The sequence below is a fragment of the Bradyrhizobium algeriense genome (assembly GCF_036924595.1).
Lineage (GTDB): Bacteria > Pseudomonadota > Alphaproteobacteria > Rhizobiales > Xanthobacteraceae > Bradyrhizobium > Bradyrhizobium algeriense.
The window spans coordinates 7,080,218-7,136,904 of sequence record NZ_JAZHRV010000001.1 but is presented as its reverse complement, the minus strand read 5'-3'; the positions used below and the strand labels follow the sequence as shown (position 1 = coordinate 7,136,904).

At 64.0% G+C, this 56,687-nt stretch carries 51 protein-coding genes, 2 tRNA genes and 1 pseudogene (2 of these 54 running past the window's edge); 25 read left to right on the top strand and 29 right to left on the bottom strand.

What is annotated here, in order from left to right; all coding sequences use genetic code 11:
• The 3 genes from V1286_RS34295 to V1286_RS34285 form a co-directional block, all read right to left on the bottom strand.
• Positions 1-803: the 5' portion of an acyl-CoA thioesterase domain-containing protein gene (locus V1286_RS34295; RefSeq protein WP_334487532.1), read on the bottom strand. 4 nt of this gene lie to the left of the window's left edge; only the first 803 of its 807 coding nucleotides appear in the window; it begins with the start codon at positions 801-803; the stop codon falls past the left edge of the window.
• 99 nt (positions 804-902) lie between these two features.
• Positions 903-2,141 carry a tRNA epoxyqueuosine(34) reductase QueG gene (gene queG / locus V1286_RS34290; protein WP_334487529.1) on the bottom strand — a complete coding sequence of 413 codons (1,239 nt, stop codon included), beginning with the start codon at positions 2,139-2,141 and terminating at the stop codon, positions 903-905.
• A complete protein-coding gene (locus V1286_RS34285; protein ID WP_334487526.1) occupies positions 2,090-2,782 on the bottom strand; it encodes a glutathione S-transferase family protein in 693 nt (230 codons plus the stop codon). Before V1286_RS34285 ends, queG begins: the two co-directional genes overlap by 52 nt.
• A 177-nt stretch (positions 2,783-2,959) precedes the next feature.
• Between V1286_RS34285 and V1286_RS34280 the strand changes: the two genes are divergently transcribed.
• Entirely contained in the window at positions 2,960-3,766 is an 807-nt protein-coding gene (locus V1286_RS34280; protein WP_334487523.1) for an undecaprenyl-diphosphate phosphatase, read from the top strand.
• Between the two features lie 151 nt (positions 3,767-3,917).
• On the opposite strand, the gene V1286_RS34275 is transcribed toward V1286_RS34280, so the two are convergent.
• Complete coding sequence (locus V1286_RS34275) at positions 3,918-4,886, bottom strand: complex I NDUFA9 subunit family protein (RefSeq protein ID WP_334487520.1); 969 nt, start codon at positions 4,884-4,886, stop codon at positions 3,918-3,920.
• A gap of 146 nt (positions 4,887-5,032) precedes the next feature.
• Between V1286_RS34275 and V1286_RS34270 the strand changes: the two genes are divergently transcribed.
• Both V1286_RS34270 and V1286_RS34265 read left to right on the top strand, forming a co-directional pair.
• Positions 5,033-5,119, top strand: a tRNA-Leu gene (locus tag V1286_RS34270).
• 458 nt (positions 5,120-5,577) lie between these two features.
• Positions 5,578-7,179 carry a hypothetical protein gene (locus tag V1286_RS34265; protein WP_334487518.1) on the top strand — a complete coding sequence of 534 codons (1,602 nt, stop codon included), beginning with the start codon at positions 5,578-5,580 and terminating at the stop codon, positions 7,177-7,179.
• 91 nt (positions 7,180-7,270) lie between these two features.
• Here V1286_RS34265 and V1286_RS34260 read toward each other — a convergent pair whose 3' ends face one another.
• A complete protein-coding gene (locus V1286_RS34260; RefSeq protein WP_334487515.1) occupies positions 7,271-8,569 on the bottom strand; it encodes a tetratricopeptide repeat protein in 1,299 nt (432 codons plus the stop codon).
• A gap of 221 nt (positions 8,570-8,790) precedes the next feature.
• On the opposite strand from V1286_RS34260, the gene V1286_RS34255 reads away from it, so the two are divergent.
• The 9 genes from V1286_RS34255 (at position 8,791) to V1286_RS34215 (ending at position 17,555) form a co-directional block, all read left to right on the top strand.
• Positions 8,791-8,949, top strand: a complete 159-nt coding sequence (locus V1286_RS34255) for a hypothetical protein (protein WP_334487512.1) — start codon at positions 8,791-8,793, stop codon at positions 8,947-8,949.
• Between the two features lie 224 nt (positions 8,950-9,173).
• Entirely contained in the window at positions 9,174-9,788 is a 615-nt protein-coding gene (locus tag V1286_RS34250) for a ribonuclease D (protein WP_334487509.1), read from the top strand.
• A gap of 140 nt (positions 9,789-9,928) precedes the next feature.
• Positions 9,929-10,660 carry an LPS export ABC transporter periplasmic protein LptC gene (gene lptC / locus V1286_RS34245; RefSeq protein ID WP_334487507.1) on the top strand — a complete coding sequence of 244 codons (732 nt, stop codon included), beginning with the start codon at positions 9,929-9,931 and terminating at the stop codon, positions 10,658-10,660.
• A gap of 5 nt (positions 10,661-10,665) precedes the next feature.
• Positions 10,666-11,358, top strand: coding sequence for an LptA/OstA family protein (locus tag V1286_RS34240; protein ID WP_417021212.1), 693 nt, complete (start codon positions 10,666-10,668; stop codon positions 11,356-11,358).
• 193 nt (positions 11,359-11,551) lie between these two features.
• A complete protein-coding gene (lptB, locus tag V1286_RS34235; RefSeq protein ID WP_334487502.1) occupies positions 11,552-12,580 on the top strand; it encodes an LPS export ABC transporter ATP-binding protein in 1,029 nt (342 codons plus the stop codon).
• A 94-nt stretch (positions 12,581-12,674) separates the two neighbouring features.
• Positions 12,675-14,330, top strand: coding sequence for an RNA polymerase factor sigma-54 (rpoN, locus tag V1286_RS34230; RefSeq protein WP_334487499.1), 1,656 nt, complete (start codon positions 12,675-12,677; stop codon positions 14,328-14,330).
• Between the two features lie 130 nt (positions 14,331-14,460).
• The gene (hpf, locus tag V1286_RS34225; protein WP_334487497.1) at positions 14,461-15,063 is read left to right on the top strand and encodes a ribosome hibernation-promoting factor, HPF/YfiA family; all 603 of its coding nucleotides are present in this window, start codon (positions 14,461-14,463) and stop codon (positions 15,061-15,063) included.
• 225 nt (positions 15,064-15,288) lie between these two features.
• On the top strand, positions 15,289-15,750 hold the full coding sequence (ptsN, locus tag V1286_RS34220; RefSeq protein WP_028347914.1) for a PTS IIA-like nitrogen regulatory protein PtsN: 462 nt from the start codon (positions 15,289-15,291) through the stop codon (positions 15,748-15,750).
• Positions 15,751-15,866: 116 nt separating this feature from the next.
• Positions 15,867-17,555: a methyl-accepting chemotaxis protein gene (locus V1286_RS34215; protein ID WP_334487494.1), complete on the top strand. Its 1,689-nt coding sequence runs from the start codon at positions 15,867-15,869 to the stop codon at positions 17,553-17,555.
• A 153-nt stretch (positions 17,556-17,708) separates the two neighbouring features.
• Here V1286_RS34215 and V1286_RS34210 read toward each other — a convergent pair whose 3' ends face one another.
• The 8 genes from V1286_RS34210 to V1286_RS34175 form a co-directional block, all read right to left on the bottom strand.
• A complete protein-coding gene (locus V1286_RS34210) occupies positions 17,709-17,975 on the bottom strand; it encodes a BQ00720 family protein (protein ID WP_028347912.1) in 267 nt (88 codons plus the stop codon).
• Positions 17,976-18,024: 49 nt separating this feature from the next.
• Positions 18,025-18,450, bottom strand: a complete 426-nt coding sequence (locus V1286_RS34205; RefSeq protein WP_057839164.1) for an Hsp20 family protein — start codon at positions 18,448-18,450, stop codon at positions 18,025-18,027.
• A 197-nt stretch (positions 18,451-18,647) separates the two neighbouring features.
• The gene (locus V1286_RS34200) at positions 18,648-19,739 is read right to left on the bottom strand and encodes a sn-glycerol-3-phosphate import ATP-binding protein UgpC (protein ID WP_334487492.1); all 1,092 of its coding nucleotides are present in this window, start codon (positions 19,737-19,739) and stop codon (positions 18,648-18,650) included.
• 7 nt (positions 19,740-19,746) lie between these two features.
• Positions 19,747-20,595: a sn-glycerol-3-phosphate ABC transporter permease UgpE gene (gene ugpE, locus V1286_RS34195; RefSeq protein WP_334487490.1), complete on the bottom strand. Its 849-nt coding sequence runs from the start codon at positions 20,593-20,595 to the stop codon at positions 19,747-19,749.
• The gene (gene ugpA, locus V1286_RS34190) at positions 20,595-21,476 is read right to left on the bottom strand and encodes a sn-glycerol-3-phosphate ABC transporter permease UgpA (RefSeq protein WP_334487487.1); all 882 of its coding nucleotides are present in this window, start codon (positions 21,474-21,476) and stop codon (positions 20,595-20,597) included. The genes ugpE and ugpA overlap by 1 nt, the downstream gene beginning before the upstream one ends.
• 81 nt (positions 21,477-21,557) lie before the next feature.
• Positions 21,558-22,871, bottom strand: coding sequence for a sn-glycerol-3-phosphate ABC transporter substrate-binding protein UgpB (ugpB, locus tag V1286_RS34185; RefSeq protein WP_334487484.1), 1,314 nt, complete (start codon positions 22,869-22,871; stop codon positions 21,558-21,560).
• A 262-nt stretch (positions 22,872-23,133) separates the two neighbouring features.
• On the bottom strand, positions 23,134-24,339 hold the full coding sequence (locus V1286_RS34180; RefSeq protein ID WP_334487482.1) for a CaiB/BaiF CoA transferase family protein: 1,206 nt from the start codon (positions 24,337-24,339) through the stop codon (positions 23,134-23,136).
• A gap of 196 nt (positions 24,340-24,535) precedes the next feature.
• Positions 24,536-24,961, bottom strand: a complete 426-nt coding sequence (locus V1286_RS34175) for an organic hydroperoxide resistance protein (RefSeq protein WP_334487480.1) — start codon at positions 24,959-24,961, stop codon at positions 24,536-24,538.
• 166 nt (positions 24,962-25,127) lie between these two features.
• On the opposite strand from V1286_RS34175, the gene V1286_RS34170 reads away from it, so the two are divergent.
• A complete protein-coding gene (locus tag V1286_RS34170; RefSeq protein ID WP_108512706.1) occupies positions 25,128-25,586 on the top strand; it encodes a MarR family winged helix-turn-helix transcriptional regulator in 459 nt (152 codons plus the stop codon).
• A 10-nt stretch (positions 25,587-25,596) separates the two neighbouring features.
• On the opposite strand, the pseudogene V1286_RS34165 reads toward V1286_RS34170, so the two are convergent.
• The 3 genes and pseudogenes from V1286_RS34165 to V1286_RS34155 form a co-directional block, all read right to left on the bottom strand.
• Positions 25,597-25,835: pseudogene (locus V1286_RS34165) on the bottom strand (GIY-YIG nuclease family protein).
• A gap of 139 nt (positions 25,836-25,974) precedes the next feature.
• A tRNA-Ala gene (locus tag V1286_RS34160) sits at positions 25,975-26,050 on the bottom strand.
• Between the two features lie 65 nt (positions 26,051-26,115).
• Positions 26,116-26,541, bottom strand: a complete 426-nt coding sequence (locus tag V1286_RS34155; RefSeq protein WP_108512704.1) for a TIGR02300 family protein — start codon at positions 26,539-26,541, stop codon at positions 26,116-26,118.
• Positions 26,542-26,684: 143 nt separating this feature from the next.
• Between V1286_RS34155 and aroA the strand changes: the two genes are divergently transcribed.
• Positions 26,685-28,022, top strand: a complete 1,338-nt coding sequence (gene aroA, locus V1286_RS34150) for a 3-phosphoshikimate 1-carboxyvinyltransferase (RefSeq protein WP_334487475.1) — start codon at positions 26,685-26,687, stop codon at positions 28,020-28,022.
• Positions 28,023-28,042: 20 nt separating this feature from the next.
• On the opposite strand, the gene V1286_RS34145 is transcribed toward aroA, so the two are convergent.
• Positions 28,043-28,249 (bottom strand): hypothetical protein, encoded by a 207-nt coding sequence (locus V1286_RS34145; protein ID WP_334487473.1) that lies wholly within the window; start codon positions 28,247-28,249, stop codon positions 28,043-28,045.
• The gene (locus V1286_RS34140; protein ID WP_334487471.1) at positions 28,218-29,033 is read right to left on the bottom strand and encodes a Bug family tripartite tricarboxylate transporter substrate binding protein; all 816 of its coding nucleotides are present in this window, start codon (positions 29,031-29,033) and stop codon (positions 28,218-28,220) included. The genes V1286_RS34145 and V1286_RS34140 overlap by 32 nt, the downstream gene beginning before the upstream one ends.
• A gap of 169 nt (positions 29,034-29,202) precedes the next feature.
• Between V1286_RS34140 and cmk the strand changes: the two genes are divergently transcribed.
• Positions 29,203-29,844 (top strand): (d)CMP kinase, encoded by a 642-nt coding sequence (gene cmk, locus V1286_RS34135; protein WP_334490100.1) that lies wholly within the window; start codon positions 29,203-29,205, stop codon positions 29,842-29,844.
• A 45-nt stretch (positions 29,845-29,889) separates the two neighbouring features.
• On the opposite strand, the gene V1286_RS34130 is transcribed toward cmk, so the two are convergent.
• Positions 29,890-30,060: a hypothetical protein gene (locus V1286_RS34130; protein ID WP_334487469.1), complete on the bottom strand. Its 171-nt coding sequence runs from the start codon at positions 30,058-30,060 to the stop codon at positions 29,890-29,892.
• 518 nt (positions 30,061-30,578) lie between these two features.
• Here V1286_RS34130 and rpsA point away from each other — a divergent pair.
• The 10 genes from rpsA to V1286_RS34080 all read left to right on the top strand — a co-directional run bounded on the left by rpsA (position 30,579) and on the right by V1286_RS34080 (position 40,601).
• Entirely contained in the window at positions 30,579-32,309 is a 1,731-nt protein-coding gene (gene rpsA, locus V1286_RS34125; protein WP_108512700.1) for a 30S ribosomal protein S1, read from the top strand.
• A gap of 193 nt (positions 32,310-32,502) precedes the next feature.
• On the top strand, positions 32,503-33,483 hold the full coding sequence (gene sppA, locus V1286_RS34120) for a signal peptide peptidase SppA (RefSeq protein ID WP_108512699.1): 981 nt from the start codon (positions 32,503-32,505) through the stop codon (positions 33,481-33,483).
• 170 nt (positions 33,484-33,653) lie between these two features.
• Positions 33,654-33,959, top strand: coding sequence for an integration host factor subunit beta (locus V1286_RS34115; protein ID WP_057844774.1), 306 nt, complete (start codon positions 33,654-33,656; stop codon positions 33,957-33,959).
• Positions 33,960-34,045: 86 nt separating this feature from the next.
• Positions 34,046-34,438 carry a LapA family protein gene (locus tag V1286_RS34110; protein ID WP_190241641.1) on the top strand — a complete coding sequence of 131 codons (393 nt, stop codon included), beginning with the start codon at positions 34,046-34,048 and terminating at the stop codon, positions 34,436-34,438.
• A 62-nt stretch (positions 34,439-34,500) separates the two neighbouring features.
• Positions 34,501-35,160, top strand: coding sequence for a phosphoribosylanthranilate isomerase (locus tag V1286_RS34105; RefSeq protein WP_334487468.1), 660 nt, complete (start codon positions 34,501-34,503; stop codon positions 35,158-35,160).
• Positions 35,157-36,374 (top strand): tryptophan synthase subunit beta, encoded by a 1,218-nt coding sequence (gene trpB, locus V1286_RS34100; RefSeq protein ID WP_334487466.1) that lies wholly within the window; start codon positions 35,157-35,159, stop codon positions 36,372-36,374. The genes V1286_RS34105 and trpB overlap by 4 nt, the downstream gene beginning before the upstream one ends.
• Entirely contained in the window at positions 36,371-37,207 is an 837-nt protein-coding gene (gene trpA, locus V1286_RS34095; RefSeq protein ID WP_108512694.1) for a tryptophan synthase subunit alpha, read from the top strand. Before trpB ends, trpA begins: the two co-directional genes overlap by 4 nt.
• Positions 37,208-37,310: 103 nt before the next feature.
• Positions 37,311-38,252: an acetyl-CoA carboxylase, carboxyltransferase subunit beta gene (accD, locus tag V1286_RS34090; RefSeq protein ID WP_334487465.1), complete on the top strand. Its 942-nt coding sequence runs from the start codon at positions 37,311-37,313 to the stop codon at positions 38,250-38,252.
• Complete coding sequence (locus tag V1286_RS34085; protein ID WP_334487464.1) at positions 38,249-39,589, top strand: bifunctional folylpolyglutamate synthase/dihydrofolate synthase; 1,341 nt, start codon at positions 38,249-38,251, stop codon at positions 39,587-39,589. Before accD ends, V1286_RS34085 begins: the two co-directional genes overlap by 4 nt.
• A 271-nt stretch (positions 39,590-39,860) precedes the next feature.
• A complete protein-coding gene (locus V1286_RS34080) occupies positions 39,861-40,601 on the top strand; it encodes a metallophosphoesterase family protein (protein ID WP_334487462.1) in 741 nt (246 codons plus the stop codon).
• A gap of 198 nt (positions 40,602-40,799) precedes the next feature.
• On the opposite strand, the gene trxA is transcribed toward V1286_RS34080, so the two are convergent.
• The 10 genes from trxA to ubiB all read right to left on the bottom strand — a co-directional run.
• Complete coding sequence (gene trxA / locus V1286_RS34075) at positions 40,800-41,120, bottom strand: thioredoxin (protein WP_016847387.1); 321 nt, start codon at positions 41,118-41,120, stop codon at positions 40,800-40,802.
• Positions 41,121-41,225: 105 nt separating this feature from the next.
• On the bottom strand, positions 41,226-44,723 hold the full coding sequence (gene addA, locus V1286_RS34070) for a double-strand break repair helicase AddA (RefSeq protein WP_334487460.1): 3,498 nt from the start codon (positions 44,721-44,723) through the stop codon (positions 41,226-41,228).
• Positions 44,717-47,863 carry a double-strand break repair protein AddB gene (gene addB / locus V1286_RS34065; protein ID WP_334487458.1) on the bottom strand — a complete coding sequence of 1,049 codons (3,147 nt, stop codon included), beginning with the start codon at positions 47,861-47,863 and terminating at the stop codon, positions 44,717-44,719. The genes addA and addB overlap by 7 nt, the downstream gene beginning before the upstream one ends.
• A 267-nt stretch (positions 47,864-48,130) precedes the next feature.
• Positions 48,131-48,853: a nucleotidyltransferase family protein gene (locus V1286_RS34060; protein ID WP_334487456.1), complete on the bottom strand. Its 723-nt coding sequence runs from the start codon at positions 48,851-48,853 to the stop codon at positions 48,131-48,133.
• A 131-nt stretch (positions 48,854-48,984) separates the two neighbouring features.
• Positions 48,985-49,308 carry a PilZ domain-containing protein gene (locus V1286_RS34055; protein ID WP_334487454.1) on the bottom strand — a complete coding sequence of 108 codons (324 nt, stop codon included), beginning with the start codon at positions 49,306-49,308 and terminating at the stop codon, positions 48,985-48,987.
• An 89-nt stretch (positions 49,309-49,397) separates the two neighbouring features.
• Entirely contained in the window at positions 49,398-50,918 is a 1,521-nt protein-coding gene (tsaE, locus tag V1286_RS34050) for a tRNA (adenosine(37)-N6)-threonylcarbamoyltransferase complex ATPase subunit type 1 TsaE (RefSeq protein WP_334487452.1), read from the bottom strand.
• Positions 50,915-53,434, bottom strand: a complete 2,520-nt coding sequence (locus V1286_RS34045) for a PAS domain-containing sensor histidine kinase (protein WP_334487450.1) — start codon at positions 53,432-53,434, stop codon at positions 50,915-50,917. The genes tsaE and V1286_RS34045 overlap by 4 nt, the downstream gene beginning before the upstream one ends.
• A 278-nt stretch (positions 53,435-53,712) precedes the next feature.
• Positions 53,713-54,171, bottom strand: a complete 459-nt coding sequence (dut, locus tag V1286_RS34040; RefSeq protein ID WP_334487449.1) for a dUTP diphosphatase — start codon at positions 54,169-54,171, stop codon at positions 53,713-53,715.
• On the bottom strand, positions 54,168-55,595 hold the full coding sequence (gene coaBC, locus V1286_RS34035) for a bifunctional phosphopantothenoylcysteine decarboxylase/phosphopantothenate--cysteine ligase CoaBC (protein ID WP_334487447.1): 1,428 nt from the start codon (positions 55,593-55,595) through the stop codon (positions 54,168-54,170). The genes dut and coaBC overlap by 4 nt, the downstream gene beginning before the upstream one ends.
• Before the next feature lie 55 nt (positions 55,596-55,650).
• Positions 55,651-56,687: the 3' portion of a 2-polyprenylphenol 6-hydroxylase gene (ubiB, locus tag V1286_RS34030; RefSeq protein ID WP_334487445.1), read on the bottom strand. Its footprint extends 538 nt past the window's final position; 1,037 of the gene's 1,575 nt are visible here — the last part of the coding sequence; its start codon lies beyond the right edge, outside the window; its stop codon occupies positions 55,651-55,653.

The window sequence follows — 56,687 nt, the reverse complement described above, 5'->3', positions numbered from 1 at the left end:
GGCGGCGGCACGTTGGTCGTCGGCTTGCGCTGCGCGAGCGCCGCGACCGTGGACGTCCCGATCGGACCCTGCTCGTCATAGAGCCAGCATTCGCCGATTGCGATGCCGTCGGTGGCGTGGTGGTTGACGACCTCGAAGCCGACCCATGGCGTGACGGGCAAGCGATGCAGATGGAGCGTGACGTCGCTGTTGATGTAGCCGAGGCCCTGGTCGCCGGCATTGGCGAACGGGCTGGCGAAGTCGGCGCCGGTGGCGACATGCACGAAGGGCGACATCGGCACGCCCTCGACGAGTTCGCGCACCTCGCTCATCCACAGCCGCCGCGGCCCGAGCGCACCCATGTGGCCTACGATCGGCCGCGTGGTCCATTTGCCGTTCATGCCGAGCCTGGGATCGGTGGGCTTTGGAATGTCCGACGGCTTCGGCGCATCCCAGTTCGGCGGCGACCAGACATTGCCCGGCGCGTTTTCCGTCTTGCGCAACAACTGGCAGGAGGCGCGCGCCATGCGGGTGCCGCCACTGATGAACTCGGCTTCCACCACCCTGATGCGCATGCCGTCGCGGATAAGCCGGGTCGTGACCTCGATCGGCGTCGTGATGTTGGGAAGGCGGAACATGTCGACGGTGAGCCGCGCCGGCACGAAATCGTCGGAGCCGTGGCGCTGCTCGATCACATGGGCGAGCAGGCCGACAACGACACGGCCGTGCAGGGAATTGGGGTCCCAGGCTCCGTTCGCAACCGGCGTGGGCATGAAGCTATCGTTGACGCGATCGTGGGTGAAGAAAGGCTGATTTTTTGTCATGGCGAGCGACCATGGCGGATTTGGATGTCCCTCTCATCGTCCGCCTTGCGCGCAATTGCGCACTGGGGCGGACGATCCAGTACGCCGTGACATATCGGTTCAGCCGAGATGCCCGGGAGTACTGGATGCCCCGCCTTCGCAGGGCATGACGACGGAGGTTTGCCGCCATTCCGAGCGGACATCTTCATCCGTCTCGACGCCGACCGCGTTCGCCGCCAGCGCGTCAAACCTCTCCCGCTCCATCAGCTGCGACAGCGCCCACACCGCGGCACCGCGAACCAGCGGGCTTGCATCATCCAGCAGGCGTTCGGCCGCCGGCGCCAGCGATGCATCACCCGCGTTGCCGATCGCGATCAGCACGTTGCGGACAAAACGGTCGCGGCCGATGCGCTTGACCGGCGATTTGGTAAACAGCGCGCGGAAGGCGGCGTCGTCGAGCCGCGCCAGCTCCGCCAGCGACGGCGCACGTAACTCCGCCCGCGCGGCCAGTTTCGCCTCGCGGCCTTGCTGCGCGAACTTGTTCCACGGGCACACGGCGAGGCAATCATCGCAGCCATAGATGCGGTTGCCGATGCTCTTGCGAAACTCGCGCGGGATCGGGCCCTTGTTTTCGATCGTCAGATAGGAGATGCAGCGCCGCGCATCGAGCTTGTAGGGCGCAGGGAACGCCGCGGTCGGGCAGATCTCCTGGCAAGCATTGCAGGAACCGCAATGATCGCCGTCCGCCGCGTCGCGCGGCAGGTCGGATGCGGAAAAGATCGCGCCGAGAAACAGCCACGAGCCGAACTCGCGCGAGACCAGGTTGGTGTGCTTGCCCTGCCAGCCGAGCCCCGCCGCCTGCGCCAGCGGCTTTTCCATCACCGCTGCGGTATCGATGAATACTTTCACCTCGTCACCTGACGCGGCGACCAGCCATCGCGCCAGCATCTTCAGCCGCTTCTTGATGACGTCGTGATAGTCGTCGCCCTGCGCATAGGCGGAGATTGCGCCGCGCGCACGTTGTTCGAGAAGCGCGAGCGGATTGTCATCGGGTCCATAATTGACGCCGAGCATGATGATCGAGCGCACGCCGGGCCACAGCACGCGCGGATCCATCCGCCGTTCGGGTTGGGCGGCGAGCCAGTCCATGTCGCCATGCGCGCCGGCATCGAGGAATTCGCGAAAATATTTGCCGGCAGTGCCGATCGCGTCGGGATCGGTGACGCCGATGCAGTCGAAGCCGAGCGTCTCCGCCTCGCGCTTGAGCGCGGCCTTCAGATCGGCGGCGGAGAGTTTAGCGCCCTTGTTCAGAAGTCGAGGTCCACGTAGGTCCGCGACGCCGGCACGCCCGCCAGCCATTCGCTGAGCAGCGGGCGGAACGACGGGCGGGATTTTACCCGCGCGTACCACGCCTTTGCCGCCTCGTCCTCGTGCCATGGCACATCGCCCAGATAATCGATCGCCGAAAGATGCGCCGCGGCGGCGAGATCCGCGTAGGTCAGCCGGTCGCCGGCGAGGAAGTTCCGCGTCTGCGCCAGCCAGCCGATATAGGCCAGATGATAGCGCACATTGACCTTGGCTGCGCGGATTACGTCTGTTGCCGGCGCGCCGCCGCCATTCTCCTCGCTCATGAAACGCTTGTAGATGCGCTCGATCACCAGCGGGTTCGACGCCTCCTCGAAGAATTTTTCGTTGAACCACGCCATCAGCCGGCGCACCTCGACACGCTCGGCCATCGAGGCCGGCAACAGTCGCCGCTCGCCCGCCTCCAGGCCGTGCGTCTCGTCGAGATATTCGGCGATGATCCCGGCGCCCGGAATCGGCGGAAATCCGTCAGCCATCAAGACAGGCGTGGTGCCCGCAGGATTGAGCACGAGAAACCCTTCACGCCGCTCCCAGGCCCGTTCTTCCACCAGGCGCAGGTCGAGGCCGTGTTCGCCCAGCACCAGGCGAATGAAGCGCGAATGCGGACAGAACGGATGATGATAGAGCGTGTACATAAAATCCCTAAGTCAAAGTCGCGGCGCTGGAGGAACCCTCAAGCCGCGTCATGCGAATCGCGACACTAGCCAAGCAAACGCGCGAGACAATGGTGTTTTGCCGTTTTTTTGCGATTGCGGCATGGGATCGAATAGGCGAGAAGGGCCCGGCTTTTCCAGTCAAAAACGGACCACAGCATGATGTCTGATGCAGTGAAGGCGGTGATTCTCGGCATCATCGAGGGTATCACGGAATTTCTCCCGGTTTCCTCCACCGGCCATATGCTGCTGGCGCAACGCTTCTTCGGCCTTGGCGAGGGCGCCTTCTGGCAGAGCTTTGTGATCCTGATTCAGCTCGGGGCGATTCTTGCGATCGTGATGCTTTATTTCGTCAAGCTGTCACGCGTAGCCCTCGGCATGTTCACCAATCCCGACGATCGCCGGTTCGTGATCGGCGTGCTGGTGGCGTTCCTGCCGGCGGTGGTCGTCGGCCTGGCTGTCGGCAAGTACATCAAGGAATTGCTCTTCAATCCGTGGGTGGTGTGTTTCACGCTGATCGTCGGCGGCGCGATCCTGCTGTGGGTCGATCAGCTCAATCTCAAGCCGCGCGAGGACGACGCCACGCGCTATCCGCTGATGATGTATCTGTGGATCGGCATCGCGCAATGCGTCGCGATGATTCCGGGCGTATCGCGCTCCGGCGCCAGCATCGTGGCGGCGATGCTGCTCGGCGGCGACAAGCGATCGGCGGCGGAGTTCTCGTTCTTTCTCGCGATCCCCACGATGGTCGGCGCGTTCGCCTATGATTTCTACAAGAACCGCGGCGAGATGACGGTCGACCATATCGGCGTCATCGCGATCGGATTCGTGGTGTCGTTCATCACCGCGGCGATCGTGGTGAAGACGTTCCTGACCTATGTCACCCGCCACGGGTTCACGTTCTTCGCGTGGTGGCGCGTCATCCTCGGCACGCTCGGCCTGATCGCGCTGGCGCTGGGGCGGTAGGGATCCAAAATTGTTGGATTCGTAGGGGTGGGCAAAGGCGTTCTTGCGCCGTGCCCACCATCCAACACCGAGCTCGCAATGGTGGGCGCGCGGAGCCTGTCATCGGGCGCGCATTCGCGCGACCCGGTGGCTTTGCCCACCCTACGAAAAACTACACGCTCATGCGCTGGAACTGCCCGGCGGCGCGGAAGCGCCAGAGATATTGCGGGGCGATCGCCTGCATCGACTCCGGCGTGATGCCGAGGCCTGCCAGCGTGAGGCCCGCGGACTTCGCCGCGTCCGATACCACATTGTCGGACTGCAGCATCATCACCTGGTCCGGCGTCAGCTTCAGCATGCCCGGCGCGAACTGCAGGAACATCGCCTGCATCTTCGCCAAACCCCACGGCAGCGAAATCAGCATGCGCTTGCGCCCGGTGATCGCGAGGATGACTTCCATGATCTCGCGCATCGTCAGCACTTCCGGCCCGCCGAGCTCGTAGGTCGCCCCAGATGCGGTCTTGCCGTCGACGGCATTGGCCACCGCGGTCGCGACGTCGCCGACATAGACCGGCTGCATCCGGGTCACGCCGCCGCCGATCAGCGGCAGGAAGGGCGATATCCGGGCCAGCGCCGCAAAGCGGTTGGTAAACTGATCCTCGGGGCCGAACACCACCGAGGGCCGCAGGATCGTGGCGGAGGGGACGGCGGCCAGCACGGCCTTTTCGCCCGATGCCTTGGAGCGGCCATAGCCCGAGGGCGAGTTCTCGTCGGTGCCGATCGCGGACACGTGCACCATCCGGGCGCCTGCGGCAGCGGCGGCCTTGGCGACCGTTTCGGCGCCCTTGGCCTGTACGGCGTCAAAGGTCTGCGCGCCGCTCTCGGCCAGGGTGCCGACCAGGTTGATTGCGACTTGCGAATCGCGCATCGCCGCCTCGACGGATGCCGGATAGCGCAGATTGGCCTGCACGGCGTGGATCTGGCCGACCCGGCCGAGTGGCTGCAGGTGCCCGGCCAGTTCCGGCCGACGCACCGCCACCCTGATCCGGTATTCGCGCTTGGCCAGCGCCCGGACCACGTTTCGCCCCAGAAACCCCGATCCGCCAAAAACCGTGACGAGCGTTTCCAGGTTCGATGCCATGGTCAATTCCTGCGGGTCGAATTCGAGAGATATCGGTTGAATTTAGCGGATTCGCGATACGCCAACACGCGGCCGCTGTACAGCGTATTTGGGCGGCATTGAAGCGATTTGACAAGCGCGTGACCGTTCCTTACTAACCCGCCCGGGCCCAGGTGGCGGAATTGGTAGACGCGCTGGCTTCAGGTGCCAGTGGCTTCACGGCCGTGAAGGTTCGAGTCCTTTCCTGGGCACCATTGCCCTTGCCCATGATTCGCGAAAATGCGGGCGGTTTGATCCGCCGGCGGCGGCAGCTAGTCGCCGCGTCGCTGCTGCGTGGACGAAGCCCAGATCGCTTCTGTCTCATCAAGGAGCTGTTGATTTTCAGGATCTATGGAATCGCCGAGCATCGAGCGAGCGCCCTTTAACAGCGGACTCCGCCTTGCGAATTTGCCGGTCAATGCTGGTCACGACGATGCTCACTCCGGTTGGGCGCTGAAACCGATCAAATCCCATCAACCCTGATCACCATCAAGCGCGCAACGTAAGAATGATTTAACTGCCAGTATGCAACTTGCGACGGTCTGATAGCGGTTCTTGAAGGCGACCCTGTCGTCGGCGGCTGCCGCGGGGCCGATGTGAGCCGCGCAGATCCCATTAAATCCCGGCCGGGCTTCTCAGCTGCCAGGCCGGATCGAGTGACACCGGGTTTCGCATGAATTCGGCCGCCGCTGACCGTCCTCAAGAAGGGCAAGTCGACATGTCCGCGCAGCGCGGACCGAGTTCGCGCTGGCTCCTGACGGCGCTGGCGCTTGTGGTCGTGCTGGCGATTCCCCTCTTCCTCGTCGATGTGCCCCCCATACTGGACTATCCAAACCATTTGGCACGTTACTTCGTGCTGGCGCATCCGGGCGATCCCGTGCTGTCGCAGATGTATCTTCCGCGTTGGGGATTGATTCCAAATTTGGGCATGGATGTGCTCGGCGCCGGACTTTTGAGACTCACCGATGTTCACGTCGGGGGCCGGATCCTGCTGGCCTTCAGTCTTTTCGCGCCAGTGGCGGGCGTGGTCGTCTTTAGCCGTGGCGTCTTCGGTGAATTTTCATATTGGCCGCTGGCGTCAGGCACCCTCGCTTTTAACGGTATCTTCCATCTTGGATTCATGAACTTTCTGCTGGGGCTGGGACTGGCCTTCGCGGCCGCGGCCGGCTGGATTGTACTGCGACGGCGCGGTGAAGCACTGGCTGCGGTCGCGTACGCCGTGGTGGCGACGCCCGTACTGTTCTTCTGCCATCTGTTTGGCGTGCTGGTGTTCGCGTTGTTGATCGGTGCCGACGAGATCGCGCGTCTGGCCGCCTCACGCCACGCCGGAAAATTGACGGCGGCCGAAGTGACGCGGACAGGGATCTTGCTCGCGATCGCGATCAGCCCGGCGGTGGTGCTGTATCTGGCGGCTCCGCTGGCCGCGGGCGCGGCGGCTCCGGCGCCGATCGCCGGCGTGGGCTACAAATTGTGGACGTTGCTGACGCCATTCATGACCACGAATATTTCGCTGACGCTGTGGACGACGGTGATTGTCATCGGCTTCCTTGCCATCGCCTGGCGGGGCACGCGCGTGAGCCCGGGGGTCTGGATCGCTCTCGGAATTCTGGCGATGGTCTATCTGATGGCGCCTTCCGAGATCAAAGGTGGCACCTTCGTCGACGTTCGCCTCGGAATGATCGTTGGATTGCTCTTCTTCGCCGGGTTCAGGCCATCGCTGAGCCCGCGACAGGCCCTGGTGGCCGGCGTGATCTTCGCGACGCTGATCGGCGCTCGCACGATTTACATCGCCGCAACCTGGATTGACCATCGGCAGACCTTGGCGGAGCTACGCGGAGCGATGGCGCAGATCGCGCCCGCTTCGCGGGTGATGATCGCCCATGGCCCGCGGGCGAGCGGGACCTATGCCGAACGACCGGAATGGGCGCTGCCCGGAATTTCCCGGCTCGACGGTCAGTTGAGCGCGTTGATGGTGATCGAACAGCGCGCGTCCTGGCCCCTGCTATTCGCAGATCCCGCACAACAGCCGATGGAGGTGACGGCGGAGTTCAGGTCGCTGTCGCAGTCTCCCGGCGGCCCGGTGGATTTTGCCTGGCTTTCCGACGCGGATGCGCCTGCCGCCAGGCTGAAGCAGGCGCCGTACCTGAAGAGCTGGCGTGCCGACTTCGACGCCGTGCTGCTGATCGACCCGCCGGCGCTTCTTCCGTCAACGCCTGAAGGTCTGACGCCGGTGCATGCCGCGCCGTTTGCCGTGCTGTATCGAATTCAGCATTGAAGCAGCAGATACAGGCCGTGCCGTCGGACCTTCTGGCAGGTTCACGCGCCGGATCTGCCAAATCAGTGATAGGCTCCCTTGCGCGCCGAACTCAGGGATTTCCCGACGGCTTTGGCCGGCCGCTCGCCGCGAACGCCGCCTCGACGCGCGCATAGCCTTCGCTTGCGGCGGGCATCCGCGGGTCGAGCCCGCGCGCGACGCGGAAATCGTCGAGCGCTTCCGGCAGCCGGCCGAGCTTCTCGTGGCTTTGCGCACGCTCGATATAGAGGCCCGCCTGCATCGGCGCGTTGCGGATCGCGAGCGTGAAGTCGTCGAGCGCCTTGTCGTGCGCGCCACGCTCGCGAAACATGCCGCCGCGCTGCACATGGGGGCCGACCATGCGCGGGTCGAGGCGGATCGCCTCGCCGAAATCCCGGATGGCGCCATCGAGGTCGCCGTCGGCGCGCCGCAGGATGCCGCGGGCCTCGTAGGCCTCGGCATGTTTCGGATCGAGGCGGATCGCCTCGTTGAAGTCGGCCGCCGCGCGCTCGCGCTGGGCGGCGCCGAGCGCAATCATGCCGCGCGTCACCCGCGCCTCGGCTGACTTCGGATCGAGCCGTACGCCTTCCTCGGCTTCGGCGAGCGGCTCGCCGTGCGCTTTCATCAAGGTCAGGACGACGGCGCGGCGGCTGTGTGCGATGGCCAGGCCGGGCTCGAGCTTGATCGCCTGATCGAGGTCGGCGAGCGCGCGTTCGGTGCTGCCGCCTTTGCGCAGCAGGCTGTCGGCCCGCTCGACATAGAACACGGCGAAGTAGGGTTGGATCGCGATTGCCGCGGCGGCGTCGGTAATGGCGCCGTCGTAGTCGCGCTTGCGGCGGTGGCTCGCCGCGCGAGCGACCTTGTAGAACGGATCGCCCGGATCCATCACGATCGCCTGGCTGAGGTCCTTGAGCGCGCGCTCGTCGTCGCCCTTTGTCTGATAGGCCTTGCCGCGTGCGGCGTAATGGCTTGCCCGCCGCGGGTCGCGGCCGATCAGCTCGCTCAGGTCGGCGATGGCGAAATCGAAGTCGCCGCGCTTCTGGTAGGCCGCGGCGCGCTCGAGCAATGCCTGCGTATCACGCGGCTCGAGCCGGATCACTTTGCCGAAATCGCCGATCGCCGTATCGAGATCGCCCTTGAGATCGCCTTTGGCGGCGAGATGGCGCCCACGCGCCATGTAAACCTTGGCGAGGTCGCGGTCATCGAATTGCAGGCCGAGCAGCGGGATTTCCGCGACCAGGACGATCCGCGAGCAGGCGCTGATCGCGTCAGGGCCGCCGTCGCCGGCCGTGCATGCCGCGAAGTCGCCGGATGGCGAGCAGGCGGCGAGGTCGAGGGCAAGCCCGAGCAGCAAGATGACGTCGCGAACCATAGCTTCACCCCGGTACCAATTCGCCGAGGATTTGGTCGTCGTGGAGGGCGCGCCGGGTTCGAGATCGCCGGGCCATTATGTCCCGCGGGCGGACTTCTTTGGTACTGGTTCCATCTAACGCGATTTCGACGCCAAATTAGCTAAATACAACAGTAAAAACAATGTGTTAATGGTTGATTTTGGGTCTGCGCGAGCGCATGCTTGCGGCGTGGAGCATGCCCATGACCGAGAACATCAAGCTACCGCGCAAGCTGTCCGAAGAGCAGACACCGCCGCCTCCACTGCGGCCGAGCCATGCTGATGTTATCGAGAATCTCGACCGCTGGGCCAATAGCCCGGAGCTTCAGCCGCCGAAATCGTCTGAGGGGAAGACCGCCTGATTGGCTCGTGCTCTCGAAGCCGGCCGCAACGATGGCGGCGTCGCCGTGGCACCCATGGCAGCCAATATGGCAGCTGACTTGGCAGCCGAACGTCCTGTAAGCGGACAAAATCGCCACCAAGCTGCCATTTCCCGTCCTATAAGCCATGCCCAACCGCTCGCCTCCCGCGGCTCCGGGCGCTAGTGTTTCCGTCGAATCGACCCTGAAATACGAGGCTTTCCTTCATGACCATCCGCCTGCATCGCGGCGATCTGCCCGATCTGTCCCGCTACAAGGATTCGGTGGCGATCGATACCGAGACCATGGGGCTCAATCCGCATCGCGACCGGCTCTGCGTGGTGCAGATGTCGAACGGCGACGGCAGCGCCGACGTCATCCAGATCCCGCAAGGCCACACCGATGCGCCGAACCTGAAGGCGCTGCTGGCCAATCCGGCCATCACAAAAATCTTTCACTTCGCCCGGTTCGATGTCGCCGTGCTCTACAACACGTTTGGCGTGATGCCGCAGCCGGTCTACTGCACCAAGATCGCCTCGCGGCTGACCCGCACCTATACCGACCGGCACGGCCTGAAGGATCTGGTGCGCGAGGTGCTCAATATCGACCTGTCGAAGCAGCAGCAGTCGAGCGACTGGGGATCAGCGAGCCTCAGCGAGGCGCAGCTCGCCTATGCCGCGTCCGACGTGCTGCATCTGCATGCCTTGCGCGAGCGCCTCGACGCCATGCTGGCGCGCGAAGGCCGCGCGCCGCTGGCGCAAGCCTGTTTCGACTTCCTGCCGACCCGGGCCAAGCTCGATCTCGGCGGCTGGGAGGCCGAGGACATCTTCGCGCATTCGTGAACGAGACCATTTGAAGCGCCGGGGTACCTGCTTCCGCCCCGTTTCGGTCACACTCATAGCGCGTGTCCAGGCTGCATAATCCCGCGATTGCGGGTAGAATGACGCTGTCTTGTCGTTCCTGGCGGCCCCTTGGAGCAACGGTGAACTCGGTACAGAACCCAGCCTATGTCACCGGAATGGAGGCCCGCTTTGCCGCGGCCGCCCGCCACAGCCGGATGGTGCGGTTGCTGCGGGTCGCGGTCCCGGCGGCCGTGCTGCTGGCCCTGGCCAGTATCGTCCTGATCCAGGTCTTCTTGAACCCGTTCCAGGCTGGGCTGGCGAAGCTGCCCGTCGACATCAGCAATCTCGTGGTCTCCGGCACCAAGATCACCATGGAAACGCCGCACCTCGCGGGTTTCTCGACCGACCAGCGTCCATACGAATTGTGGGCCAAGGCCGCGATTCAGGATCTGACCGACCCCGATCACGTCGAGCTGCAGACGCTGCGGGCCAAGGTCATGATGGAGGACAAGAGCACGGTGACCATGGATGCGCGCACGGGATTTTTCGACAGCAAGCAGCAGATGCTGGACCTGCGCAAGGACATCTTCCTGCAATCCTCCACCGGTTACGAGGCCAAGCTTTCGCAGGCCTATGTCGACATCAACAAGGGAACGGTGACGTCGGACGAGCCTGTCGACGTCAAGCTGCTGAACGGCACGCTCACCGCCGACCGGCTCAGGATCATCAACAGCGGCGAGATCGTGCGCTTCGAAGGCAATGTCGTGATGAACCTGATCATGGAAAGCCCACCGGCGCCTGAGCCCGAGCCTGAACCGCCGCCACCGCCGAGGACGCGGTCAATCTCGGGCAAGTCAGCCAACACGAAATGATATCAATGATGCAGTTCTTCTCGCGCAGTTTTGCGGCCGCAGCGCTTGCGCTCGCGTTGATCGCCTCCGGTGACGCCTTGGCGCAAGGCGCCATGTCGGGCGTGCCGAATGCGATGCAGGGCTTTTCGCAAAACCGCGATCAGCCGATTCAGATCGAGGCGGCGTCGCTCGAAATGCGCGACAAGAAAAAGGAGGCGACCTTCTCCGGAAACGTGAAGGTCGTGCAGGGCGACACCACCATGACCTCGAAGTTTCTGGTGGTGTTTTACGATTCCGGCCCGGCGCCGGCGACGCCTGCGCCGGCCGCGCCGCAGCCCGCCGCGCCGAAGGGATCGAAATCCGGGTCGATGCAGTCGGCGACCCCCGGGCCTGGCGGCAGTTCATCGATCCGCCGGCTGGAGGCCAGGGGCTCTGTCGTGGTCACGCAGAAGGACCAGGTCGTGACCGGGGAGACCGCGATCTTCGACACGCGGGCCAACCTCATCACCATGGCGGGTGGAGTCGTGCTCACCCAGTGCAAGAACGTGCTCAAAGGCGACCGCCTCAAGGTCGATATGACGACCGGCGTGTCGCGCGTCGAATCCGACACCAACAAGGTGCAGGGCATGTTCATACAGGGAGAGAATTGCGGGTCCGGATCGGGTGGCGCGAAGCAGGCTCCGGTGGCCATACCGTCGCTGATTCCCGGCAAAAAATAAGACAGATCAGTGCCTTAAAGAATATTTAGGGCTCGTGCAGTTGAAGCTGGCGGTGCGAGGCTGTATCTACTGGGCAGGGCGCACAGCGGGGTGTTTCGCTGGGCAGGACATCCATTCATTCATGGTTCGCTAGCGAAGCGATTCGCCGGCGGACGCGTCGCGGAATCACCGTGAAAGGCGTAAGCGAAGCGGGATGGTGGATTTACTCGGCATGTTCCGTCGACGCCCCGCGAAACGCGGTGCTCCCGGATTTGCGCGTTCGCGCGACGACATCACCGCGCTCGGCGATTCCTTCGGCGACATGCTGAAGAGCCCGGTGCACGATGGGCCGCCGATGGCGCGCTCCGCCGCACTGCCCGGGCTGGACTTGCCGCAGCCGCAGCCCGACGTCGAGCCGCCGCGCGACTCGCGTCCCCGTGCGCAGGCGCCTCGCTCCAAGTCCAACGCCAAGTCCAACACCAAGCCCAATGGCGGCGAAGCGCCGCGGCTGATCAAGCGGCCCGGCTTCCTCGCCGTGCACAGCGTTGAAAAGAGTTTCGGCACCCGCCAGGTCGTGCGCGGTGTTAGCATCTATGTTCGCCGCGGCGAGGCGGTCGGCCTGCTCGGCCCGAACGGCGCCGGCAAGACCACGGTGTTCTACATGATCACCGGACTGATCAAGGCGGATCGCGGCGCCATCGAACTCGACGGCCACGACGTCACCAAGCTGCCGATGTATCAGCGCGCGCGGCTCGGCATCGGCTATCTGCCGCAGGAAGCCTCGATCTTCCGCGGCCTCACCGTGGAGCAGAACATCCGCGCCGTGCTCGAGGTCGTCGAGCCCAACAGGAAGAAGCGCGAGGCCGAACTCAATTCGCTGCTCGATGAATTCAACATCACGCGCTTGCGCAAATCGCCCTCGATTGCGCTGTCCGGCGGCGAGCGCCGCCGCGTCGAAATCGCGCGCGCACTGGCGACGCGTCCGAACTACATGCTGCTCGACGAACCCTTTGCCGGCATCGATCCGATCGCGGTCGGCGACATTCAGGATCTCGTTCGCCATCTCACCAACCGCGGCATCGGCGTCCTGATCACCGACCACAATGTGCGCGAAACGCTAGGGCTGACCGACCGCGCCTACATCGTCTATGCCGGGCAGATCTTGACAGAGGGCAGTCCGGAAGAAATCGTCAACGATCCGGATGTACGCCGCCTTTACCTTGGCGAGGAATTCCGCCTCTAACCCTTTTTTCGCACGCGTCAAGCCGTGTACAAGGGCTCTGGACTAATATAAGCAAGAATCGGACCAACTTTTCAGTGGATCGGTTCTTGGCCTCATGGCGCTGACGCAGAGACTAGAGTTCCGCCAGTCGCAGTCGCTGGTGATGACGCCGCAATTGATGCAGGCGATCAAGCTGCTGCAATTGTCGAATCTCGACCTGTCGGCTTTCGTCGAGGAGGAGCTGGAGCGCAATCCGCTCCTGGACCGGGCCAGCGACGGTCCCGAAGCCCCGGTGGCGGGCGAGCCGGCCACTGAGCGTGCCGAATTCTCCGATTCGGGCGATTCCGGCAGCTATGGCGACGAGGGCGGCGATGCCTCCGATATGGCGTCAGGCCCCGCCGGCGAGGCCTTCGAGCCCGGCCAGGAGGACTGGCTGAACCGTGACCTCGGCAGCCGCACCGAGATCGAACAGACGCTGGACACCCCGCTCGACAACGTCTTTTCCGAAGAGCCCGCCGAAGCCGCCGCTCGGGTGGCGCAGGATGCGGCACCGACCGCCTACACCGAATGGGGCGGCGGCGCCTCCAACGACGACGACTACAATCTGGAAGCCTTCGTCGCCGCCGAGGTGACGCTCGGCAGCCACCTCGCCGAACAGCTTGCGGTGGCGTTCAGCGCGCCGGCGCAGCGCATGATCGGGCAGTATCTGATCGATCTCGTCGACGATGCCGGCTACCTGCCGCCGGATCTGGGACAGGCCGCCGAGCGGCTGGGCGCCTCGCAAGGGGATGTCGATGCGGTGCTGACCGTGCTGCAGAAATTCGATCCGCCCGGCGTCTGTGCGCGGAATTTGAGCGAGTGCCTCGCAATTCAGCTCCGCGAACTCAACCGCTACGACCCCGCGATGCAAGCGCTGGTGGAAAATCTCGATCTGCTGGCCAAGCGCGACATCGCCTCTCTGCGCAAATTGTGCGGCGTCGACGACGAAGACATCACCGACATGATCGGTGAAATCCGCCGCCTCGATCCCAAGCCCGGCCTGAAATTCGGTTCGGCGCGCACGCAGACCATGGTGCCTGACGTCTATGTGCGGCCCGGCCCGGACGGCGGCTGGCATGTCGAGCTCAACAGCGACACGTTGCCGCGCGTGCTGGTCAATCAGGTCTATTACACCGAGCTGTCGAAGACGATCCGCAAGGACGGCGACAAATCCTATTTCACGGATTGTCTGCAGAACGCGACCTGGCTGGTTCGCGCGCTGGATCAGCGCGCCCGCACCATCCTGAAAGTGGCCACCGAAATCGTGCGCCAGCAGGACGGTTTCTTCACCCATGGCGTCGCGCATCTGCGGCCGCTGAATCTGAAGGCGGTGGCGGACGCGATCCAGATGCACGAATCGACGGTGTCGCGGGTTACCGCCAACAAATATATGGCGACCAATCGCGGCAGCTTCGAGCTCAAATATTTCTTCACCGCCTCGATCGCGTCGGCCGATGGCGGCGAGGCGCATTCGGCGGAAGCGGTCCGTCACCACATCAAGCAATTGATCGACGCGGAAGCCCCAAGCGCGATCCTCTCGGATGACACTATCGTGGAACGATTGCGCGAATCCGGCATTGATATTGCCCGACGCACGGTCGCGAAATACCGCGAAGCGATGCGCATTCCTTCCTCGGTCCAGCGCCGCCGCGACAAACAGAGCATGCTCGGTAACGCCCTTTCCGCTCCCGCCACTTCCTCTGACCGGTCCCGCGATACGGCCCCGGCCTGATTGCGTTCGCGTCAAATCGCGATAGTCTCGGTTCCCCGCCGTGAGCGGGAAAGAGACACCGGTTCATCGAAAGGACTCACCCTCCAACATCGAACTACCAGAGTAGTCGAGGCATCAAGTGAGGCACCAAATGACCCTTCGGATCTCCGGGAAAAGCATCAGTGTCGGCGACGCCCTTCGTTCGCGCGTCAGCGAGCGCACCGATGAGGTCCTGCGAAAGTATTTCGACGGCAATTATTCCGGCCACATCACGCTGAGCAAGGATGGCTTCGGCTTCCGTACCGATTGCGCACTGCATCTGGATTCCGGGATTACGCTGGAGGCCGATTCCAACGCCACCGATGCCTATGCCAGCGCCGACCAGGCGCTGCTGATGATCGAGAAGCGCCTGCGCCGCTACAAGAGTCGGCTGAAGGACCGCTCGGCCCGCAAGGCCTATGCGGCCTCCGCGGCGCTCGCTGAGATGGATGGGCCGGGGCTCGATGCGCCGAGCTATGTGATCGAGGCGCCGGCGGAGGGCGACGAGGAGGTTACCTCCTATAGCCCGGTCATCATTGCCGAGGCGACCACGTCGCTGAAGCGGCTTTCGGTCAGCGAAGCGGTTATGGAACTCGACCTGACCGGGGCCGCCTGCGTCGTGTTTCAGCACGGCTCCAGCGGCCGGGTGAACATCATTTACCGCCGGACGGATGGCAATGTCGGCTGGGTCGATCCCCCCTCGGTTACCCCCTGAGATATCTTCCCGATGGCATTGACGCCCCCAGCCACCCTCCCTATGGTCCGCGCCCTTAAGCATAGGGCGCATGAACTGGCCCTTCGGGAGTTGGCACCGCGCATGCGTTGGAGTAGAAGCCCCCAAATCGGGACCCGGGTCTAAGCCCGCCTCCCGATCTTCTTGACGCCCCGGTTCTAGAACCTATCTCGCAACCTGACGGTTCAATTCACCTCGGAACGCCCCATGACGATTACCGATCTGGTCGCACCCGAGGCGATTCTCCCCGCTTTGAAGGTCATCAGCAAGAAGCAGGCGCTGCAGGAGCTGGCGGCGCGCGCCTCCGCCCTGACCGGCCAGAACGAACGTTCGGTGTTCGAGGTGCTGTTGCAGCGGGAGAAATTGGGCACCACCGCCGTCGGCTACGGCGTCGCCATTCCGCACGGCAAGCTGCCGAAACTGGAAAAGCTGTTCGGACTCTTTGCCCGGCTGGAGCGCCCGATCGATTTCGAGGCGATGGACGGCCAGCCGGTCGACCTGATCTTCCTGCTGCTGGCGCCGGAAGGCGCCGGCGCCGATCACCTGAAGGCGCTGGCGCGAATCGCGCGGCTGTTGCGCGACCAGGACGTCGCCAAGAAGCTGCGGGCCTCGCGCGATGCCCAGGCGATCTATTCGGTGCTCGCCCTGCCGCCGGCGAGCGCGGCGTAGTTCGTCAAGGGGACCAGCGGTTTCTCCGGTTGGTAGCGGACCGGATAAACGCAATTTTAAGCTAAATAGCAGTTATTGCATTCGCTGGGATTTTTCATTACCCGGAGAACATTGCCATGACGCTGCGGCTGACGATTTCGCGCGCGATATTGATTTTTGGACTAGTTACCGCATTAGGCCTCGGTGCCGTGATTGCCACCAGCGTTTACGGGCTGTCGCAGCTCAAGGTCGGCGGTCCGCTCTATAACCAGATCAAGCTCGGCAACGACCTGATCGCCGACATTCTGCCGCCGCCGGAATACGTCATCGAGGCCTATCTCGAGGCCACCCTCGTGCTGCACGATCCGGCGCAGCTTGCGGCGCATCGCGAGCGGATCGCGCAGCTCAAGAAGGAATATGACGAGCGGCGGGACTTCTGGGTCAAGTCCGACCTCGACCCGGCGCTCAAGACCAAGCTGGTGGATAAATCCGATAGCGAGGTGCGCCGCTTCTGGACCGCGATCCAGGAGGGGCTGCTGCCTGCGCTCGCCAAGGGCGACAGCGCCGCGGCGGCGAAGTCCTATGCTGAAATCACCGCGCGGTATACCGCGCACCGTGCCATCATCGACGACATCGTCAAGCAGACCAACGACCAGAACGCGGCGACGGAAGTCGCGGCGACGGGGCGCGTCAGCACATTCACCTGGGTATTGTGGGGCGTTTCGGCCGCGGTGTTTCTCGTCATCGGCGCCGGCATTTTCGGCGTGGCATTCGGCGTCATTCGCCCGATCGCGGCAATGACTGACGTGATGAAGGGGCTCGCTGGTGGCGACCTCAATGTTTCGGTTCCGGCGCTCAGCCGCGGCGATGAAGTCGGCGCCATGGCGCGCGCGGTCCAGGTCTTCAAGGACAACGCGCAGCGCGTTCAGTCGATGGAACAGGAGCAGTCCAACCTGAAGCGGAAGGCGGAAGGCGACCGCAAGGCCGCGATGCAGCAGATGGCGGACGGCTTCGATTCCGCGATCGGAAAAATCATCCAGACCGTATCGACCGCTTCCTCCGAACTCGAATCATCGGCCGGACAACTGACCAAGACCGCCGAAGTGACCCAGGTACTCTCCGCGACCGTCGCCTCCGCATCGGAGCAATCCTCGGCCAACGCGCAATCCGCCGCGGCGGCCGCGGAAGAGATGGCCTCGTCGGTGTCGGAGATCAGCCGCCAGGTGCAGGATTCGCACAAGATCTCCCGCGAGGCGGTCAGTCAGGTCGAACAGACCAATGCGCGGATTGCCGATCTCGCCCAGTCCGCCAGCCGGATCGGCGAAGTGGTCAAGATGATCAGCGCGGTTGCGGAGCAGACCAATTTGCTGGCGCTGAACGCCACCATCGAGGCGGCGCGCGCCGGCGAGGCGGGACGGGGGTTTGCCGTCGTCGCATCCGAGGTCAAGGCGCTTGCCGCGCAGACCGCGAAAGCGACCGAGGAAATCAGCGAGCAGATCGGCCAGATGCAGTCGGCGACCAATCAGTCGGTATCCGCCATTCAGGAAATCGGCGGCACCATCGGCCGCATCGCGGAAATCTCGCAGGCGATCGCGGCAGCTGTGGAAGAGCAGGGCGCTGCGACGCAGGAAATCTCGCGCAACGTGCAGCAGGCGGCGCAGGGAGCCACGCAGGTCGCGGGCAGCATCACCGACGTCAACCGCGGCGCGACCGATACCGGCGCGGCATCGACGCATGTGCACGGGCTGGCCCGGTCCCTGCTGGGACAGAGCAATCATCTCAAGGGTGAGGTGGAGAAATTCCTTTCGACCGTGCGCGCGGCGTGAGGAACTCGAAATTATTATGAAGGACGATACGCGGGCGAGGCCCGCGTATCCGAAACCCTCTTCTCACACTCGCTCGGCATCACGTGAACGACGCCAGCGAAGTTGTGTCAGTGACAGCAGCAAGTGCTGCGTCAGTGACAACGGCAAACCGCCTCAGTGCACGCTGACAGCCTGAAGCTCGTTGCTCCATGCGTTGGCGATCGCCGCTTCGCGGCTGTCGGTCAGCATGATCGGGGTGCCGTCGGCGGCATGCAGCGCGAACAGTTTCAGCCCTGGCGCGATTTTCGGCGCCTGCGGAAACAGTCCCGGCACGTCCTCGGAACGGACTTGCTTCACGTAGGCGATGTGGCCTTCACCAAGATGGGCCAGTGCCTCAACGGAAACCTTTTCGGATTCGAAGGTAACACTCACGTCACTCATGGTCTCGACTCCTTCTGGGTCTAAGCGGTCGAGTCCGCTACTTGTTCCATTATTCGTGCTCATTGATAGCAATTGTCTTAACGACCCTTTCAGGCTCCGGCCTGGCGAGGTCGATCGACAACAGCCCGTTTTTCAGATCCGCGCCCAGCACCAGCATCCCCTCTGCCAGCACGAAGGTGCGCTGGAAGTGGCGCGCGGCGATGCCGCGATGGATGTATTGCCGGGCCTTGTCGTCCTGCTGGCGGCCCCGGATCACGAGCTGGTTTTCCTCAGTGGTTACATCGAGTTGGTCGCGGGTAAAACCCGCTACCGCGAGCGTGATGCGCAACCGTTCGGGCTGGCCGTTGGCACGGTCACACCGCTCGATGTTGTAGGGAGGATAACCGTCGGCGCCTTTGACGACGCGATCGAGCGCACGCTCGATTTCGTCGAACCCAAGCAGGAACGGACTGGATAACGAAGGAACACGAGACATTACAAAGTCCTCTCGAAGCGACTTTGAGGGGCCCTTGCGGCGCCCCATTCAACCGGCCGGCCGACTTGCCGTCCGGTCACCAGAGAATATGGGGGTGATTTGGGAACGGTTCAAGCGCCTCTGAAAGCTGTGCAAATCGGCCGCGGCGGGCGATTTCCGATGTCATTCCGGGCGCGAAGCGAACCCGGAATGACGAATCACCCGTCCACTCGCTTGCGGCCGTCGGCGGTAAAAAGATGCAGCTTGCTGCTGGCCGCAACCGCCCTGATTCGCTCGCCAATGGCCGGGCCGACGGCGCCGGGAATCCGCACGATCACCTCGCCCGGCGGCAGTTCGCCGGGCGTGGCGGCGACGCCCTGAACCTCGTGCTGCCTTGTGCCGTAAACAAAAGTTTCGGCGCCGACGCGCTCGATCGCTTCCACGGTGAGGCCAAGCGCCACGCCGCCGGAAACCGTTTCGTTCGTGATGACGAAATCCTCAGGGCGAATGCCGAGGATGCCGGCCTCGCTGATCCTGATATCGCCGGCCAATTGCGATTTGAGTTCGTCGGAGCGCAGCGGCATCAGATTCATCGGCGGCGCGCCGATGAAGGAGGCAACAAAGGTGGTCGCCGGCTTCTGGTAGATATCGAGCGGGTTGCCGATCTGCTCGACCTGGCCGCCGTTCATGACCACGAGAATATCGGCCAGCGTCATCGCTTCGAGCTGGTCGTGGGTGACGTAGATCGAGGTCGTCGAGAGACGGCGCTGCAGTTTGCGGATTTCGACCCGCATGGCGATGCGCAGCTTGGCGTCGAGGTTCGACAGCGGCTCGTCGAACAGGAACACTTTCGGCTGCCGCACGATGGCGCGGCCCATCGCCACGCGCTGGCGCTGGCCGCCGGACAATTGCCGTGGCTTGCGCTCGAGCATGGCGCCGAGTTCGAGAATGCGCGCGGCTTCCTCGACGCGGGTCTTGATCTCGGGCTCCGCCATGCCGCGGTTGCGCAGGCCGTATGCCATGTTGTTGTAGACGCTCATATGCGGGTAGAGCGCGTAGTTCTGGAACACCATCGCGATGTCGCGGTCGGCCGGCTCGATCCGGTTGACGACACGCCCGCCAATATCGATCTCGCCGCCGGTGATGGTCTCCAGGCCCGCGACCATGCGGAGCAGCGTGGATTTGCCGCAGCCCGAGGGGCCGACCAGCACGCAGAACTGGCCGTCGCCGACGTCGAAATCGATGCCCTTGATGGCCTCGAAACCACCGGCATAGGTCTTGCGGACATTACGCAGCGTGACGTTGGCCATGGCTACCCTACTTCTCCGTCTCGACCAGTCCGCGCACGAACAGCCGCTGCATGAACACGACGACCGCGACCGGTGGCAGCATTGCGAGAATGGCGGTCGCCATCGCGAGCTGCCACTCGGCGAGTTCGTCGGTCGTGTACAGCATCTTCTTGATGCCGGTGACGATGGTCTGCATCGAATCCTGCGTGGTGATCAGAAGCGGCCACAGATATTGATTCCAGCCATAGATGAACTGGATCACGAACAGGGCTGCGATCGTCGTCACCGACAGCGGCAGCAGCGTGTCCCAGAAGAAGCGGAACGGTCCTGCGCCGTCGATCCGCGACGCCTCCAGCAATTCCTCGGGGATGGTCATGAAGAATTGCCGGAACAGCAGTGTGCCCGTAGCGGACGCGATCAGCGGCAGGATCAGCCCGGCATAGGTGTCGAGCATATGCAGGTCGGCGATCACCTTGTAAGTCGGATAGATACGCACCTCGACCGGCAGCATCAGCGTGACGAAGATGATCCAGAACGCGGTCTTGCGGAACGGAAAGCGGAAATACACCACGGCGTAGGCCGACAGGATCGAGATGAAGATTTTGCCGATTGCGATGCCGATCGCCGAGATGAATGAGTTCATCAGCATCTGCCCGACCGGCTCGCGGATGGCGCGCGCACCGCCGACGAAGATGGCGCGGTAGTAGTTGTCCAGCGTATGGCCGCCTGGCGTCAGCGGCATGTTGCCGCCGACAACGGTGGCGGCGTCATGGGTGGAAGCAATCAGCGCCAGATAGACAGGAAAGGCGACGATGAAGATGCCGAGCGTCAGAATCGTGTAGGCGATGATGTCGCTGAGCGGGCGGTGCTCGACCATCAGTACTGCACCTTGCGCTCGACATATTTGAACTGGATCGCGGTCAGCGCGATCACGATCACCATCAGGATCACCGATTGCGCCGCCGAGCCGCCGAGATCGCCGCCGAGCCGTCCGTCGGCAAACACCTTGTAGACCATGGTGGTGGTCGCGCCGGCCGGACCGCCGCCGGTGACGGCGTCGATGATGCCGAACGTATCGAAGAAGACGTAGACCACATTGACGACCAGGAGAAAGAACGTGGTCGGCGACAGCAGCGGAAAGGTGATGGTCCAGAACCGCCGCATCGGGCCGGCGCCGTCGATCGCGCCGGCTTCCAGCACGCTTTTGGGGATCGATTGCAGCCCGGCGAGAAAGAACAGGAAATTATAGGAAATCTGTTTCCACACCGCGGCCATCACCACGAGCGCCATGGCGTGGTTGCCATTCAGCAGCGGATTCCAGTCGAAATTCATCCAGCGCAGCGGTCGCGCCAGCGTGCCAAGCGTGGGATGGAACATGAATATCCACAACACCCCCGCGACCGCGGGCGCCACCGCATAGGGCCAGATCATCAGGGTCTTGTAGCCGCCGGCGGCTTTCAGGTTCTTGTCCGCCTGGGTCGCGAACAGCAAGGCAATGGAGAGCGACAATGCCGCGACCAGCGAGGAGAAAATCACCGTCGTCAGCATCGATTTGTAATAGCTGGGATCGGCGAACAGGCTCTGGTAATTTTCCAACCCAACAAATTCCGAATGCAATCCGAACGCGTCCTCGCGCAGGAAGGATTGCCAGACCGCCTGGCTCGCCGGCCAGTAGAAGAATACGAATGTGATGATGAGCTGCGGCACGAGCAGTAAATATGGCAACAGCCTGTTGTTGAAGACGACCGACTTTTCCATCTAGGGCGCTTTACAGCCTTCCGCGCTTAGGTGTCAGACCGGCTCCCCTTCCGGCGTGGAGGGGGAGCCAATGCCGACTGTCTACTTTGCCGTCTTTTCGAACGTTCGCAACATCGCATTGCCTTTGGCGACGGCCTCATCAAGCGCTTGCTGCGCGGTTTTTTGCCCGGCGAGGGCCGCTTCGATCTGCTCGGCCCAGACGTCGCGCATCTGCACCATGTTGCCGAAGCGCAGGCCGCGCGAATTCTCGGTCGGCTCCTTGTTGGTGAGCTCCTTTAGCGGGGTCTCCGGTACCGGGTTTTTTTCGTAGAAGCCGTCGGCCTTGGTCTTCTCATAGGCAGCTTTGGTGATCGGCAGATAGCCGGATTCCTGGTGCAGCTTGGCCTGACGGTTGGTGTCGGACAGGAAGGTGAAGAATTTCGCCACGCCTTTGTATTCATCGGGCTTCTTGCCGCCCATCACCCACAGCGATGCACCGCCGATGATCGAGTTCTGCGGTGCGCCGGCCGCGTCGGGGTAATAGGGCATCGGCGCCGAGGTGAAGTCGAACTTGGCGGTGCTCTTGGCGGTGGCGTAGTAACCTGACGAGGTCAGGAAGATCGCGCATTCGCCCGAACCGAAGCGGGCTTCGCTCTTATTTTCGCGGCCGGAATAGTCGTAGGTCTTGTCCTTTTGCAGGTCGATCAAGTTCTGCAAATGCTTCACATGTAGCGGCGAGTTGAAGGTCAGAACCGTGTCGAAACCATCGAGGCCGTTGGCCTTGGTTCCGATCGGCACGTTGTGCCATGCCGAAAATTGTTCGATGTGCGCCCACGATGCCCAGGCGTTGGAGAAGCCGCAGGTCTCGTGTCCGGCGGCCTTAAGCTTCTTCGCGGCAGCAAACACTTCCGGCCAGGTTTTTGGAATTTCGGCGATGCCGGCCTTCTTCAACTCGTCCTTGTTGATCCACATCACCATCGACGAGGAATTGAAGGGGAACGACAGCATGTCGCCCTTGGAGGTCGAGTAGTAGCCAGTAATGGTCGGCAGATAGGCCTTGGGATCGAAGGGCTCGCCGGCATCCTTCATGAGCTGGTAGACCGGCTTGATGGCGCCGGTGGCGCTCATCATGGTGGCGGTGCCGACCTCGAACACCTGCATGATATGCGGCGCGTTGCCGGCGCGGAAGGCGGCGATGCCGGCATTCATGGTGTCGGGATAGCTGCCCTTGAAGGTCGGAACGACCTTGTAGTCGGACTGGCTGGCGTTGAATTCCGCGGCGAGCTTGTTGACGATGTCGTTGTTGCCGCCGGACATGGCGTGCCACCACTGGATCTCGGTCAAAGCGTAAGCAGGCGTGGCGAACGCCAGCGCAACAGTCACTGCCGCCGCTGCGCCGAATTGTCGAAGTGCCATGGAATTCCTCCGGGTTGGGGTCGTCACCTTCGTTTCGCGCGATAACAGCGCCGGATGACGTGCAAATGACCGTATAAGCGAAAGGATGGTATTGGGGAAGTGTGCGCGGAGGGAAGCGGGAAAATAGGCGAAGGCATGCACTGTCGTCCCTGCGAAAACGCAGGGACCCATTCCCCGCGGCCCCACTTTGAGACGCTGTGGCAGCCGCTTTTTTCAACGCCCCTGTGGTTATGGGCCCCTGCGTTCGCAGGGGCGATCACGTTCAGCGCTTGCGCTCGTCGCCGCAGACCGCGCCCTTGGCGACCAGCGCCTCGATCTCACCCTTGGAATAGCCGAACTCGCCCAGCACCTCTGATGTGTGCTGGCTGAATTTCGGCGGCGTCCGGCGCAGGCTCGGTTTTGTTCGTTCCAGCCGGATCGGGGAGGCGACGCCCTTGTACCAATCCTTCTCAATGATATCGCCGCGATGCAGCGTATGCGGATTGTTCAGCGCCTGGTCGATCTTCTGCACCGGACCTGCGGGTAGCCCGGCCGCCAGCAGGCGATTGCAGAGCGGCTCCGCCTCGTGCTGGCTGAACACGGCGGCGAGTTCGGCACGCAGCGCCTCACGGTTGGCAATGCGGTCCTTGTTGCGGGCAAAGCGCGGATCGGTGCCGAGCTCGGGCTTGCCGATCTCCTTGGCGAGCTTGCGGAAGGTGCCGTCATTGCCGACGCCGATGAAGATGTTGTCGGTCTTGGTCGGAAAGATCGCATACGGCACCAGATTGGGGTGCTCGTTGCCGGTCAGCCCCGGCGGCTTGCCATGCATGAAATAATTCGCGGTGTGCGGATGCATGATCGCCAGACCGGTCTCGTACAGCGTGGTTTCCAGAAACTGCCCGAGACCCGAGCGCTGCCGCTCCGACAGCGCCATCAGGATGCCGATCGCCGCGTAAAGCCCGGTGGTGATGTCGACCAGGGGAACGCCGATCCGCATCGGGCCGCTTTCGGGCGAGCCGGTCGCCGCGATCATGCCGGTCATGGCCTGGATGATCGCATCATAGCCGGGATTGCCGCCGCGCGGGCCGTCGGCGCCGAAGCCGGAAATCCGGCAATGCACCAGTTTTGGAAATTTCGCTCGCAGCACGTCGTTGCCGATGCCCCATTTGTCGAGCGTGCCCGGCTTGAAATTCTCGATCAGGACGTCGGCGGTCTCGAGCATCTTCAGCAGCACTGCGCGGCCGCCTTCGGAGGCGAGGTCGAGCCCGATCGAGCGCTTGTTGCGGTTGATGCCGACGAAATAGGCCGCGTCTTCCTCATGGAACGGAGGGCCCCAGTCGCGCACCTCGTCGCCGGCCGGCGGTTCGACCTTGATGACGTCGGCGCCGTGGTCGGCGAGGATTTGCGTGCAATAGGGGCCGCCGAGCACACGCGTCAGATCGATCACGCGCAGGCCGGTCATTGCGCCGGGAGCGGCTACAGAACTCATGGACAAGAACCTTCGCTCAAGGAGAAAATCGAAGTCTTGAGCTAGCGGTCTTCAGGCGCGGCGGCAATGGCGTCTCGCGCACAGGGCGCATGACGCCGCCGCCGCAGCAAAGCTTGCGGAAAATTCTGTGGGGTGAACGGCCCGCCGGTATCAGCGGCGGGCCGTTCGAATCCCGTCGTCAGACGACCGCCGGTCGTTACACGACCGTCAGGCGGACATCGATGTTGCCGCGGGTGGCGTTGGAATACGGGCACACTTGATGCGCCTTCGCGACCAGGGCTTCCGCATCCGCCTTTGCAACGCCGGGCAGCGAGACGGCGAGTTCGACATCGAGGCCAAAGCCGCCAGCCGAACGCGGGCCGATGCCGACGGTGGAAGTGACAGTGGCGTCCGCGGGTACCTTCGGGCCGCCTTGCGAAGCTACGAACTTCATCGCGCCGATGAAGCAGGCCGCATAGCCGGCCGCAAACAGCTGCTCGGGATTGTTGCCGGCGCCACCGCCGCCGCCGAGTTCTTTCGGGGTCGCGAGCTTGACGTCGAGCGCGCCGTCGAGGGTCGCAGCGGTGCCGTCACGGCCGCCGGTGGCCTTGGCGCTGGTCTTGTAGAGCACGTTCACGGACATGTGGTTCTCCCTGGGTTCGCCGTTTCGATGGATAATGCATTGCACACAATTTGATTGTGCGCAATATAAATTATTGCAAAGCCCACGATCTAATCGTATACAATTGAAATCAAGCGCTTACGGTTCCAGATCAAGGATAGGGGCGCGGTCCGTTGACGAGGTTGTGATGGCCAGGAAACACGCGGCCGACCTGCCGCTGAGGCTCGATAATCAGCTCTGCTTTGCGGTGTATTCCACCGCGCACGCGTTCAACCGCGTCTACAAGCCGCTGCTCGACAAACTCGCTCTGACCTATCCGCAATATCTGGTCATGCTGGTGCTGTGGGAGCGCGACGGCGTGCCGGTGAAAGACATCGGCGAACGGCTGCTGCTGGATTCCGGCACGCTGACGCCGCTGCTCAAGCGGCTGGAGGCGGCCGAACTGGTCAGGCGCACCCGCAGCACAGAGGATGAGCGCCAGGTGCTGATCGCGCTGACGCCAAAGGGCGAAGCGCTGCGCGAGAAAGCGAGAGCGGTGCCGCAATCGATTCTCGCGGCGTCAGCCTGCTCGGTCGGCGAACTCATGGCGATGAAGAACGAGATCGTCGCGTTGCGCGATCGGTTGAATGCGGTGTTGGGGGAGTAGGAGGGCGGGGTTAGAGGCGCTTCTTGGCGAAGGCGCGGCCGGAGTGGGATTTTAGATATTTCTCGAAGGCCAGCGCTTTGTACTTGTCAGGAAAGGCGCAGTACCAATCAGTTCCCAAGGCTTGAATTTTGCGGTGTGCGCGGATTTGCCTGCGTTGTGCTCGGGTATCCGCCGTTTCAAATCCGCGGTTGCACCGATGTATTCTTGTTCGGGGAAACTGAGGCTGCGGATGATGTAGACGTACCACATGACAATCCGCGAGATTGCGATCAGAGCCTATCACGCAACGTCTACCAGCCCGTCTTCGCCCTTCGGGCTACGCCGGGCACCACGCTTCGTCCTTCGGGCCTCTCGTGGCTGCGCCACGCGAAGCCCGAAGGGCGAAGCGTGGTGGAGCCAGGCGGGATCGAACCGCCGACCTCTTGCATGCCATGCAAGCGCTCTCCCAGCTGAGCTATGGCCCCGTAGAATCGCAGCGCTTCAAATCAGCGTGCGGGCAATGACCCTGAACCACAGTTCTGGGCCGATCTCAAGTCTCTTCGTCGCCTCCGACATCACCGATGATGTCGGTGACGTCCTCATCGCCTTCTTCCTCGTCGGGAATGAAGGTGGAATCGTCGTCGTCATCGCCCTCGATGGTCTCGTCGATCTCGATGTCGTCTTCCGATTCGGGAACCACGGCCTTGACCTTGCCGGTATTCTCTTCGGCGTCGGCCTCTTCGAGCGAAACCAACTCTTCGGCCTCGGCGGCCTCGGGCAAATCGGCAGCGGCGGTGGCTGAAGCGGCAGCCGCGGCGCGTGCGGCATCGCCACGGGCGGCCCGGGGCGGCGCAATTGGTGCAATCGGCACGACCTCGCCAGTGTAGGGCGAGATCACCGGGTTCTTGTTCAGATCGTAGAATTTCTTACCCGTCGTCGGGCAAATGCGTTTGGTTCCGAGATCGGATTTGGCCACGTGTGGATCCTGGGAAATTCTGAAAAACGGTGCTTCACTTGGCTAGTTAAGGGGCTGGTGTCAATAGCGCTTTGAAGCATTTGACGGCCGCGTGACGTCGTAGGGCCCCTGTGGTACTTCCGCCCCCGCAAAGGACCACCATCTTGACCCATTCAACCACCCAAAGCCCGCTGGAATCCCGTGCAAGCGGTCCACTGAGCGGCAAAGTCCGCGTTCCCGGCGACAAGTCGATTTCGCACCGCGCCCTCATCCTGGGGGCGCTTTCGGTCGGCGAAACCAGGATTTCCGGCCTGCTCGAGGGAGAGGACGTCCTCAATACCGCCAAATCCATGCAGGCGCTGGGCGCCCGGGTCGAACGGACCGGTCCGTTTGCCTGGCAGGTCGACGGGGTGGGCGTGGCGGGCTTTGCCCAGCCGGCTTCCCCGCTCGATTTCGGCAATTCCGGCACCGGCTGCCGGCTGGTGATGGGGGCGGTCGCCGGCTGCCCGATCACTGCCGTGTTCGACGGCGACGCCTCGCTGCGCTCCCGCCCGATGCGCCGCATCCTCGATCCCCTGGAATTGATGGGTGCCAAAGCCGGTGAGAGCAAGGAAGGCGGCCGCCTGCCGCTGACGCTGCACGGCGCCCGCGATCCCGTGCCGATCCTGTACCGGACCCCCGTGGCTTCGGCCCAGATCAAGTCGGCGGTGCTGCTGGCGGGGCTTGCCGCGCCCGGCATCACGACCGTCATCGAGCAGGAAGCCAGCCGCGACCACACCGAACTGATGCTGAAACATTTCGGCGCGGAGATCATCTCCGTCAATGAAGGCATTCACGGCCGCAAAATCGTGCTGACGGGCCAGCCCGAACTGCATGGCGCCGAGGTCGTGGTGCCTGCCGATCCGTCCTCGGCCGCATTCCCGATCGTGGCGGCGCTGGTCGTCGAGGGTTCGGACGTAACTTTTTCTGACGTCATGACCAATCCGCTGCGCACCGGGCTGTTCACGACGCTGCGCGAGATGGGCGCTTCGATCGAGGAAAGCGAAGTGCGCGGCGATGCCGGCGAGCCGATGGCCCGCTTGCGCGTGCGCGCTTCCAAAATGCGCGGCGTCGAGGTGCCGCCGGAGCGCGCGCCCTCGATGATCGACGAATATCTGGTGCTGGCGGTCGCGGCCTCGTTCGCCGAAGGCACCACCATCATGCGCGGCCTGCAGGAACTGCGCGTCAAGGAATCCGATCGGCTGGAGGCGACCGCCGCCATGCTGCGCGTCAACGGCGTCAAGGTCGAGATCGCGGGCGATGATCTGATCGTCGAAGGCCACGGCCACGTGCCCGGCGGCGGCCTCGTCGCCACCCACATGGATCACCGCATCGCGATGTCGGCGCTGGTGATGGGCTTGGCCTCCGACAAGCCGGTCAAGGTGGATGACACGGCTTTCATCACCACCAGCTTTCCGGACTTCATCCCGATGATGCGCTCGCTGGGCGCGGAGTTTTCGTAAACCGCGCGTGCTCGTGCGTCTCAGGACGGCGCAAGCCCGAGGTTCGTCACCGCCTCAAGCCAGACGGGCGCTTCGTCCTTGTACAGTTTCTGCGTCTCCTCGAACGTCATCGCGGTATCGTCGACGCCGAATGATTTCATGAGTTGCTGCAACTTTTCGGTCTTGCCGCCGGCGACGAGAAGTTTTGACAGTTTCTCAATGATGGCCGCCGGCGTGCCCGTGGGCACGGCGCAGCACTGGAAGCCGGTCAACTGGAAGATGCGCGACGTTGTGCCCTGCTCTGCGAAAAGAAGGGACATCCGGCAATGTCGACATCCGCTTGCGCGAGACGGCGACCGCATGGCCGCGGCCGCTCTGCAGGACGGACAATGCCGCGGAGTAGCTGCCGTGGGCGCCGTCGATAAATCCGCCGGCAAGGTCGGTCCACATCGGCGCTTCGCCGCGATAGTGGACCGCTTCCATCTTGAGGCCATACTGCTTGTTCATTTCGGCGATCGCCATGTGCGCGTATGAGCCTGCGCCGTAGGTGCCGACGTTGACCTTCTCGGCTTTCTTCGCGTAGGCGACAAATTCGGCGAGTGTCTTGGCGCCGGTCTTTTCGCCGGCCACGAACGGCAGGCTGCCCGCCGGCATGATCGAGACGAGAACGAAATCCTTGTCGGCGTCGTAAGGGATGTCTTTGATCAGAACGCGGTTCATGATCATGGTCGTCGAGATCGTGAACATCAGCGTGTAACCGTCTGGCGCGGCGCGCTTGGCTTCAACGGCTGCGACCGATCCCGAAGCGCCGGCCTTGTTTTCCACCGTCACGTTCTGGCCGGTCTCGGACCGGATATATTCGCCATAGGTGCGGGCAAACAAATCGGTCTGCCCGCCGGCCGGATAGCCGGCGATGATCTTGATCGGCTTGGTTGGCCAGTCGGTCTGCGCATGGGCCGAAGACCCGATCAGCGGGATCGCCGAGGCGGCCGCGGCGCTGCCGATAAAACGACGTCGTGAAATCGCGCTCATCGTATCCCTCCGGCCGGCGCTATTTCGAGCCGGCTTTCCGCAGATCAATGGATGAATTCACAGCCTGGCAGCAGAATAGAGGCGGTCAACGGCCAGGGCGAGAAACATTTGGACGCATCCGCCTCTCCGCGGCCTTGACCACATGGCCGCTCTGTCGCACATGGCTCCCATGATTATCGCCATCGACGGACCGGCGGCATCCGGCAAGGGCACGCTCGGCAAGCGGCTCGCTCACCATTACGGCTATCGCCACCTCGACACCGGCGTGATCTATCGCGCGGTGGCGAAAGGGCTGCTGGACGAGGGGTTTGATCTTACCGACGAGGCGCGGGCGGTAGCGGTTGCCATGGAGCTCGATCCCGAAAGCTTCGGCCATCCCGAATTGAAGACGCAGCGCATCGGCGATGCCGCCTCTGTCGTGTCGGCCATACCCAGCGTGCGCGAGGCGCTGGTCAATTTTCAGCGCCAGTTCGCGGCCGATCCGCCGGGCGCGGTGCTCGACGGGCGCGACATCGGAACCGTGATCTGCCCGAATGCCGATGTGAAGATCTTTGTCGTGGCCGACCCGCAGGTGCGGGCCCGTCGCCGGACGCTGGAAGCGCTCGCGCGTGGCGAAGCCGCCGACGAGGCGATGGTGCTGGCCGACATCCTCAAGCGCGATGAACGGGACAAAAACCGCGCCGCCGCGCCGCTCAAGGCGGCGGCGGACGCCCATATCCTCGACAATTCAAATCTCGACATCGAAGGCGGCGTTCGGGCTGCCATTGCGATCGTCGAAGCGGTCCGCGCCGGGCGGGGAAGTTCTCGGTAGCCTGCGTCAATCCGGGATAGCTGGCTCCTGAGTAAAAGTTTCCGATCAGTTCTTCGAGCGTGCGCGGTCGAACGGCAGTCGCTGTTCGGCCATCATGACGGGCTTCGATTTGGCGGCGGCAATCGCCTTGTCGGTGGCAAAAGCGGCCGGCTTGCCGGCAACGGCTGTGGCGACGGTAAAGACGGCAATGGCGGTCAGAGCGAGCAGGCTCTTCATGGTGGCACCCCTTTTTTTGGACGGCGCCAACGTATGGGGGGTGGCGCTTAAGGCCGGGTTCCATCCCGCCGAGGCTAGCCGACCTTTCGCGTCATGCGGTCAACAAGGCGTTGAAAGCGCGGGCCCATGGTTAGCGTCCGTCAGCCTTAAGGGCCCGTAAATCGGCCCATTTCCGGCTTGCCGAAAATGGCCCTTGGGGCTATATCCACGCCCATCCGGGCCGCCATCGATAAGATCAGGGCTGTCCGAGCGGGCCGGCGGGAGGTTTGAACCCCCGCCGTCATTGGAGGAAAGCCCGCTCCAGGCTCCTGAAGTCGATACGCTCGTTTCAGGCCCCGGACTTCTGACGTTACGCGCATTCTTTTCGCAAAACCGGTACCCACTTTTGCGGAATGCGCGACATCAAACGTACCGAACGTGCAGGCATGCTGCCGGCCCGCTTTTGCGCACTCCCGCAAACGCGGTCGTTGGGATTTGCGGACCCCGACACTTCACGCGCGATACGCCCTTTAACCCGAATGGCCGGCAATACCGCATCTGGAGAACATATGGCTTCGACTGCTGCTTCTTATAATCCTACCCGCGACGATTTCGCTGCAATGCTGGACGAGTCCTTCGCCGGCGGCAATCTGCAGGAAAGCTCCGTCATCAAGGGCAAGGTAGTTGCAATTGAAAAGGACATGGCCGTCATCGACGTCGGCCTGAAGACCGAGGGCCGCGTGGCGCTGCGCGAATTCGCCGGCCCCGGCCGCGAAAGCGATCTCAAGGTTGGCGACGAAGTCGAGGTGTTCCTCGACCGGATCGAGAATGCGCTCGGCGAAGCCGTGCTGTCGCGCGACAAGGCGCGCCGCGAGGAAAGCTGGGGCAAGCTCGAGAAGGCCTTCAACAACAACGAGAAGGTTCACGGCGTCATCTTCAACCAGGTCAAGGGCGGCTTCACGGTCGACCTCGACGGTGCCGTTGCCTTCCTGCCGCGCTCGCAGGTCGATATCCGCCCGATCCGCGACGTCGCTCCGCTGATGAACAACTCGCAGCCGTTCCAGATCCTCAAGATGGATCGCCGCCGCGGCAACATCGTGGTGTCGCGCCGCACGGTGCTCGAAGAGACCCGCGCCGAGCAGCGCCAGGAGCTGGTGCAGAACCTCGAAGAGGGTCAGGTCATCGACGGCGTGGTCAAGAACATCACCGATTACGGTGCGTTCGTTGATCTCGGCGGCATCGACGGCCTGCTTCACGTCACCGATATCGCCTGGCGCCGGGTCAACCACCCGACCGAAGTGCTCACCATCGGCCAGACGGTGAAGGTCAAGATCATCAAGATCAACCACGAGACCCACCGCATTTCGCTCGGCATGAAGCAGTTGCTGGACGATCCGTGGCAGGGCATCGAGGCGAAGTACCCGCTGAACGCGCGCTTCACCGGCCGCGTCACCAACATCACCGACTACGGCGCGTTCGTCGAACTGGAGCCGGGCATCGAAGGCCTGATCCACGTCTCGGAAATGTCGTGGACCAAGAAGAACATGCACCCCGGCAAGATCGTTTCGACCTCGCAGGAAGTCGAAGTGCAGGTTCTCGAAGTCGATTCGGTCAAGCGCCGCATCTCGCTCGGTCTCAAGCAGACCATGCGCAATCCCTGGGAAGTCTTCGTCGAGAAGTTCCCGGTCGGCTCCACCGTCGAAGGCGAGGTCAAGAACAAGACCGAGTTCGGTCTGTTCCTCGGTCTCGACGGCGACGTCGACGGCATGGTCCATCTGTCCGACCTCGACTGGAAGCTTCCGGGCGAGCAGGTCATCGACAACTTCAAGAAGGGCGACATGGTCAAGGCCGTGGTGCTCGACGTCGATGTCGAAAAGGAGCGCATCTCGCTCGGCGTCAAGCAGCTCGAAGGCGATCCCTTCGCCGAGCCGGGTGACGTCAAGAAGGGCGCGGTCGTGACCTGCGAAGTGCTCGAAGTGAAGGAAGCCGGCATCGAGGTGAAGATCTCGGGCACCGACTTCACCACCTTCATCAAGCGCTCCGAGCTCGCCCGTGACCGCAACGATCAGCGCGCCGAACGCTTCGCCGTCGGCGAGAAGGTCGATGCCCGCGTGATCCAGTTCGACAAGAAGGCCCGCAAGGTGCAGGTCTCGATCAAGGCGCTGGAAGTCGCCGAGGAGAAGGAAGCCATCGCGCAGTACGGCTCCTCCGATTCGGGAGCGACGCTGGGCGATATTCTCGGCACCGCACTCAAGAACCGCGACAAGTAAGCTTTTCGCTGCTTGCCCTGCGACATCAGGCCCCGGTTTCGACCGGGGCCTTTTTTTGTTCTTCCTTCTCCCACAAGGGGAGAAGGGAAGCAGGGCCTTGTTTTCTTCAAATTGCGTCGCAATTGATGTAATCAGCTAACGCTACGCTCACGCTGCGGATGCAAAACGCGGTGGTTACTTCAGGAGAAATTCGATGTCGCTCGATTCGGACGTGATCGTCGATCGCCGCAGGATCCGCCGCAAGTTGACCTTCTGGCGCGTCGTGGCTGGGCTGGTCGCGATCGCGGCGATCGTCACCGTCGGCGCGATCGCGACAAGGAGCGGGCCGGCTGCGCTGACGACATCGGGATCGATCGCGCGGGTCAACATCGAAGGGCTGATCCGCAGCGACCAGCAACGCGTCGAGGCGCTGGAACGGTTGGAGAAATCGAGCCATGCCGCCGTCATCGTGCACATCAATTCGCCTGGCGGCACCACGGCCGGCTCCGAGCAACTCTATGACGCGCTGGTGCGCCTGAAGGCCAAGAAGCCGCTGGTCGTGGTGGTCGAGGGGCTGGCCGCCTCGGGCGGTTACATCACGGCGATGGCCGCCGATCATATCGTCGCCCGCCAGAGCTCGCTGGTCGGTTCAATCGGCGTGCTGTTCCAGTTCCCGAATTTCACCGAGCTGATGAAGACGGTGGGCGTCAAGGTCGAGGAAGTGAAATCCTCGCCGTTGAAGGCCGCGCCCAACGGTTTCGAGCCGACCAGCCCGGAGGCGCGTGCCGCGCTCGACGCGCTGGTGAAGGATTCCTATGCCTGGTTCCGCGGCCTGGTGAAGGAGCGGCGCGGCATGGACGAAGTACTACTCGAAAAGGTTGCGGACGGGCGGGTGTTCACCGGCCGTCAGGCGGTCGAACTGAAGCTGGTCGATCAGCTCGGTGATGAAAAAGCCGCCGTTGCCTGGCTGGTTGCCGAAAAGAAGATCAAGAGCGACCTGCCGGTGCGCGATTTCAAGCTGACACCGCAATTCGGGGACCTGACGTTCCTGCGCGCGGCAGCCTCCATCGCGTTCGATGCGCTCGGCTTGAGTTCCATCGCGCGCCAAATCGAGCAGGCCGGCGTTGCCCAGGCGGTCGATCAGCTCGCGCTCGACGGCATGTTGGCGCTGTGGCGCCCCGCCGCCACCAACTGAGCCGCATCGGCTGCGCTTCGTCACCTTCTCCCGCACTGCGGGTGTGGTCACAAACCCCTTCCGGGGTACCTGTCACGCGATTTCGCGTTGCCCAAAAGTGATTTAGCGTCTTGACAGTTCAAGGTATTTTCACGGAAATGGATTCCGCACGACCCCGGATCCCAACCTCGATGATCAAATCCGAACTTGTTCAGCGCATCGCCGAGCACAACCCGCACCTCTATCAGCGGGATGTGGAGAACATTGTGAACGCGATCCTCGATGAGATCGTCGCGGCGCTAGCGCGCGGCGACCGTGTCGAGCTGCGCGGTTTCGGCGCTTTCTCGGTCAAGCATCGCCCGGCGCGCGCAGGGCGCAATCCACGCACCGGCGCGCATGTGCCGGTCGACCAGAAGAGCGTCCCGTTCTTCAAGACCGGCAAGGAAATGCGCGAGCGGCTGAACCGCGACAACGGCTCGCCCGAGGCCGGCGCGTAGCGCGCAGGCGCTTTTTCGGGTCCAGGGGATCAGTAGCCGCGTCGCGGGGTCTCGCCCGCCGATATCCATCAACACGAGAGATGGTCATGCGAAAGTTCTTCACGGCGCTGGTCGTCATTCCCCTAGGGCTGATCTTCATCGTCTTTGCGGTCGCCAACCGCCATTTCGTGACGGTGTCGTTCGATCCCTTCAATTCGACCGATCCGGCGATCGCGGTGTCGATGCCGCTGTTCGCCGTGATCATTGCGGTGGCCATTCTGGGGGTGGCGGCGGGCGGCATGGCGACCTGGTTCCGGCAGCGTCACTGGCGCCGCGCGGCGCGCCAGCATGAGGCGGATGCCCGCCGGGCGCGGGCGGAGACGGCCGATTTGCGGGCTGCGGCGGCGGTTTCCCGGGTCGATCAGCAGCGGCTTCCGGCACCGTCCCAGTACGGATTCTATGGGGTCGCAGGGCGAGACAAGCAGGGCGCGACGTTGTAGAACCCGCCCCGTCAGCCCTGTTCCAGTCGGTTACGGGGCTCGAAATCCGTGCCCGAGAGACCATGCCTCTGCTCGTCAAAATTTGTGGCCTGTCCACGCGCGAGACGCTCGACACCGCGCTTGAGGCGGGTGCCGACATGGTGGGATTCGTGTTCTTCCCGCCGTCGCCGCGCCATCTCAGCCTCGAGACGGCGCGGGAACTCGGCCGGCAGGCCAAGGGTCGCGCCGCCAAGGTGGCGCTGACGGTCGATGCCGACGACGCGACCCTGGAAAACATCGTCGAGACGCTGCGGCCGGATCTCTTGCAACTGCACGGCAAGGAAACCATCGCGCGGGTGCGTGACATCAAGGCGACGTTTTCGCTTCCGGTCATGAAGGTGATTGCGGTCGAAACGTCGGCCGATCTCGCCGTGCTGCCGGGCTATGCCAGCGTCGCCGATCGCATCCTGTTCGATGCCCGCGCGCCCAGGGGCGCCACCCGCCCCGGCGGCTTGGGGGCCGTGTTCGACTGGCACGTTTTGGAAAAGCTCGACCTCCAGCTGCCCTTCATGGTCTCGGGCGGGCTTTCCGCCGGCAATGTCGCGGAGGCGGTCCGCGTTACCTGCGCCGGCGGCGTCGATGTATCCTCCGGCGTCGAAAGCGCGCCCGGCATCAAGGATCCCGAGATGATCCGCCATTTCATTCGCGCCGCGCGCGCCACCGAAGAATTGATGGTCCGATGAATCCAAATCTGCCCAATTCATTCCGCACCGGTCCCGACGAGCGCGGGCATTTCGGCAATTTCGGCGGCCGCTTTGTCGCGGAAACGCTGATGCCGCTGATCCTCGATCTGGAAAAGGCCTATGCGGCGGCCAAGGCCGATCCATCGTTCCAGGCCGAGATGAACGGCTACCTGAAGGATTATGTCGGCCGGCCGTCGCCGCTCTATTTTGCCGAACGCCTGACCGAGCATCTCGGCGGTGCCAAGATTTATCTGAAGCGCGAGGAGCTCAACCACACCGGCTCGCACAAGGTGAACAACGTGCTTGGCCAGATCATGGTCGCGCGGCGCATGGGCAAGAAGCGCATCATTGCCGAGACCGGCGCTGGCCAGCATGGCGTTGCCACCGCGACGCTGTGCGCGCGCTTTGGGCTGGAATGCGTGGTCTATATGGGTGCAGTCGACGTCGCCCGTCAGGCGCCGAACGTGTTCCGCATGGAGATGCTGGGTGCCAAGGTCGTTCCGGTGCAGTCGGGCACGCGCACGCTAAAGGACGCGATGAATGAGGCGCTGCGCGACTGGGTCACCAACGTGCACAACACATTCTATTGCATCGGCACGGTGGCGGGCCCGCACCCCTATCCGATGATGGTGCGCGACTTCCAATCAGTCATTGGCGACGAGACCCGCAAGCAGATGATGGAGGCCGAAGGACGTCTGCCGGATTCCCTTATCGCCTGCATCGGTGGCGGCTCCAATGCAATGGGCTTGTTCCATCCATTCCTCGATGATCCCTCCGTCGAAATTTTTGGCGTCGAAGCCGCCGGTCACGGCCTGACGCAGCTGCATGCGGCGTCGATTGCTGGCGGACGGCCGGGCGTGCTGCACGGCAACCGCACCTATCTCTTGATGGACGCGGACGGCCAGATCCAGGACGCGCATTCGATCTCGGCGGGGCTCGACTATCCCGGCATCGGGCCGGAGCATTCCTGGCTGCACGAGACCGGCCGCGTCACCTATCTGTCGGCGACCGACGACGAAGCGCTCGCCGCCTTCATGCTGCTGTCGCGGCTGGAGGGCATCCCGCCGGCGCTGGAATCCGCGCATGCGATCGCCAAGGTCACGGAGCTCGCGCCCAAGCGGCCGAAAGATCATCTGATGGTCGTCAATCTGTCCGGCCGTGGCGACAAGGACATTCCGCAGATCACGGAGATTTTGAAAGGCAAGAAGCAGTGACCACCCGCATCGACGCACGCTTTGCCGAACTCAAGAAAGAGGGCCGCTCGGCTTTCGTCACCTTCCTGATGGCCGGCGATCCGGACCCTGCGACGTCGCTCGACATCATCAAGGCGCTGCCGAAGGCGGGCGCCGACATCATCGAGATCGGCATGCCCTTCACCGATCCGATGGCGGACGGGCCCTCGATCCAGGCGGCGGGCCTGCGCGCGCTGAAGGCTGGCATGACGCTGAAGAAGACGCTGGAGATGGTGCGCGGCTTCCGCAAGGACGACAACACCACGCCGCTGGTGCTGATGGGCTACTACAATCCGATCTACATCTATGGCGTCGACAAGTTCCTCGCCGATGCCAAGACGGCCGGCGTCGATGGCCTGATCCTCGTCGACCTGCCGCCTGAGGAGGACGACGAGCTGTGCATTCCCGCGCTGAAGGCCGGGCTCAACTTCATCCGACTGGCGACGCCGACCACCGATGACAAGCGCCTGCCGGCCGTGCTCGCGAACACTTCCGGCTTTGTCTACTACGTCTCGATCACCGGTATCACCGGCGCAGCTGCGGCCGACTCGACGGTCGTCGGGGACGCCGTGGCGCGGATCAAGCGCCACACCAAACTGCCGGTGTGTGTCGGCTTCGGCATCCGCACCCCGCAGGCGGCGCGGGCGATTGCCGAGAAGGCCAACGGCGCCGTGGTTGGTACCGCGCTGGTCGACGCGTTGCGTGACAGCCTGGATACGAAGGGGCAGGCGACCACCAAGACGGTCGCGGCGGTGGCCGATCTCGTGGCCTCCCTGGCGCAGGGTGTCCGCGGGGCGAAGCAGGCGGCTGAATAAGCCACAATTGCTTGCCAATTGGACCGAAAGGGGCGGCTTGCCCGGAGTGATTCGGGCCGCCATATATTCCAGTTAATGCGTCCAACCGCATTCGGAGCGAAACATGAATTGGCTCACCAATGTCGTCCGGCCGAAGATCCGCAACATCCTGCGCCGCGAGACGCCGGAGAATCTGTGGATCAAGTGCCCGGATTCCGGACAGCTCGTGTTCTACAAGGACGTCGAGGCCAACCAGTTCGTCATTCCAGGCTCGAACTACCACATGCGCATGGGCGCGGTGGCGCGGCTTAAATCGATCTTCGACAATGAGACCTGGTACGACATCGCGCTGCCGGAAGTGACGGCCGATCCGCTCAAGTTCCGCGACGAGCGCAAATATGTCGACCGCATCAAGGATGCGCGCGCCAAGACCGGGCTGAACGACGCCATCAAGGTCGGTTACGGCAAGCTGGAGGGCGCCGGCGTCGTCATCGCGGTGCAGGATTTCGATTTCATGGGCGGTTCGCTCGGCATGGCCGCGGGCGAGGCGATCGTGCGCGGGCTCGAGCTTGCGGTGGAAAAGAAGTCGCCATTCATCATGTTCGCGGCCTCGGGCGGCGCGCGGATGCAGGAGGGCATCCTGTCGCTGATGCAGATGCCGCGCACCACCGTCGGCGTGCAGATGCTGCGCGAAGCGAAGCTGCCCTACATCGTAGTGCTGACCAATCCGACCACCGGCGGCGTCACCGCATCCTATGCCATGCTGGGTGACGTGCAGATCGCCGAACCCGGCGCGCTGATCGGCTTTGCCGGCGCGCGGGTGATCGAGCAGACCATCCGCGAGAAACTGCCGGAAGGATTCCAGCGCGCCGAATATCTGCTCGATCACGGCATGATCGACATGGTCGTGCATCGCCACGAGATGCGTCCGACGCTGGCGCGGCTGTGCCGGCTCTTGACCAAATCGCCGGCGCTCGAAGCCGCCTCGAAGCCTTCGCCGCAGGTCACGGATCCGGCGCAGATCGTCTCGGCGCCGGAAGCCGTGCCGGCTGCGCCCCACGCGTGAATCTGCCTGCCGCCAAACCCCAGCCGCTCGATGAATTGATCGCGCGGCTGTGTGCGCTGCATCCGAAGCGCATCGATCTCAGCCTCGATCGCATGCACCGCCTGCTGGCGCGGCTCGACCATCCGGAAGCTACGTTGCCGCCGGTGATCCATATCGCGGGCACCAACGGCAAGGGTTCGACCATCGCCTATCTGCGCGCGATCCTCGAGGCCGCGGGCCTGCGCGTGCACGTCTATACCTCGCCTTACCTGGTCAGGATCAACGAATGCTTCCGCATCGGCGAGAAGGGCGGCGGCCGGCTGGCTGATGATGCCGAGTTGCGCCGGGTGCTGGAGCACTGCGAACAGGTCAATGCGGGCGAGCCGATCACGATTTTCGAGATGGAGACCGCGGCGGCGTTTTGCCTGTTCGCGGAGCATGAGGCCGATGTCGTGCTGCTGGAAACCGGTCTTGGCGGACGGCTCGACGCCACCAACGTCATCGACAGGCCGATTGCGACGGTCATCACGCCCGTCAGCATGGATCACACGGAATTCCTCGGCGACACGCTGACCGCTATCGCCGGCGAAAAGGCCGCCATCATCAAGCGCGGCGCGCCGGTGATTTGCGCCGAGCAGGCGCCGGAAGCGATGTCGGTGATCGAGGCGCAGGGCAAGCGCATGCGCGCGGCGCTGCATGCGGCCGGACAGCAATGGCATGTCGGCGTCGAGCGCGGGCGGCTGGTCTATCAGGACGAGCGTGGCCTGATGGATCTTGCGGCGCCAAAACTGTTCGGGCGGCATCAATTCGATAATGCCGGTCTTGCGATCGCAACGTTGCGGGCGATCGAAGCGTTCAAAATCAGCATGCCGGCATTCGAGGCCGGCATCGTCAATGCCGAATGGCCGGCCCGGATGCAGCGGCTGGTTTCCGGCGCGCTGGTCGATCAGGGGCCGAAGGGGTGCGAGATCTGGCTCGATGGCGCGCATAATGCGGAAGGCGGACGTGTCACGGCTGCGGCGCTCGGCGATCTCGAGGAGCGCGTGTCGCGCCCGCTGGTGGTGATCGCGGGCATGATGGCGAACAAGGATGCGGGTGCATTTCTCGCCAATTTCGCCGGCCTGACGCGGCACATCATGGCGGTGTCGATTCCCGGCCGCGACAATGCGATGCCGCCGGACCGGCTGGCGGATGCGGCGCGCGCGCTCGGCATGCGCGTTGAAAATGCTGCAAGCGTCGAAGCTGCGCTACATGCGCTGTCGCGGCTGGCATACGAAGTGCCGCCGCGCATCCTTATCACCGGCTCGCTCTATCTCGCCGGTCATGTGCTTGCGATCAACGGCACGCCGCCGGGATAACGTCCGAAGAAAAATTAGTCCGAAGAAAATTAAATGGCCGCTGAAATTGCTTCCAGCGGCCCCCGGGTAGAAATATCGATTGCTTATGAATTCGCCAGCCCCGGTCTTTGCAAACTCTAGCCAAGATACCGCCACACTGCGAGTCGGAACTCGGGTTCCGCCCTAGAACCAAAGAAGAATGTTGCAGGCTGGTTTCACCCAAATGAGTTAGGTGACCTAACATCGTTCTTGCAGCGCCGTACAACCATAACTGTCGAAAGCTGGAATTAACATGCGCTTTGCCGCGATTGCCGATGTGCACGGAAACTATCTCGCGCTCGAAGCCGTGCTGGCCGACATCGGTGCGCAGGGCATTGGCGAGATCGTCAATCTCGGCGACATGGCGAGCGGCCCGCTCGACGCGCGGCGCACCATGGATGCGCTGGTGGCGCTCGATGCCGTTCACGTGCTCGGCAATCATGATCGCTATCTGATTGATCGGCCGCCGGAGAAGATGGGATCATGGGATCGCCCCGCCCATGCGCAGCTCGAAACGCACCATCTCGATTGGCTGCGCGCGGTGCCAAAGACCACCGTGTTTCGCGATCAGGTCTTTCTCTGTCACGCGACGCCTGACCATGACGAGGTCTATTGGCTGGATACGGTTTTGCCTGACGGCACCGTGCGGTTGTCAGCGCTGGATGCAATCGAGAAGCATGCCGAGGGCATCACGCAGTCCTTGATCCTCTGCGCACACACCCATCTCGCCCGCGCGGTCAGGCTTCGCGATGGCCGATTGATCGTCAATCCCGGCAGCGTCGGCTCACCCGGCTATCGCGATACTCATCCGTTTGCGCATGTGATTGAAGCCGGCACGCCGGATGCGCGTTATGCGATCCTCGAACTCGTCGATGGCAAGTGGCGCGTTACATTCCGTCACGTGCCGTATGATCACGAAACGATGGCCGCACTCGCGCGGCAGAACGGCCAAGCCGAACTGGCGGCCGCGCTGGCGACGGGGTGGATCGGCTGAAAAATCGTAGCCCGGATGGAGCCAACGGGTCGCGCGAATGCGCGCCCGATGACAGGCTCCACGCAATCCGGGGTTCGCGCCGCGCATATAAGAGTCCCAGGTTGCGCTTCGCTGCACCCGGGCCACGAGATCATCCGCCACAAAACAAAACGGCCGGCGTTGCGCCGGCCGTTTCACAATCAGCAAATCGAAAGCCGATCAGACCGCGGCGGTAATCCACTGCTGCAGCTTCGCCTTCGGTGCGGCGCCGACCTGACGGGAGGCCATTTCGCCGCCCTTGAAGATCATCAGGGTCGGGATCGACATCACGCCGTATTTCGAGGCCGTCTTCGGGCTCTCGTCGACGTTCAGCTTCACGATCTTGACCTTGTCGCCCATGGCGCCGGAAATCTCGTCGAGCGCAGGCGCGATCATGCGGCAGGGGCCGCACCATTCAGCCCAGAAATCGACGACCACCGGCCCGGTCGCCTTGAGCACTTCGGCTTCGAAATCGGCGTCAGAAACCTTGCCAACGGCCATGGGAATTACCTCGTTCGGTTAGGAATTAAGGGGCGCGGGATGAGAATCGCGCCCGCAATGATAGGATCAAACCTATGAACGCGATCCTGCCGGGTCAAGCACGGGTCACGCCGAGATGATGGATGCCAGCTCGGCCTCCAGCGCGGGAGCTGAAATTTCCATTAATTCAGCGGTTTCGGTCCAAAGCAGCGCCGCGCGAACCAGCCGCTGGGGATAAAGCTTGGCCAGCACCGCCCGGTACAGCGCGAGCTGGCGGACATAGCCCCTCGGCGTCTCGTCAGGCCTGCTCGGCGGGGTGTGGTTGGTCTTGAAATCGACGATCAGGACCTCGTTTTCCGTGATCATGAGCCGGTCGATCTGCCCGGATACCAGCGCCGGCCGGCCACCCGGCCGCTCCAGCCGGCCGACGATCGAGACTTCGGCGCGGCTGCCGGGGGCGAATACCGGCGCGAAACGCCCATCCGCGATCAGGGCCAGCGTGCTTTCGGCCAGCGCCTGCCGTTCCTCCTCGGTCCAGCCGTCGGCATTGCGGGCCAGATAGGCCAGCGCGGCCTCGCGGCGGCGCTGGGCGGCTATATCGGGCAGCGATTGCAGCAGCCGGTGCACCAGCGTGCCGCGCTGCAAGGCGCGGGCGCGCTGCGCGAGCGACTCGGCCGTGCGTACCGGATGGCGTTCGCTGTCTGCGGGGTCCGAGGGCCGCAACAGGCTTTCCGGGGAGGCCTCAGGCTGCGCCGGCGTCAGCAGCCAGTTGGGCAGCACCATCGGCGCCGGCGGGGACGGCGCAGCAGCGGGCGCGGCCGACGGCGTAGCCTCCTCGGGGCGCGTATAGCGCTTCACCCGGCCTATGGCGGTCTCGATCTCCTGAAGCTGCAAGGTGGAACCGGCGAGCCCCTTGGTGATCAGATCGTACCAGGACAGCGGCCGGACGCTCCTCATGTTGCCGGGCAGGCAACCGCCGACGATCAGGCGGTCCGCGGCGCGCGTCATCGCGACATAGAGCAGGCGGCGGTATTCATCCTCGGTATCGCCTATCATCGCCGCGCGCGCCGCAACGACGGCCGGGGGATCCTCGGCCTTGCGGCCGGCCCAGACCACCACACCGGGCGCATGCGGATCGGCATTGCCTTGCGGCAAGTGGATGAGTTTCAGCCGCTGCGTATCCGAGGGCGAGGTCGTGGTGTCCACCAGGAACACGACGGAAGCCTCCAGGCCCTTGGCGCCGTGCACCGTCATGACGCGGACCTCGTCGCGCGAGATCTCCATGTCGCGCTTCACTTCGAGATCGGCCGTGCGCAGCCACGCCATAAAACCCTGCAACGAGGCCGGCGCCTTGCGTTCATAGTTCAGCGCCAGCTCCAGGAACTCATCCAGCGCGTCGTTCGCCTCGTGTCCGAGCCGCCGCAGGATTCGCGCACGGCCGCCGTCGCCGCCGAGCAGCCAGGCATAGAATGAAAATGGGGTTTCGCTGACGAAACGGCGTTCACATTGTTCGAGCCGCCACAGCGCATCCCGCAGCCGGCCGTCAGCCGCGGCGCGCTCAGACAGCGCCGCGCGCAACGATCCCTTGCGCTGCCAGGCGATCTTGAACAAATCGTCATCGCCAAGCCCGAACAGCGGGCTCTTCAGCGCCACCGCCAGCGCCAGATCGTCCTGCGGCAGCAGCAGCGCGTCAGCCAGGTTCATCAGGTCGATGATCGCGATATGCTCGGTCAGCTTGAGGCGGTCGGCGCCGGCGACCGGAATGCCGGCGTGCTTCAGCGCCTGGATCACGGCATCGAACGCATTGCCGCGCCGGCGTACCAGCACCAGCATGTCGCCATAGCGTAGCGGCCGGCGGTCGCTCCTGCTGCCGGTCATGACGCCGCTGCCGACCAGCGTCTTGATCTCGGCCTGAATGCGCCGGGCAAGCTTCACCTCGGGGCTGGTCGCGGCGACGCCGTCGAACGGCGCCCGCCAGCCTTCGATGTCCTGCCGGTCGTCGGTTTCCGCGAGTTCCCATAGATCGATCTGGCCCGGGCCGGCATCGGCCAGCGCGTGATGGATCGGATTGCCGATGTCGACCGCATGAATGCTGCGAAAGATATCCTGCTCGCGAAACACCTGATCGACCGCATGCAGGATCGCCGGTCCCGAGCGGAACGAATAAGTGAACGACACCGGATCGAACTTCAGTCCGGCGCCCTCGAACTTCCGCTGCAAGGCGCGGCGGCGCAGGTCGAATTCGCGTGGCGCTGCGCCCTGAAACGAAAAGATCGACTGCTTCTCGTCGCCTACCGCAAACACCGTTCGCACCACGCCATCGCGCGCGCCGGCGCCCGAGGTGAATTCGGAGATGATGTGCGCGACGATGTCCCATTGCCGCGGGCTGGTGTCCTGCGCTTCGTCGATCAGCACATGATCGACGCCGCGGTCGAGCTTGTAGTGCACCCAGCCCGAGGAGACGCGGTCGAGCATTTCCAGCGTCTTGTCGATCAGATCGTCATAGTCGAGCAGGCCGCGCTCCTGCTTCTCGCGGCGGTAATTGGCCGCCGCAGCGGTCGCGATATGAAGCAGCGCCTCGGTGCGGTCGCGCGCCACCACGGCGCGGCGGCGTTCGATCAGAGGAAGGATGCGGCGGACTTCTGCCTCAATCAGCCGGCCAAGGGCCGGATTGTTGTCGCAGAATTTCTTCGTCACCACCGATTTCCGTGGCGTGCGATCGGCTTCCGTGAGGAAGACGCCGAGATACTCGTCGACCTGCGCCGCGCCGGTGAACACCAGCGCACCGCGCAGCCGCGCCGCCTGGTCCTGGTCGGTCTTGCTTCCGGTTTCCAGAACCAGGGCGACGTCCTGCCATCGCGATCGCGGCAGGTTGGGTCCATCGACGATGTCACGCTCGACATCCTCGATTCGATCGCCGGGATTCACGCCGAGCGCAGCGGAAATTTGCGCGGCGGCGGCATGCGCGCTGCCGGCGGCATCCGTCCACGCCATAAAGTGATCGCGGCTGAGGCAGGCCTCGCGCACGACGTCCTTGAAGGTGACGTCGGCGGCGCTCGCCATCGCCGTCATCAGCGCGCGGCCCGTTGCGCTATCGGGATTGCGCGACGCCTCGAGGAAAACCCCGAGATTGGCGCGCTCCATCATCTCGTTCTGGTCGCGGTCGTCGAGCACGGCAAACCGCGCCGGCACATTGGCCTCGAACGGGAATTGCTGCAGCAGCCGCGTGCACAGCGCGTGAATGGTCTGCACCTTCAGCCCGCCCGGCGTCTCCAGCGCGCAGGCGAACAGTTTGCGCGCCGACTTGCGCAGGCGTGCGCTGGGATTGGGAATGCCGGCATCACGGATCGCCGCATCCAGCGCGTCGTCATCGAGCGTCACCCAATGGCCGAGGGTGGTGAACACCCGCTCCGCCATGTTGGCGGCGGCAGCTTTTGTAAACGTGATGCAGAGGATCTTTTCCGGCGCCACGTCGGCGAGCAGCAGCCGGATCACCCGCTGCACCAGCACATGGGTCTTGCCCGAGCCTGCGTTGGCCGAAACGAAGGCGGAAGCCGCCGGATCGGAGGCACGCGCCTGGGTGGCGCGAACGGCGTCGGGAATGATGCGGGCAGCCTTCACCATTCCTCGATCCCCAATCCACCGGCCGCCGACCATTCCTTGATCCGGGCGAGGTCGTCATAGGCGCCGTAGCGGTTCGACCACATCGACAGGTTCAGCGACGTGTAGGCGGTCTCCTCGTTCTCGAATTTGCGGATCAGCGCTTCAAGCTGTTCAAGGGCGTAGTCGGCTGCCTCGTCCGGCCGCTGCGGCGTATCGTTGTTCCTGATTTTCAGCTCCAGCGAGCGCTGCTCGCCCGGCGGATTGTTGCCGCTGAGCCTGACATAGACGAGTTCGCCGACGGACGAGCCGGCGTGGATATTCTCAAAACCGCCCTCGCGCAGGATCGCGGCCTCCAGCGTCAATTGCGGCGACAGGCCCATGCGGACCTGCTTGCCGGTCGGGGGCTGGCCGGTCTTGTAATCGAGGATCGCAAAGCTGCCGTCACCACGCTGCTCGATCCGGTCGGCGCGCGCCGACAGCGTGAAGATGCGCTCGTTGTCGAGCGGAATCTTGATCTCACCCCGGATCTCGGCGGCAATTTTCTCAATCTCGTCGCGCCGCGCCAGCTCCCAGTCGGCAAACCATGCGGCGATACGCTGAAACCGAGGCCACCACAGCGCCCGCGCCTCGGGACGCTCCATCAGCGGTGCGAAGAACTTTTCGCCGATGCCGCGCAGCACCAGCGCGGGCTGTGGGGGGAGGGCATCGGCAAATTTTTGCGTGAACTCGCCGAGTGCGCCATGGATCGCCGAGCCGCGATCGGCCGCCGACAGCGGCATGTCGACGGGGTCGAGCGGATCGAGCCGCAAAATATATTTCGCGTAGATCGTATAGGGATCGCGCAGCCAGTCCTCGATCGCCGTGACCGACAGCTTTAGCGGCCGCGTCGCGACCGGCGGTTTTGGCGCGGGCTGCGGAATCGGTTCGACCGCGTCGGGCTGGTCCAGCTCGGCGGCGAAGCGGACGTAATTTTCTCCGGCACTCTTGGCCGCATCCCAGCGCGCTTCGCCGGCGACGGCCTCCAAGCGGTGCAGAAAGCGCGAGGCGACGGCCGGCGCGCCGCCGACCTTCGCCGAATGGGTCAGGATCACATCGTCCGTACCCAGCAATTGCGCGAAATCATGCGCGGAAAGGCCGATGCGCCGCTCCGGCAGATCGAGGCCGAGTTCATGGCGCATCGGCCGGCTCAGCCAGGGATCGACCCGCGGCGCCGGCGGCCAGACGCCTTCGACCAGCCCGCCTAGGATGACGCGGTCGGATTCGGTCAGCCGTGCTTCGAGCTGGCCGTAGATGTGCAGATGCGCGCTCGCCGATTCAGGCCGCCGCACCATGCGATCGGCATAGGCGGTCTGGAACACATCGGGGTAGTCGCCGAGCTGGACCATCAGGCCGCTCGGCTTTTGCTCGGCGAGCAAGTCATCGAACGCTGCCGACAATGCAGCGCCTTGCGCTTCCTCGAAGGCGACAGCAACGCCGTTTTGATCCGAGGACAGCGCGATCAGCGTTTCGCGATGGCGCAGCGCCAGCTCGGCGAAATCGAACGGTTTTGACGAGCCCATGATTTCCAGCGGCAACAGCGCCGTCTGCAGCGCCGCGATCAGCGCCTGCGCCCGGTCGAGTTCGTTGTCCCTCAGTTTCGCGCGCGGCTCCGAGGCGTGAAGCGAGGAGGTTTCGTGGCTCCTGAGCTTTTTGAGCTCGGCGCGGAAGCGATCGAAATCGCGCGCCAAGCCGGCCGTTCCTGCCTGCGGCCGGGTGCCGCGCAGCAGCGCCAGTTCGAGGATCTCGATGGCGTGCCTGAACGCGCCGCATGCGCCGCCGAGCCGAAACAATGGATGCTTCAGCAGCGCGAGCAAGGTCGGCGGCTCCAGCCCCTTGCTGGCGGCTTCCGCGGCGAGGCGGGCAAAAATGCCGCTTGGCGTATCCATCAGCGCGTCGCCGCCGGAATCGTCGAATTCGAGATTCCAGCGGGTCAGCGCCGCCATCACCCGCCGCGCCAGCGCACGGTCCGGCGTCACCAGCGCGGCTGATTTGCCAAGGTGCCGCGCCTCGCGCATCGCCACCGCGATCGCCAGCGCCTCCATCTCCGAATTGGGCGCTTCGACGACGGCAAGCTTCATCATGCCGCCTGCGATCTTCGCGGCGACATCCGGCTGGGCCAGACGGTCGTGCCATTGTTCGGTGGCGCTCGACGGCCGCATCGTCTCGGACACCAGCACCTCGCGCCCCTGCTGTGCCGGCGTACCCAGGATTTCGACATCGCCACGCTTGATGCCGAAGCGATCCAGCAATCCGTGCATCGCAAATTGCGGATGGTTCGAAGAGGGCTGCGTGGTGAACTTGCCCTGCGCGTCCCTGACGCCGCCGATCGTCTGCCAGGCTTCCTCGTCAAGATCGCTGTCGAGCCCGGGCAGCACCACCGCGCCCTGCTTCAGGCCGGCCACGGCGTTGAGGAATTTCGCGGTCGCCGGCATCGAGCCGGTCGAGCCGGCTGCAATCACCGGCCCCTCGTGATGCACGGTCAGGCGTGCGGCTTCCGCTTCGATCAGGCGGTCGCGCCGTTCGGCGGGTTCGATCCTGCCGATCTCCCTCAGATGCTCCGGCCATGCCTTGCGGGCGATGCGCAGGAATTCCAGCGAGTGCTGCCAGTATTTGTCGAACTGGTCGGGCACCAGTTTGTCGAGCGCTTCCCAGGCGACGCCGCGCGTCACCATGTCGTCCATCAGCCGCGCCAGATCGCCGGCCAGCGCCAGTGTCGAGGCCGGGCCGCCGACCACGAGCGGCGCCGACACCGGGCTTTTGGCCCATGCCGCAACCAGATGCGCCAGCGTCAGGCGGCGCTCCAGTTCGCCGAGCCGCGGCGGAATGTCGAGCGGCGCTGCGCCGCTGAATTGCTCGGTGCCTTCCGCAAACGCCAGCTCATCCTCGTCGATGTCGCCGAGCGCCACGATGCGCGGCAGGATCGCAGCGTCCGTCTTCAGCTCGTCGAGAAATATCTCCCGCGCCAGCCGCCCGGCCCGCCGGGTCGGCAAATAGAGCGTCGCCGCTGCGAGATTGAGCGGATCCCTGCGCGCCTCGAATCCCTCGACCAGCCGGCCGTCGACCAGCGCCGCGATGACGGTGCGCAGGAACGGCACGGATACGGGAACGCTGAAAACGCGCATGGGCTTCCTGATTCGAGGTCAGGCGCAATATAGGGAGGTAATGGGGGCAGGTCATGCGGGTGAGGGCGGCGTCCCCGCTACTCACTGCCAAAGCAATCCCGGGCCCACTCTACTTTGCATGGGGTTGTTTTCGAGATTTTTTGTCTGAGCAGGTCAGCTGCGTAGGGTGGGCAAAGCGCAAGCGTGCCCACCATCTTCAACCGAGATTCTGGTGCAAATGGTGGGCACGCTTCGCTTTGCCCACCCTACGAATCCTGTGGGGGTGGGCTACGCCACGCTTTCCAGAAACGCCTCTTCCGCGGCCTGCACCGCGTCGGGGGTTCCGACGTGCATCCAGACGCCGTCGAGCCGCAGGCCGAACAGCCGCTCCTGCTCGTTGGCGCGGTCGAACATTTTTGTCAGCGAAAACTCGCCGGCGGGCGCGTCGGCAAACAGCGAGGGCGACATGATCGCGGCACCCGCATAGACGAACGGCACCACCTGGTGTTCACGCCGCTTGCGCAGCGCGCCATCCGGCAGCATCGCGTAGTCGCCGCGGCCGGCATAGCCGATGCTGCTCGTGGTCGGCGCCATCAAGAGCAGGATGTCCATCCGGTCAGGATCGAAGGTTTCGGCGAGCCGCTCCAGATTGGGCCGCACGCCGTCGATCCACATCGTGTCGGCGTTGAGGTGAAAGAACGGGTCCTTGCCGAGCAGGGGCAGCGCCTTCACGACAGCGCCGCCAGTGCCAAGCACGACGTCGCGTTCGTCGGAAATGATGATGCGGGGCCGGGCCCGGCTCGCGGTATGCTGGATGATCTGGTCGGGCAGGTAATGCACGTTGACCACGGCCTCACTGACGCCGGCCCCGGCGAGCTTGTCCAGCACGTGATCGAGCAATGGCTGGCCGGCCACGCGCACCAGCGGCTTGGGCATATGGTCGGTCAATGGGCGCATGCGCAAACCGAGACCGGCGGCAAGGACCATGGCTTTGGTGGGCGTAACGGACATTTTTGGGATTTTCTCGAACCATCCAAATCAGCCTGCGGATCATACCACGGCGATTCGCTTGAACCAGCAACCAGGGAGGCCTTAGTGGCCGCACATGACGGCCGTACGACGGCCGCCAGCGCAGCCAAACCTCAGACTTCGGCCTCCTCCGCCCCCCGCTTGGCCGCTCTCTTCTTCTTGTCGCCCTGCTTCAGGAAGTTGACGCCGATCTGATCGCCATTGACCCAGGCCAGCTCGCAGCGCCGATACGCCAGCCCCGTGGACGACAGCAGCAGGAAGAATTCCTTTAAGTGCAGGCCCTCGACCGAACCTTCGACCGTCAGCTTGGCGCCGGTCTCGGAGACGTCTTCCATCACGCAGTCGCGCCGCCAGGTGCCGTCGATGCCCATCATGTGCGCGGCAAAGCCGCGCTCGAATACGACCCGATCTCCCTTGCGACGTTCCGCCCCCGCCATGGCCGTCTTCCCACTTCAAAACTGGCTGGCCACGCCGGTTCGGCATGGCAGGTTCCAGATTAAGTGCGGGGTGGCTAACAGGAGGTAAATCAGAGGAGCGGCGGCGGCACGTTGGCGGCATACCATGCGCGAAATGCCGCCAGCGCCGGGTGCGCCAGCGAACGGGTCAGGTAGGTCCAGATCCGGGGCTGGTGGCGCAGATATTGCGGCTTGCCGTCCCGCCGGTTGAGCCGGGCGAAGGTGCCGAGCAGGCGGGTATTCCGCTGCGCCGACATGATGGCATAGAGCTCGGCAAAGCCGGCCGGATCAAACTGGCTATCGGCCGCGCGGCGCGCCTTGATGTAGCGGGTCAGAAGCGTCAATTCGAGCTGTTCGGGAACGTCGAGCCGGGCGTCCTGCAGCAGCGATACCAGATCGTAGGCGGCGGGGCCAAGCACGGCATCCTGGAAGTCGATAATCCCGACGCGCAAGATCCCCGTGCGGTCGCCGAGCCAGATGATGTTGGGCGAATGAAAATCCCGCATCACCCAGGTTCGCGGCGCAGCCGCCGGCTTTTCCAGCAGCGTTCGCCACATCGTTGTGAATTCATCACGCCGTTGCTGGCTGATTTCAGCGCCGCGATCCGGCAGATACCATTCGAGCATCAGGCTGATCTCAACCAGCCATGTATCGATGTCGTAGACCGGAATTTTGTATGGGCCCCGCGGCTCCAGCGGCGCCGTTTCGGGCAGGGCTTTGCGATGCAGCTCCGCCAGCATGTCGGTCGCCGCCTCGTAGCACTCGACGATCGGCCGCGGCGGATCGCCCTCGATTACGCCGGCAGTGCCAAAATCCTCGGTGATCAGGAAGCCCGAATCGAGATCGGCGTGACGGATTGCGGGCGCCGAAAAACCGTGCGCGCGCAGCCCGTTGTCGATGGCGACGAACGGCTTGACGTCCTCGGCGAGATGAACGGCCGCGCTGTAGGATTTTCCATTGTAGATCGCAGGCCCGTCCGGGCGGCGCGGCGAATTCATCAGGATCGATGTGCCGTCGTCGCGGATCAGCCGCGCATAGGAGCGCGTCGAGGCGTCGCCGGGCATGCGCGCGCGCGCGGCATCCAGCATGCCCGCTTCGCTGAGAAACTTTCGCAAGCTGCCCAATCGCGTCACCTGCGCCGCCGCTTTGCCATGGCCGGTGATTTCGGCGGCGCGTGCGGTGGACCCAAGCGCCGGGCGATGGCTGAAGGCGATGTCGATGCGATCCTCGGGCAGCGCGTCGGGTGCGCGTTCCGGCCATTCGATCAGCGCCAGCGTGCCCTCGGGCAGCGGTGACAATCCGATTTCCTCCAGCTCGCTCGAATCATTGATGCGATAGAGATCGGCGTGAACGATCGGATATGGCAGGTCGTAGCTCTGTGCCAGCGTGAATGTCGGGCTTGGCACTTCCAGCGCGGGATCGTCGGCGAGATAGCGGATCATGGCGCGTGCCGCCGCGGTCTTGCCCGCGCCGAGATCGCCCGAGAGCGTGATGACGTCGCCCGGACCGACCAGCAGCGCGAGGTCGGCCATCAGATGCGCGGTCGCCGTCTCGTTCGCCAGCGCTACCGTAAATGTCGTGGGCGCGGTCATTCGGCGGCGTTGCGATGCGCGTTCTGGTCGATTGGAAAGTCGCAGGTCACTGTGGTGCCCTTGCCGACCACCGAATCGACGCGCACCTTGCCGCCATGTAGTTCGACAAAGGAGCGCACCAGCGACAGGCCGAGGCCGGCGCCGCGGTGACGCGAGCCGTGGGAGTGGCTCTCGAACCAGTCGAACACCTTGTCCTTCACCTCAGCCGGAATGCCGGGACCGGAATCGCTGACGGTGAAGATCACGCGATGCTCGGTCCGCCGCGCGCTGATCGTGACCGCGGCATCGTGCGGCGAGAATCCAACGGCGTTGGCGAGCAAATTATAGAGCACCTGCACCACGCGCCGCTCGTCGCCGGTGAAGTCGCCGATGTTGGAATCGATATCGACCTTGAGTTCGATGCGGTCGGTCGCCAGCCGGTCCTGAATGCCTTCGGCGGCGGCCTGGATGGCTTTTTCGATATTGACCGGGCCGAGCTCGAGCTTCATGGCGCCGGCATCGATGGTGGCGAGATCGAGGATGTTGTTGGTGAGCGCGAGCAGCGCGTTGGTCGATTTGGTGACGTAGTCGAGATACTCGGCCTGCTTTGGCGTCAGCGGGCCGGTCGAGGGATCGCTGAGGAAATGCGCAAAGCCGATGATGGTGGTAAGGGGCGCGCGCAGTTCGTAGGAGACGTGGTGGACGAAATCGACCTTCATCTGGTCGGCGGCTTCGAGCGCTTCGTTGCGCTCGCGCAGCGCGCGCTCGACATTCTCGGTGTCGGTGATGTCCTGGAAGGTCAACATGGTCGCGCCGTCGGGCAGCGGCATGGTCATGCAGTCCAGCACGCTGCCGTCCTTGCGCTCGAGCTTCAGCGATACCTGCGCGCGGTTGTCGATCGCGGTGATCGCCTCGCGCAGCGCCCGCCAGGTCAGCGCATCGTCGAACAGCGGCGTACACCAGGCTTCGACGGTCTCGATGTGGGGCTGTTCCTTGAGCGATTCCGCCGACAGCTTCCACATTTTCTCGAAGGCGGGATTGAACAGTTCCACGCGGCCATTGCTGCCGAACACCGCTACCGCTTCAGCCAGATTGTCGAGCGTCTCGTGCTGGACCCGGGTCAGCCGGTCGTACCGGCGTGCGAGATCGAGGCTCTCGGTGACATTGTCGAATAGATAGGTGACGCCGCCTTCGAGGTTCGGCGTGGTGACGACGCTGACGGCGCGGCCGTCGGGCAGGAACCAGGTGTAGTTCTCCGGCTCCATGGCGCGGTAGGCTTCGTGCAGCTTGGCCTTCCAGGCCCGGAAGTCGGGCTGTTCGGGCAGTTTGCGCGCCGCGCGCAAGCGGTCGAGCACGCTCGAATCGTCGGGATTGGAATCGAGGAAGGCCTGGTCGAGGCCCCACAGCCGCCGGTAGGATTCATTGTAGAAAGCAAGCCGCCGCTGGCCGTCGAACACGGCAACCCCTGACGACAACTGGTCGAGGGTGCGGCGATGGGCTTCCGCCATCCGCTCCATGGCGTCGCGCAGCGCGGTCGCCTCGCTGGCGTCGATGGCGATGCCGGCGCTGCCGCCGCCGAGCTTGAGCGCCTGAACATCATAGATGCGCCGCTCGCCGCCGACCACGATCGGCAGCCGCGCGCTGAAGGTGGAATTGTCGTTCAGCACCCGGCCCATCTCGGTGCGCTGGTCGTTCTCCAGCAGTTCGAGGTTGCGGTGGATTGTGTCCGCGACGCTTGCGCCCTCGGTGGCCCGCACATAGGCCGCGTTGGCGTAACGCAGATTGCCTTCCGCACTCCTCGCCCACATCGGCCAGGGCGCCGCGGCGGAGAAGTCGCGCAACAGCTCGGTCTCCTCCAACAGGGCCCTGTAGCGGAGATTGGATTCGGCGAGTTCCCGGCGTAAGCCCCCGAGTTCGCGAATCCGCACAATGGCTTGCCCCCCGATGGCGCGGCCCATCGCTTCGATGGCACGGCCGTTCGAGGTGGAGAGATTGAGCAGAAAACCTTCGCCGGCCTCGCGCAGCGCGTCGACCGCATGGTCCATCTGCAGCGCCGGTTCCGGCGGCAGCCAGGTTCCAAAGGCGAGGATACGCTGCGGTGAATCGGACAGCGCGTCCTGCGAGATCAGAAGCGAGGTGTCGCCGCTGATCTGGGGCCGGTTGTCGCCCGCGGCCCAGGCGATCAGGATCTGGGGCTCGGCAAACAACAGCGCGCGCAGCCGGTCGGCTTGCACCTGCAGGTCGGCGATGTCGGAACGCAGGTTGAGTTCCATTCGGCTGGCGCGAATGCGCGTGCGCATCAGCAGGATCGCGGCCACCACGGTAAAGCCAAGCAGCGACAGCGCCGTCGTCAGTGCCGCAAATTCCTGGTGATTGAGGTCGAACAGGGCGGAAATCGCCTGCGGGATGGTCAAGTCCGAGGCCCATGCGGGTTCCGGCGAAGCGGAGAGGGCGGTGGCGAGCGCAATCACGCCGTGGCGCGCCAGTGAGGTGCACGACAGCAGGGTTCGACGCATTGCCGCGACTACGCCCGACATTATTTGCCCCAAAAAACGCACGACAGCAGACCCGGCGCTACCCCCAGCGCATGATCCGCCAAGGTGTAAGCGGTTTGGCGTTGAGATTATACGCCGACAATAGGAATGAGCGCGCCCGGACGCAAAACCGGACCCCACTTTTGCTGGTCGCGCTACGCACGAATCGGGTCGAGAATATCCCCTTCGGGAGTCGACCGGTAAGAGTCCAGACCGTGAACGCAAATATGGCTGTGAAAAATTCAGCGGATTACCGTTGAGAGCAGTTTTTGCTAGCCGATTCAACGTCCCGTCGAGCCGAAACCGCCACTGCCGCGATCGGTTGTTGAAAGCGACACCGCCGGAACCAGTTCCGCCTGCACGACCGGCGCGATCACCATCTGCGCGACCCGCTCGCCACGCCGGATCGGAAACGGCACGTCGCCATGGTTGATCAAGAGGACGTTGATCTCGCCGCGATAATCCGCATCCACTGTGCCCGGCGAATTCAGCACCGTGACGCCATGCTTGGCGGCAAGCCCGGAGCGTGGCCGCACCTGCGCCTCATAGCCTGAGGGCAGCGCGATCGTCAGCCCGGTCGGCACCATCGCGTATTTGCCCGGCGGCAGGATCAAGGGCGTCTCCGCCGGCACTGCGGCCAGCAGATCGAGCCCGGCGGCGTCCGCGCTTTGATAGGCCGGCAGCGCGAGACCTTCGGCGTGCGGCAGTTGGCAGATGTCGACTTTCACCGGTGCGCTCATGAAGTCTTTCCCAACGTCTTGGCTATGGTTGCCACCAGTTCGGTCGCGACCTGTTCTTTGGTCATCACCGGCCAGGAGTCCACTTTGATGTCGTCACCGTCGCGCGTCAGCAGGTGAACGGTGTTGCGGTCGCCGCCCATCACGCCGGTGGCGGGCGAGACGTCGTTGGCGACGATCCAGTCGCAGCCCTTGCGCGCGATCTTGGCCTTGGCGTTGTCGATCAGATGCTCGGTCTCGGCCGCGAACCCGATCACCAGCGGCGGACGCTTGTCTGTCAGCTTCGAGATCGTCGCGAGAATGTCGGGGTTTTCGACCAGTGCGAGCTGCGGCATGCCGGCGGAGGTCTTTTTCAGCTTCTGCTCGCCTTCGTTGGCGACGCGCCAGTCGGCCACGGCGGCAGCGAAGATCGCGATATCGGCCGGCAAGGCGGCCTCCACCCGATGAAGCATGTCGCGCGCCGATTCCACCCGGATCACCGTAACACCTGCGGGATCGCGCAATTCGACCGGCCCGGAAACCAGCGTGACATCGGCGCCCGCGGCCTGCGCCGCGGCGGCGATGGCAAACCCCTGCTTGCCGGAGGATCGGTTGGCGATATAGCGCACGGGGTCGATCGCCTCATGCGTCGGTCCCGCCGTGATCAGCACGCGCTTGTCTGCGAGCGGCCGCGGTCGTGGCGGACGCAGGATGTCGACGGCAGCGGCGGCGATTTCGATCGCCTCCGACATCCGCCCGACGCCGGCTTCGCCGGCCTCAGCCATCTCGCCGGCGTTGGGGCCGATCATGTGGACGCCGTCGCGCCGAAGCTGCAGCACATTGCGGCGGGTGGCGGCGTTGTTCCACATCAGGGGGTTCATGGCGGGCGCCAGCAGGATCGGGCGGTTCGCCGCCAGCAGGATCGCGCTGGCAAGATCGTCGGCATGGCCGTGCGCCATCTTCGCCATCAGGTCGGCGGTTGCCGGCGCCACCACGATCAGATCGCATTCGCGCGCAAGGCGGATGTGACCGGCGTCGAATTCGCTCTCGGCGTCGAACAGGTCGGTATAGACGCGCTCGTTCGACAGTGCGCTGGCGGAAAGCGGGGTGACGAATTGCTGCGCGGCTTTGGTCAGCACGCAGCGGACGCCGATGTGCCGCTCCTTCAGGCGCCGGATCAGGTCCAGCGCCTTATAGGCGGCGATGCCGCCGCCGATGATCAAGGTGACATTCCGTTCACCGCTGGTGCTGACGGGCCGCAGGGCCTGTGCGGGGCTGTCAACGGATGGAGGCGAGGAGGTTGCGCCAGCCAGTTCGGGGCGCCCCTGTATCAGCTCTCCGAGGATGACCCGGACTTCCTCTTCGACGGAGCGGCCATTCCCGGCCGACCGGAGACGCAGGTAGGTTTTGACGGTCTCGTCGAGTTTTCGGATGGTGAGGCTGGCCATGGCGGCCTCCGGAATGGTGTGCAGTCAATGCTATCACATTGTGACAGCATTGCAATCATAGCTGCCGGATGGCGATCAGAATTCCGATAAAGGTGGCCGCGATGATCCAGAGCGCCACCGTCCGCCAGCGGCTCTTACGGCCCTCGGCCCGGCCCATCGCCGCGATCGTCTCCGGCGACAGCGTCATGCCCTCCCGGGTCATCTTCTCCATGTTTTCGAGCACGGCAACCGCCCGCGAGGCGATTGCAGGCAGGCTCGCCGCCACCCGGCCGAGTTCGCCCGCGCCGGACATCGCGCCCTGAATCCGCCCGAGCGGACCGAGATTGCGCTCGATCCATTCGCGCACCACGGGATCGGCGACCTTCCAGATATCGAGCTTGGGATCGAAGCCCCGCGCCACCCCTTCGACCACCACCATGGTCTTTTGCAGCAGGATCAGCTCCGGCCGGGTCTGCATGTCGAACAGGCCGGTGACTTCGAGGAGAAGCGTCAGCAGCTTCGCCATCGAGATTTCTTCGGCGGTGCGGTTATGGATCGGCTCGCCGATAGCGCGGATGGCTTGCGCGAAATTCTCGACCGAATGGTGCCCCGGCACGTAGCCGGCCTCAAAATGCACCTCCGCGACGCGGCGGTAGTCGCGCGTGATGAATCCGAGCAGAATTTCAGCGAGGAAGCGCCGCTCCTTCATGCCGAGCCGGCCCATGATGCCGAAATCGACCGCCACCAGCCGGCCGGTATCGTCGAGGAACAGGTTGCCGGGATGCATGTCGGCATGGAAGAAGCCGTCGCGCAGCGCATGCCGCAGAAAACTCTGGATCACCTTGCGGCCGAGATCGGGCAGATCGACGTGCGACTGCGCGAGGCGCGCGTGGTCGCTGAGCGCGATGCCGTCGATCCATTCCATCGTCAGCACGTTGTGGGTGGTGCGGTCCCAATCGACGGTCGGCACGCGGAAATCCGGATCGTCGCGCGTATTCTCCGCCATCTCGGACAATGCGGCCGCCTCGAGCCGCAGATCCATCTCCATCGCGACCGAGCGCGACATCGTGTTGATGACCTCGATCAGCCGCAGCCGCCGCGCTTCGGCCGAAT

Coding starts and splice junctions, on each gene's coding strand:
- queG (WP_334487529.1), bottom strand. CDS start 2,141: ATGGCTGGCGGGCGTGCCGGCGTCGCGGACCTACGTGGACCTCGACTT.
- V1286_RS34285 (WP_334487526.1), bottom strand. CDS start 2,782: ATGTACACGCTCTATCATCATCCGTTCTGTCCGCATTCGCGCTTCATT.
- V1286_RS34280 (WP_334487523.1), top strand. CDS start 2,960: ATGATGTCTGATGCAGTGAAGGCGGTGATTCTCGGCATCATCGAGGGT.
- V1286_RS34275 (WP_334487520.1), bottom strand. CDS start 4,886: ATGGCATCGAACCTGGAAACGCTCGTCACGGTTTTTGGCGGATCGGGG.
- V1286_RS34265 (WP_334487518.1), top strand. CDS start 5,578: ATGAATTCGGCCGCCGCTGACCGTCCTCAAGAAGGGCAAGTCGACATG.
- V1286_RS34260 (WP_334487515.1), bottom strand. CDS start 8,569: ATGGTTCGCGACGTCATCTTGCTGCTCGGGCTTGCCCTCGACCTCGCC.
- V1286_RS34255 (WP_334487512.1), top strand. CDS start 8,791: ATGACCGAGAACATCAAGCTACCGCGCAAGCTGTCCGAAGAGCAGACA.
- V1286_RS34250 (WP_334487509.1), top strand. CDS start 9,174: ATGACCATCCGCCTGCATCGCGGCGATCTGCCCGATCTGTCCCGCTAC.
- V1286_RS34240 (WP_417021212.1), top strand. CDS start 10,666: ATGATGCAGTTCTTCTCGCGCAGTTTTGCGGCCGCAGCGCTTGCGCTC.
- lptB (WP_334487502.1), top strand. CDS start 11,552: ATGGTGGATTTACTCGGCATGTTCCGTCGACGCCCCGCGAAACGCGGT.
- rpoN (WP_334487499.1), top strand. CDS start 12,675: ATGGCGCTGACGCAGAGACTAGAGTTCCGCCAGTCGCAGTCGCTGGTG.
- hpf (WP_334487497.1), top strand. CDS start 14,461: ATGACCCTTCGGATCTCCGGGAAAAGCATCAGTGTCGGCGACGCCCTT.
- ptsN (WP_028347914.1), top strand. CDS start 15,289: ATGACGATTACCGATCTGGTCGCACCCGAGGCGATTCTCCCCGCTTTG.
- V1286_RS34215 (WP_334487494.1), top strand. CDS start 15,867: ATGACGCTGCGGCTGACGATTTCGCGCGCGATATTGATTTTTGGACTA.
- V1286_RS34210 (WP_028347912.1), bottom strand. CDS start 17,975: ATGAGTGACGTGAGTGTTACCTTCGAATCCGAAAAGGTTTCCGTTGAG.
- V1286_RS34205 (WP_057839164.1), bottom strand. CDS start 18,450: ATGTCTCGTGTTCCTTCGTTATCCAGTCCGTTCCTGCTTGGGTTCGAC.
- V1286_RS34200 (WP_334487492.1), bottom strand. CDS start 19,739: ATGGCCAACGTCACGCTGCGTAATGTCCGCAAGACCTATGCCGGTGGT.
- ugpE (WP_334487490.1), bottom strand. CDS start 20,595: ATGGTCGAGCACCGCCCGCTCAGCGACATCATCGCCTACACGATTCTG.
- ugpA (WP_334487487.1), bottom strand. CDS start 21,476: ATGGAAAAGTCGGTCGTCTTCAACAACAGGCTGTTGCCATATTTACTG.
- ugpB (WP_334487484.1), bottom strand. CDS start 22,871: ATGGCACTTCGACAATTCGGCGCAGCGGCGGCAGTGACTGTTGCGCTG.
- V1286_RS34180 (WP_334487482.1), bottom strand. CDS start 24,339: ATGAGTTCTGTAGCCGCTCCCGGCGCAATGACCGGCCTGCGCGTGATC.
- V1286_RS34175 (WP_334487480.1), bottom strand. CDS start 24,961: ATGTCCGTGAACGTGCTCTACAAGACCAGCGCCAAGGCCACCGGCGGC.
- V1286_RS34170 (WP_108512706.1), top strand. CDS start 25,128: ATGGCCAGGAAACACGCGGCCGACCTGCCGCTGAGGCTCGATAATCAG.
- V1286_RS34140 (WP_334487471.1), bottom strand. CDS start 29,033: ATGAGCGCGATTTCACGACGTCGTTTTATCGGCAGCGCCGCGGCCGCC.
- cmk (WP_334490100.1), top strand. CDS start 29,203: ATGATTATCGCCATCGACGGACCGGCGGCATCCGGCAAGGGCACGCTC.
- V1286_RS34130 (WP_334487469.1), bottom strand. CDS start 30,060: ATGAAGAGCCTGCTCGCTCTGACCGCCATTGCCGTCTTTACCGTCGCC.
- rpsA (WP_108512700.1), top strand. CDS start 30,579: ATGGCCGGCAATACCGCATCTGGAGAACATATGGCTTCGACTGCTGCT.
- sppA (WP_108512699.1), top strand. CDS start 32,503: ATGTCGCTCGATTCGGACGTGATCGTCGATCGCCGCAGGATCCGCCGC.
- V1286_RS34115 (WP_057844774.1), top strand. CDS start 33,654: ATGATCAAATCCGAACTTGTTCAGCGCATCGCCGAGCACAACCCGCAC.
- V1286_RS34110 (WP_190241641.1), top strand. CDS start 34,046: ATGCGAAAGTTCTTCACGGCGCTGGTCGTCATTCCCCTAGGGCTGATC.
- V1286_RS34105 (WP_334487468.1), top strand. CDS start 34,501: ATGCCTCTGCTCGTCAAAATTTGTGGCCTGTCCACGCGCGAGACGCTC.
- trpB (WP_334487466.1), top strand. CDS start 35,157: ATGAATCCAAATCTGCCCAATTCATTCCGCACCGGTCCCGACGAGCGC.
- accD (WP_334487465.1), top strand. CDS start 37,311: ATGAATTGGCTCACCAATGTCGTCCGGCCGAAGATCCGCAACATCCTG.
- V1286_RS34080 (WP_334487462.1), top strand. CDS start 39,861: ATGCGCTTTGCCGCGATTGCCGATGTGCACGGAAACTATCTCGCGCTC.
- trxA (WP_016847387.1), bottom strand. CDS start 41,120: ATGGCCGTTGGCAAGGTTTCTGACGCCGATTTCGAAGCCGAAGTGCTC.
- addA (WP_334487460.1), bottom strand. CDS start 44,723: ATGGTGAAGGCTGCCCGCATCATTCCCGACGCCGTTCGCGCCACCCAG.
- addB (WP_334487458.1), bottom strand. CDS start 47,863: ATGCGCGTTTTCAGCGTTCCCGTATCCGTGCCGTTCCTGCGCACCGTC.
- V1286_RS34060 (WP_334487456.1), bottom strand. CDS start 48,853: ATGTCCGTTACGCCCACCAAAGCCATGGTCCTTGCCGCCGGTCTCGGT.
- V1286_RS34055 (WP_334487454.1), bottom strand. CDS start 49,308: ATGGCGGGGGCGGAACGTCGCAAGGGAGATCGGGTCGTATTCGAGCGC.
- tsaE (WP_334487452.1), bottom strand. CDS start 50,918: ATGACCGCGCCCACGACATTTACGGTAGCGCTGGCGAACGAGACGGCG.
- V1286_RS34045 (WP_334487450.1), bottom strand. CDS start 53,434: ATGTCGGGCGTAGTCGCGGCAATGCGTCGAACCCTGCTGTCGTGCACC.
- dut (WP_334487449.1), bottom strand. CDS start 54,171: ATGAGCGCACCGGTGAAAGTCGACATCTGCCAACTGCCGCACGCCGAA.
- coaBC (WP_334487447.1), bottom strand. CDS start 55,595: ATGGCCAGCCTCACCATCCGAAAACTCGACGAGACCGTCAAAACCTAC.